The sequence below is a fragment of the Streptomyces doebereineriae genome (assembly GCF_031845645.1).
GTDB lineage: Bacteria > Actinomycetota > Actinomycetes > Streptomycetales > Streptomycetaceae > Streptomyces > Streptomyces canus.
In genome coordinates, this window is sequence record NZ_JAVREZ010000007.1 from 400309 (window position 1) to 457979 (window position 57671).

Below are 57671 nucleotides of genomic sequence, written 5' to 3' on the forward strand. Positions count from 1 at the left end.
TGGGCCGGGATCAGCGCGACTGCGACCGGGGACCGGGGGGCACGCGCCTATCTGAAGGAGCACGAGGACGCCATCACGCTCGTCGAGTGCGCGGACGTGGCCGAGCCCTACGACATCGACACGACGGCCGACCTGACGCACCTTGAGTGAGCACACTGGCACTGAGCGCCACATTGGCTCGACTCGGAGAATCTCGACATCAACAAACCATTGAACTTCCACGATGAGGAAACTAGTATCCACTGTTCAGAAGCGTCCTGCCTCCCGTGAGGGGCGCCGCTCGCGTACCCGGTTCGACTGGCACCCGGTGCCACCGCTGAAGGAAGTGACAGCTCATGTCCGCACCAGCGCCGTCCCCGCTGGCCATCGTCGACGCCGAGCCCCTGCCGCGGCAGGAGGAGGTCCTCACCGAGGCGGCCCTCGCCTTCGTGGCCGAGCTGCACCGCCGGTTCACGCCACGGCGTGACGAACTCCTCGCCCGCCGCGCCGAGCGCCGCGCCGAGATCGCCCGCACCTCCACGCTCGACTTCCTCCCGGAGACCGCCGCGATCCGCGCGGACGACTCCTGGAAGGTGGCCCCCTCCCCCGCGGCCCTGGACGACCGCCGGGTCGAGATCACCGGCCCCACCGACCGCAAGATGACCATCAACGCCCTGAACTCCGGCGCCAGGGTGTGGCTCGCGGACTTCGAGGACGCCTCGGCACCGACCTGGGAGAACGTTGTCCTCGGGCAGGTCAACCTGGCCGACGCGTACACCCGGAACATCGACTTCACGGATGAGAAGTCCGGCAAGTCGTACGCGCTCAAGGCCGACGAGGAACTCGCCACGGTCGTCATGCGCCCGCGCGGCTGGCACCTGAACGAACGCCACCTGGTCGACGCGAACGGCGCCCAGGTCCCTGGCCCACTTGTCGACTTCGGCCTGTACTTCTTCCACAACGCCCAGCGTCTGCTGGACCTCGGCAAGGGCCCGTACTTCTACCTCCCGAAGACGGAGTCGCACCTGGAGGCCCGCCTCTGGAACGACGTGTTCGTCTTCGCGCAGGAGTACACCGGCATCCCCCAGGGCACCATCCGCGCCACCGTCCTCATCGAGACGATCACGGCGGCCTACGAGATGGAGGAGATCCTCTACGAACTCCGCGACCACGCCTCGGGGTTGAACGCCGGCCGCTGGGACTACCTGTTCTCCATCGTCAAGAACTTCCGTGACGGCGGCGCCAAGTTCGTCCTGCCGGACCGCAACGCGGTCACGATGACGGCCCCGTTCATGCGCGCGTACACCGAACTCCTCGTCCGCACCTGCCACAAGCGCGGCGCGCACGCGATCGGCGGCATGGCGGCCTTCATCCCGTCCCGCCGGGACGCCGAGGTCAACAAGGTGGCCTTCGAGAAGGTCCGCGCCGACAAGGACCGCGAGGCCGGCGACGGCTTCGACGGCTCCTGGGTCGCCCACCCCGACCTGGTCCCGATCGCCCTGGAGTCCTTCGACAAGGTCCTCGGCGACAAGCCGAACCAGAAGGACCGGCTGCGCGAGGACGTCCACGTCGAGGCGGCCGACCTCATCGCGATCGACTCGCTGGAGGCCAAGCCGACGTACAACGGCCTCGTGAACGCCGTCCAGGTCGGTATCCGTTACATCGAGGCCTGGCTGCGCGGGCTCGGCGCGGTCGCCATCTTCAACCTCATGGAGGACGCGGCCACCGCGGAGATCTCCCGCTCGCAGATCTGGCAGTGGATCAACGCGGGTGTCGAGTTCGAGAACGGTGAACTCGCCACCCCGGAGCTGGCCCGCAAGGTCGCCGCCGAGGAACTGTCCGCCATCCGCCAGGAGATCGGCGAGGAGGCCTTCGCGGGCGGCCACTGGCAGCAGGCCCACGACCTGCTGCTCCAGGTCTCCCTCGACGACAACTACGCGGACTTCCTCACTCTGCCGGCGTACGAGCAGCTCAAGGGCTGACATCCTCCTGCGAGACCTTGTCCGAGTGGCCCAGGGACTTCCCCGGGGCCACTCGGTCGCGTACGGCCTGCTTGACCGCCGTCGGCTCCGGGAAACCCTGCTCGCGGCGGTCCCAGACGACCTCGTCGTCGACCCGGACGACGAAGATCCCGCCCTTGCCGGGCTTCAGGGCCAGTTCCGTCAGCTCGGTCTCGAAGGTCGTGAGCAGTTCCTGTGCCAGCCAGGCCGCGCGCGGCAGCCAGCGGCACTGGGTGCAGTACTCGATCTCGACCCGCCGGGAGTCCGAAGAAAGCTCCGTCATCCGAGGTGCACCGACCAATCCTGTTCCGCGGCCGGTTTGCCGTGCAGGTCGGGGACCCGCTTCAGCCACTTGGGCCGGCCTTCCTGTGTCTTCGCCGCGCGGAGAGCCTCCTCGGCGGCGAGTTCCTCCCGGGTGGGAAAGTCGGTGGGCAGCCAGGCCTCGGAGGCCCGCACGCGCGCGTGGAGGTACGCCACATAGGCCTCGCGTGCCTCGTCCGGGGTCGCGAAGCCGGTGAGCCAGGCGTCGGGGACGGCCGCCGTGACCTCGCGCAGGACGTCGAGAGTGACCTTGGGCGCCAGTTCCGCGTCGGCGGCGCGGACGTCCGGGCCGTAGTGACCGAGGGCGTGGTGGCGGAAGTCGTAGGACTTCGACGGGTCCGTGGCCTCCCAGCGGTGGTGGAAGACAAGCGCGGCGCCGTGGTCGATCAGCCACAGACGCGGGGGTGCGATGCCCAACGTCGGCCAGACCATCAGGTTCGAGCTGTGGACCGTACGGTCGACGTTCACGGTGAGCGCGTCGAGCCAGACGATCCGGCCGGCCTCCACCGGGTCGACCGGGAACGTCCTGGCCACCTCGGGGGTGAAGTCGCGGGCGCCGGGCAGGTAGTCCATGCCGAGGTTGAGGCCCGCGCTGGCGCTGTGGAGTTCGCGCACCTCCTGGTGCGGCTCGCTGTCGGCGATCTCCGGGTCGAAGTGCACGAGGACCAGCTCGGGAAAGCGCAGCCCCAGCGCCCGCGCCAGCTCACCGACGATCACCTCGGCGACCAGCGCCTTGCGGCCCTGCGCGGAACCGGTGAACTTCACGACGTAGGTGCCCAGGTCATCGGCCTCGAAGACGCCGGGGACGGAGCCCCCGGACCTCAGCGGGGTCACGTATCGAACAGCAGTCACATCGCGCAGCACACCGGCCAGGGTATGTCAGCACTCACCCGGCCAGCGGATTCGGCAGCGGCAGGTAACGGGCGTCCGCGCCGTCCGCGCCCGTCCAGCGCAGCAGCAGGTTCGTCTTGCCGGGGAGGGTGGGCGCGGTGAGCAGGGCGGCGGCTTCGGGGAGGTCGTGGCGGGCCAGTTCCCGGCGGGCGGCGGGCCAGGGGGAAAAGCCGGGGTGGCGTTCGGCGAGGGCCGCGGCGACCTCGCACAGGTGGTTCACGACCAGGCAGTACACCAGCCGCTCCCAGCCGGCCGCGCGCGACACGTCCGCCAGCAGCTTCACGCCCTCGGCGTCCCGGAACAGCGCCTGCACGGGTGTGCCGTCGGCGTCCACGGCGACCAGGGTGTTCTGCAGATGCGCCTCGAGCACGACGCCGTGGTCGGCGAAGGCCGCGAGGGCGGGCGGGACGACCACGCCCAGATACGCCTCCCACCAGGCCGCCGGATCCGCGGTGGCGTGGAGCGGGCTGCCCTCGAAGCCCTCCACCAGGGCCGCGGCGAGCAGCGGGGTCGCCCCGGGCCGCACATGGTCGTGCAGGCCGTCGCGGACCAGGACGGCGAGTTCCTCGAAGGCGAAGTCGGCGGTGCGGTAGCCGCAGTCGCTCAACCAGGCGCCCGAGCCGGGGCTCGCGGCGAAGGCGCGCGCGGCCGCTTCATCCGTACGGCGGAGTTTGAGCAGGTCGTGGCGCCAGAGCCGGCGGATGTCGTTCGTGATGCGGACGTCGAGACTGAACTTGAGGAAGAGATCCTGAGCGGGCGCGTACACCGTGCGGACCGCCGCCGTCGGCCAGGTCTCGAAGCCGGTCGTGCCGAGCCGGATGAGCCTGCCGTCCTCGAAGGCCTCGGTGCAGGACACCAGGTCGAGCTGCCAGGGGTGGGCGGGCAGCAGCCGGTAGCCGGGCGGTGCCTCGCCCAGTGTGTCGAGGGCCGAGGTGTCGCCCTCCTCTACGACGGTGTCCTCGCGCAGCCCGAGCAGGACCAGCGGGAACCGGGCATGGGCCTCGGGGGCGTACGGCAGCCAGGCGCCGACGGGGCCGCCGCCGCGGGCCTTGGGCGCGGGGTGGTACGGATGGCCGGTCACGAGGCACTGCTCGGAGCGCAGATACGGGTCGCCGGGCGCTGTGACCCGGTCCCGGGCGGTGAGCAGGGCGGCCACCGCGTCCCGGCTGTCGATCATCTCGGCGGGCAGTTCGTGGTTGGACACTCCGGTGTGCCGGGTCAGTTCCTCGGCGACGAGCTTCACGAGTTCGGTATGGCCGACGCGCCGCCAGCCGTCCGCGGCGTGCACCTCGGGCTCGGCGGGCCGCCGGTCGCCCCGCACCCTGAGCAGTCTCCCGCCGGGGAGCCGGTACACCGGGCGGTCACCGGGTTCCGGGAGTGGCTCGGCCACCTCGCGCAGCAGGCAGTTGAGCAGGGGTGCGGCGGCGTACGCGTCGGCGCGGTGCGCGACGTCGGTGCCGGCCGGCGGGGGCGGGAGGTCCACGCGATCCACTCGTTCTCTACGGTTCATCTGGGGCGATGACGATCAGTATGTCTGTCCTCACCGCCCCACCGTGACACCGGTCGTACCCGAGGAGCCCGCCCGTGCACCGTCCCTCCGCCGCCGAGGCCGACTTCGCCGAAGAGCTGGCCGTCCTGCGCCCCGACCTCGTGGCGCGGTACACGGCCGAGCTGCCCGGCGCCCGCGCGGCCGTGCTGTCCCGGCTGTGGCGTGGGCTCGCGCACGAGCCGCTGCCCTGGGTCACCGGCCGGGAGGCGGGCCGGGAGGGGCTCGCCCTGCGCCTCTGGGACGGCCGCAGGCTGCACGGCCCGCACCCGGACCCGTTCGCCACCGCCGCCCACACGACCGTCGTGCAGCTCGACGAGGTCGCCCACGACGATCCGGCGCGCCTGATGTCCGCGCTCGGCGTTCCGCACGGTGCGGATTTCGCCGCTGAACTCGCCGACAGTGTCGCGTCGTTGGCACTGTCGAGGGCGGGACAACCCGCCGGCCCGCAAGCGTGGCCGGTGCGCGACTGGGAGTGGGAGCAGCGGGTGGTCGACGGGCATCCGTATCACCCCAACTGCCGTTCCCGGCCGGGATTCTCGGTGGCCGAGCAGCTGGCCTACGGGCCCGAGCACCGGCCGCTGGTACGACTGGGGTTGGTGCCGGTGCCGGCGGACGAGTGCCTGGTGACGGGCGCGTGGCCGGCCCACCTCCGGGACGGGGAGCGGGTATTGCTGCCGGTGCATCCGTGGCAGTCGGAGCATGTGCTGAAGCGGCTGGTCACCGAAGGCGTCGAGGCACATCCATTGATGTCCCTGCGCACCCTCGCCCTGCCCGACGGACAGCACGTCAAGACCGCGTTGAGCACGCGGCTCACGTCCTCGGTGCGGGACATCTCCGTCTACTCGATCAGCATGTCGGCGCCCCTCTCACGGTTCGCGGAGACGGTGGGGGAGCGCATGGACGGCCTCCTGCACTTCACCCGCACACTGGGGGCGGTGACGGCCAACTCCCCCGACCTGGCCGCCGTGTTGCGCGAGTCCCCTCAGGTGTACGGGGAGCGGGTCCTCCCGGTGGCCGCCCTCGCCACCACCGAGCTGCCCGAATCCCCCGCCTGGCTTGCCGAGTTCGCCCGATTGTCCCTCACGGTCGGGCTGCGCCTGCTGGAGTTCGGCATCGCCCTGGAGGCGCACGGCCAGAACCTCCTCGTCGTCCTGTCCGAGTCGGGCGCACCGGTGCGGCTGGTCTACCGGGACCTGGCCGACATCCGGATCAGCCCGGCCAGGCTCGCGCGGCACGGCATCCCGGTCCCCGCACTGTCCGGGCGGCTGGTCACGGACGACGTGACGACCCTGCGGCGCAAACTGTTCGGCTCCCTGGTGGCCGGAGCCCTCGCGGGTACGGCGGGTTCGGCCGCGGCGTTGCGAGGAGCGCTGGAGACGGCCGTACGACAGCTGCCGCGCACGCCCGATCTGGCCGCGCTGCTCGAACAGCCGCTGCCCGCGAAGGCGTTGACCTGGATGCGGCTGTCACCGGGGACGCCGGGCGACCGATGGACCCAGCTGCCCAACCCCCTTGCCTGAGCGGCCGTTTTGGAGCCCGGCGCACCTGATCAATAGGATCCGGCGATGATCACAAGAAAACGGCGGGTGGCAGGGGTGTGCGCCCTGCTCGCCGCCCTGACGGCGGGGATCGCCTTCCCGGTCGCGGCGGTCGCCGGTGAACCCACCGGCCAGGCCACGCCCCAGGTCGATCTCGTCCTCGACGTGAGCGGCTCGATGCGGACGGCTGACATCGACGGCGGCACCCGGATGGCGGCGGCGAAGCAGGCCTTCAACGAGGTGCTGGACGCGACGCCCGAGGAGGTGCAGCTCGGCATCCGGACCCTGGGCGCCAACTACCCGGGCGACAACCAGAAGACGGGCTGCAAGGACACCGCCCAGCTCTACCCGGTCAGCACGCTGGACCGCACCGAGGCCAAGACGCAGGTGGCGACCCTGTCCCCCACCGGCTGGACGCCGATCGGTCCCGCGCTGCTGAAGGCCGCCGGCGACTTCACCGACGGCGCCTCCTCCAAGCGGATCGTGCTGATCAGCGACGGCGAGGACACCTGCGCCCCGCTCGACCCGTGCGAGGTGGCCCGCGAGATCGCCGCCAAGGGCATCGGGCTGACCATCGACACCCTCGGCCTGGTCCCGAACACGAAGATGCGGCAGCAGCTGAGCTGCATCGCGGAGGCGACCGGCGGTACCTACACCTCGGTCGAGCACGCCGACGAACTCACCGACAAGGTCAACCAGTTGGTGGATCGCGCGGCCGACCCGGTGGTGACGCCGGTGGCCACCGAGGGCGCCGGGTCCTGCGCCACGGCGCCCACGCTGAAGTCGGGTCTGTACACCGACCGTGAGGAGTTCACCCAGCAGCGCTGGTACCGGGTGGACGTCGACCCGGGCCAGGAGCTGCGGGCCTCGGTGAGCGTGGGGGCCGACCGGGCCGTGAACCCCTCGTACGGGGTGCTGCTGCGGGCGGTCACCGTGCACGGGCGCGAGATCGTGCGCGGCGAGGCGGCGAACAACGGCCGTACGGACGTGATCTCGACGGGCCTGCGCTACCCGAAGGCGGAGAGCGACGACGAGGACGCCCCGGCCGAGACCGTCTGTCTCCAGGTCACCAACTCCTTCTCGGCGGGCTCCGGGGTGAAGACCACTCCGGGTCTGCCGCTGGAGCTGACCGTCGATGTCGTGGACGGACCGTCGAAGGCCAGTGACGTGGCCTCCTTCGGCCTCGGGCGCGGCTGGTGGCTGCTCGGCGCACTGATCCTGGCCGGCTTCGTCGCCGGTCTGCTGTGGGGCTGGCTGTCGCGCTGGCGGCTCGCGGTCTGGAGGACCAACTGATGCGGATCACACGCGCGTTGAGCGCTTCCCTGCTGATGCTCGGGCTGGCCGTCGCGCCGGCCGCGGCCGACTCCTCGCCGACACCGACGGATTCGGCCTCGGCGGACAGCGACGCGCCCACCCAGGCGGGCACGTCCTTCCGTACGGCCACGGAGATCGAGCAGGGCCAAACGGCCACGGCGAGCGGCTCCGCGGGTGACTACCTGTACTGGTCGTTCCCCGCCGACGCCGGCCAGCGGCCCACCGTCGAGGCGACGGTGAAGCTGCCCGGGACCCACGCCGCGCAGACGTGGCAGATCGACGTGTACGACGGTCTGCGGCGCCGCCAGTCCTGCCAGTACGGCGCGCAGACACGCACCGCCGCCGCGGAGGCCTCCTCGGTGGAGCTGGCCTGCACACTGCGCACGGTCCGCGCCTGGTCGGAGATGTGGGCGGGCGACCCGCTGCCGGGCACGTACTACGTCCGGCTGACGGCCGTCGGTCTCACCACGGCCGACCTGGGTCTCCCGGTGAGCACCGAAGTCCGGGTCGACTCCAAGGACATCGGCGGCTCGGCCGCGGTGGACGGTTCGCTGGCGGAGCCGCTGGTGCCGGGCATCGCGGTGAAGTCCGAGGCGGAGGACGGCGGTTCGGAGGACTCCTCCGCCGTGCTGTCCGCCATCGAGCCCGAGGACGGCTGGTCCTCGGGCTGGTGGTCCGACCGGTGGGTGTGGACCGCGATCGGCGGTGCGCTCGCCGCGCTGGCCGGGGTCGGCGGATACACGCTGACCCGCGGGTCGGGGCGGCCTTCCCGGGTGCCGCCGGGCGCCTGACGGTACGTCGAGAAGGCCCGCTCCGGCGGGCCTTCTTCGTTCACGCCTCCCGCAACGCCCTGGCGATCGTGCCGTCCCGGTCACCTCGACCAGGTCGGGGCGGCCTCCCCAGGCACCCGCCCGGCGCCTGACGGTACGTCGAGAAGGCCCGCTCCGGCGGGCCTTCTTCGTTCACGCCTCCCGCAGCACCTTGGCGATCGCGCCCTCCCCGGTCACCTCGATCCGGCCGTCCCGCACCGCGTCCGCCAGGCTCAACTCCCCCCTGCCGACGGCCCCCCAGACCTCCGAGTCCAGGACCAGCCGGGCGTCGGGCTCCCGGGGGGCCGGCCCCTCGCCGTACGCGGGACCGTCCTGCGCGCCGACGTAGACATGGAAGTCCCCCTCCTCCAGCCGCACTTCGACGAGCCCCTCCCCCTCCAGCGCGCGCAGCAGGGGCAGCGCGAACCAGTGCGCGCGTACGGCGTCGGTGGGCCGTCGGGCGCCGAGTTCGGGCCCGCCCCAGGCGCCGAGGGCCTGGAGCACCGGCAGCAACTCGCGTCCGCGGGCGGTGAGTTCGTAGACGAAGGCCGCGCCGGGCGGGGGGAGCCGACGCCGGGTGGTCAGTCCGTCGCGCTCCATGTCCTTCAGCCGCGAGGCGAGTACGTCCGTGCTCACGCCCGGCAGATCGGCGTGCAGGTCCGTGTAGCGGCGCGGCCCCGACAGCAGTTCCCGGACGATCAGCAGCGTCCATCGGTCGCCCACCACATCGAGGGCGCGGGCCGCGGAACAGTACTGGTCGTAGCTTCGGCGAGGTGACATGCGACGCAGTCTAGACAAGTTGTTGGACTTTCCAAGCTCACACTTGGTAAAACCAAGCAACACCCGAAACCGGAGAGGCAGCAGCGCATGGAGTTCCGGCAGTCGAGCAAGCTCAGCGAGGTCTGTTACGAGATCCGCGGCCCGGTGATCGAGCACGCCGACGCACTGGAGGAGGCGGGCCACAGCGTGCTGCGCCTCAACACCGGCAACCCCGCGCTGTTCGGCTTCGAGGCGCCGGAGGAGATCCTCCAGGACATGATCCGGATGCTCCCGCAGGCGCACGGCTACACCGACTCCCGGGGCGTCCTCTCCGCCCGCCGAGCGGTCGCCCAGCGCTACCAGACCCTGGGCCTGGAGGTCGACGTGGACGACGTCTTCCTCGGCAACGGCATCTCCGAACTGATCTCGATGGCCGTACAGGCGCTGGTCGAGGACGGCGACGAAATCCTCATCCCCGCCCCCGACTTCCCCCTGTGGACTGCGGTCACGACCCTCGCGGGCGGCAAGGCGGTGCACTACCTCTGCGACGAACAGGCCGACTGGTACCCGGACCTGGACGACATGGCGTCGAAGATCACGGACCGCACCAAGGCCGTGGTCATCATCAACCCGAACAATCCCACCGGCTCGGTCTACCCGAAGGAGATCATCGAGGGCATCCTCGACCTCGCCCGCCGGCACGGCCTGATGGTCTTCGCCGACGAGATCTACGACCAGATCCTGTACGACGACGCCGTGCACCACTCCGTCGCCGCCCTCGCCCCCGATCTGGTCGTCCTGACCTTCTGCGGCCTGTCGAAGACGTACCGGGTGGCCGGCTTCCGCTCGGGCTGGCTGGTGATCACCGGACCCAAACAGCACGCCAAGAGCTACCTCGAGGGCCTGACCATGCTGGCCTCCATGCGGCTGTGCGCCAACGCGCCCGCGCAGTACGCCATCCAGGCCGCGCTCGGCGGCCGCCAGTCCATCCACGACCTGACCGCGCCCGGCGGACGCCTGTACGAACAGCGCACCGTGGCCTGGGAGAAGCTCAACGAGATCCCCGGCGTCTCGTGTGTGAAGCCGAAGGGCTCGCTCTACGCCTTCCCACGGCTCGACCCCAGGGTCCACAAGATCCACGACGACGAGAAGTTCGTCCTGGACCTGCTGCTCCAGGAGAAGATCCAGGTCGTCCAGGGAACCGGCTTCAACTGGCCGACCCCGGACCACTTCCGCATCCTGACGCTGCCCCACGCACAGGATCTGGAGGCGGCGATCGGGCGGATCGGGCGGTTCCTGAGCGGGTACCGGCAGTAGCTGGTGGTGCGGACGGGGTTCACGGTCGGGGAGAGCGGGGATGCCATGGAGTGCGGCCCCTGATCCCGGGGCCGGGGGGATCGGGGGATGGGGGAACCCCAGATGTACTTGCCTCGTCGGCGTGCGCCAGGCAGACGCTCGTCCTTACGCCGCCGTCTCGCGCTGCTGGTCCTGCTCGTGGTGCTCGCGGGCAGCCCGTGGGTGCAGCGGCCGCTCTCGGACTACTACGCCGAGAAGTTCTACATAGAGCTGTCCGACAACAAGATCCTGCGCTGGCTCGTGGAGGCCGCGTTCCTGCCCCGCTGGGAGGTCTCCGCCGAACGGTACGGCGGCACGTCCTCGCTGGTCGTGAACGACCTCGCCGTCCTGGTCCTGCTCGCGGGGCTCGTCTTCTTCGCCAGGCGGCTGTCGGCCCGCGGGGCGGCGGGCCCGCTCCGCTGCCTCGCCGCGGGCGTGCTGGCGTCGGCGCTGGCCAACCTGGCGTGGTGGGGCCTGCACGAGGCTTTCGTCGACAACGTGGTGCTCGCACCTGCCGACACCCTGGTGAAGGACCTGCTGCGCAGCGCTCTCCTCTTCGGCCTCGCGGTCGGCGCGCTGCTCGCCCTCCTGACCGCCGGTCCACCGGGAACAGTCTCCGTCGGCGCCATGACGGCGCCGCTCCGCCGCTGGAGAGAGGGAGGACGCGGCATGACGACCGCGCCGGTCCACATGCCGGTCGGGAGCGCTCCGGGTGACGTCACCCGGTATCTGTGCGCCGCGGCCTACGTGGACGAAGGATTCGCCGACCGCGTGGTGGAGGACGTCCTGGCCGACGAGGCAGGCGCGGTGGCCGCCTCTCCCGACGTCGACCTCGTGACGGTCGTACGGCACTGTCTGACGGCACAGGAGATGCGGCACCGCAGGGATCAGCGCCTGACGGGCGCGTTCGCCCTCGTGGCCGTCTTCGCACCCCTGTGGCTGCTGTTCGTCACGTTGTTCCTGTCGACCACCCGGCAGGCGGGCGGGCGGCCGAGCCTGGCCACGCGCGGCCGACACCAGCCCGAGGGCAGGGTGTTGGTGGGCACGGCTGTCGCGGCGGGCATCGCGGTGCTCTTCGCCTTCGGTCTCGGCGTCGCCGTCTCGTCGCTGCCCACCCCCGCGTTCGTGAGCTGGCTCCTGGGCTCCTATCTGGCGGGGGTGCCGGCCGCCCTGGTGTCCGTCACAGCGGTTGCGCTCGCGTACGTGACGGTCGTACGCCATGATCTCGCCGTCGACCGGCTGCTGCGCACGACCATGACGCGTGAGGCGTTCTCCCGGCAGCCCCGCCCGACCGTGCCGCCGCGGAAGTGGATGGCCGAGCGGCTGGCGGCCATCCGGGAGGCTCAGGACGGGAACGTCACGGTCTACAGCGGTTACACGCCCTTCCTCGGCTATGCGCCGGCCGCCTCGCAGTGGTCGCTCGCCGTGCCGCTGCTGCCCGCCGACGATCGCGTCGGAGGGGTTTCGCGTCCCGGCGGGCCTCAGCCGTTCACCGTCACCGAACTCGTCGACCACGTACGCGCGCGGCTGTCGGCGACCGCCACGCGCGGCGTGACGGACGCGGCAGCGGACGGTGAGGCGGCCCTCGGGTCCCTCGTCGTGCAGGACCGGGTCTTCGCGAGCGGCACGGCCGTCGGGGACGACGAGCGGTTCATCAGGGCCACGAGTCTCGCCCCGGCCGCCCGGCTGTCGGCCGACCAGGTCGAGCGGATCATGGAGCGACCGACCGGTGCGGTCCGGCACTGTCTGGCGGTCCATGTGCCGCTGTGGGGCGGGGACGTGATGCCGACCGTGTTCCTGCACTTCTCGACCGAGGGCAGAACACTGCACCTGCATTGCAGCAACCACGTGCTCGGCCCGGTGAGAGCCGACTACCACGTCGTGGACCGGCTGCGCGGACCCCTCTCCCAGGCCGCACGGCGGGGGCTGCTGCTGGACGCCGTGCCCCACACCGGCGGTGCCTTCTTCGCCGCTCCGTTCCGGGCGCTGCGGCAGGCCCGCTTCGAGGAACGGCACACCAGACGCATGGTGGACGAGCTGAAGGCCCTGGAGCAGGACCCGGTCTACGACTTCGGCGCCCGGCTGAGCGTCCGGGAGCTGGCCGTGAGCCCGAACTACCAGAACTACTTCCAGGTCGTGGACGCCGCACGGATCACGTCGCTGGTGCAGCGCCACACCCTCGCCGCGATCCGCGAGTTCCTCGACACACGCGGGTACGACATCACCGACTTCCGCGCCCAGCAGCAGACCATCCTCAACCAGGGCCTCATCCAGCAGGGCGGCATGAGCATCATCGGCAACCAGGCGATCGGCAAGGGCGCGACCGCCACCCAGAACGTCCCGCAGCAGCCCGGCGCGGCCGCCCCCGTAGCCGGTTCCGGAAAGTAGGAGGTCCTCATGACGGGCAGCGACGACCGGCGACAGGACCCTCCGGTCAACAACGGCCTCATGATCAGCGGCGGCACCCACTACGTCGGCAACCAGGCCGTGGGGCACGGCGCCCAGGCGTTCTCCGGCTCGGTCTCCTTCCAGCCGCAGGACGCCGAGCGTACGGCCGAACTGCTCGCGTACGTCGAGCGGCTGCTGGAGGAGCACCGGGCGGCGCTCGCCGATCCCGACGCGACCAGCAGGGAGCTGCGCCGCCTGCGCGAGGAACTGGACGAGGCCGAACCGCAGCCGACGGTCCTGCGGCGGGCCCTCGACCGCCTCAACGAGTTCGTGCAGCCGGTGACGCCGCTCGTCGTCGCGGTGGGGCAGCTCGCGCAGTCGGTGCAGGGTCTGCCGGGGCTCTGAGAGGTTCCAGGGAGCTGAGGGCTCCGGGGAACGGCCGTCCGGCCCAGTCCGCCCTGCGAGCCCTCGGAGCGGTGTGGCACGGTGCTGGGAGTCGAGCGGGAAGGGCGCGCACATGGGTGATCTCTTTCTGGTCCGGCATGGTGAGACCGAGTGGTCACGGTCCGGGCGGCACACCGGCTGGACGGACGTACCGCTGACCGAGCGCGGCCGGGAGGAGGCGCGCCGGCTGGTGCCGCTGATCCGCTCGCACCGCGTCGGCGCCGCCTTCGTCAGCCCCCTGCAGCGGGCCCGGGAGACCGCAGAGCTCATCGGGCTGCACGACCTGCGGGTCGACGCCGATCTGCGCGAGTGGGACTACGGCGGCTACGAGGGCGTCACCACCGTCGAGATCCAGCGGGAGCGCCCGGACTGGTTCCTGTTCACGGACGGCGTGGCACCCGGCCCGCCCGACCACCCCGGGGAGAGCCCGGAGCAGGTCGGCGAACGGGCCGACCGCGTGCTGGCGAAGGTGGACGCGGCGCACGCGAACACCGAGGGGTGCGTGGTGCTGGTGGCGCACGGCCATTTCCTACGGGTCCTCACCGCCCGCCGGCTCGGGCTGCCGCCGTCGGCCGGAGCACTGTTCCAGCTGGCGACGGGGACGGTGTGCCGACTGGGGACGGAGCATGGGCGGCCGGTGATCGCGGGGTGGAATGTCAGACCCGGGTCGTAGTCTTCGAATGGGCTGATCGCGGGAGCGTCCCAGCCCTTCGACCAGGCCGCTTTCCGGGGAGGTGCCCGTCATGGCCCGACCACCCACCGCCGCACAGCGGCGTGTCATCGACACCGCCGATCCCGTCACCGGGCGGCTGAAAGGTACCGAGGCTCAGCTGGAGGCGCTGGTGAAGCGCGGCCTGGCCTTCCGGCATCCGCGGCCGCCGCACGATCATTTCCTGACCCCGACCGGGCACCGCGTACGGGAGACGGTTCCGGAGGAGCCCGAGCAGGCCGCCGACCCCGCCACCGGTGTGTTCGCCGCGCATGTCGGTGGCACGCAGGAGGCCGCGGACACCGGTCCGGCCCGGGCGCGTGAGGTGCACAGCGCCTGGCAGGGGTTGCTGGAGCTGCGCCGGATGACCAACACCGACGGGGCCACGGACCGGCCCTGCGGCTGGGAGCGCGCACATCTGGTGCAGGCGGCCGCGCTGGCGCTGGAGGCGGCCGGGCACCCGCCGGAAGCGGGGGGCTCCCCCGGCTACCGGGTGCGCGCGACCCCGCAGCCCGAGGCCGTGGCGGTGCACGCGCCGGACGGCGAGGCGCTGCGGGCCTGCGCGATCACCCTGGAGGGGGCCGGCTGGCAGGTCGGCGAGTACACGGAACCACGGACCAGGGCCCGGTATGTGCTGGCCTCGCCACGCCGGGTGTAGGGGGCACATGTCAGGATCGGGTCCAGCAACTGCCGTGCAATGAGAGGGGATTGACGTGAGCGAGCCGTTTTCCGTGCCGGTGACCGTCCGCGGGTACGAGACGGACGTACAGGGCCACCTCAACCAGAGCGTGTACCTCAACTACGCGGAGCACGCCCGCTGGTCACTGCTCAAGGCCGCCGGGATCACCCAGGCCGAACTCATCGGCAGCGGGGTGGGTCCGGTGGCGCTGGAGACCACCATCCGCTACCTGCGCGAGCTGCTGGCGGGCGATGAGGTGGAGGTGACCTGCGCCTTCGAGTGGGGCGAGGGCAAGACCTTCCGCATACGGCAGACCATCCGCAAGCAGGACGGCACCGTGGCGGCCGAGATCACCGCGGTCGGCGGGCTGATGAACCTCAAGGAGCGGCGCCTGGTCGCGAACGCGAGCGAGGTCCTCAAGGGGCTGGCCACCGACCCGGGCCTGTTGTAGCTCAAGCCGGCTCCGGTTCGCGCTCGGCGTCGTACTCCGCCCGTGCCTCGGCGATGTAGACCCTGTTGCGCTCGGCCCAGTCGGTCAGGCGCTGCAGTGTCTCGTGCAACTCGCGGGCGACCGGGGTGAGTTCGTATTCGACCCTGGGCGGCACCGTCGGGTGCACGGTGCGGGTGACGAGGCCGTCGCGCTCCAGGTTGCGCAGGGTCAGGGTCAGCATGCGGCGGCTGATGCCCTCGATGCTGCGCTCCAACTCGGTGAAGCGGATGGGCCCATGGGCGGCCGCGACGAGGATCTGGACGCTCCATTTGCCGGAGACCCTGTCAAGAACCTCCCGCACCGGACACGCGTGCGCGTTCACGACCTGGACGGTAACACCGGTGTTCCTCTGGGACATCGAACTGCCTCCTTACGCCGTCCTCCATGGTCACTGACGATGTTCCCCGTTACAAGTCGTGCACCTTAGCCACTTGTCGGAACCCACGGAGAATGCGGAGGCCCGCCGCCATGACGGCCGTTGTCGAGACCCCGACGCGAACACTTCACCGAACGTACTCCCGCTGGACGGCCCTCGTCGTCCTGTGCGCGGGAACGCTCATGACGATCCTGGACGGCAACATCGTCACGGTCGCCATGCCGGCCATCCAGAGCGACCTCGGCTTCTCGGGGCCGGGCCTCGCCTGGGTGGTCAACGCCTATCTGATCCCGTTCGGCGGGCTGCTGCTGCTGGTGGGCCGGCTCGGCGACCTGGTCGGCCGCAAGCGGATGTTCGCGGCGGGGCTGGCCGTGTTCACGGTGGCGTCCGTGCTGTGCGGGGTGGCCACGAGCCAGGGCATGCTGATCGCGGCGCGTGCCCTGCAGGGCGTGGGCGGGGCGATGACCTCGGCCGTGGTGCTCGGCATGCTGGTCGCCCTGTTCCCCGAACCACGTGAACAGGCCCGTGCGATCGCGGTGTTCAGCGCGGTGGGCGCTGCGGGCGGGGCGCTGGGCACCTTCCTCGGCGGGGCGCTGACGCAGGCCCTGAACTGGCACTGGATCTTCCTGATCAACCTGCCGATCGGGATCGTCGCCCTGCTGGCGGCGGTCCGGGTGCTCGATGCGGAGGACGGCGAAGGCCTTGGCCGGGGTGCGGACTATCCGGGGGCCGCGCTGGTCACCGGGGCGCTGATGCTGACGGTGTACGTGATCGTCGGGTCCGGCGACCGTGCGGTGACCACGACGCTCCTGCTGGCCCTGCTCGCCCTCGCCCTGTTCACGGCGTTCACCGTCCGGCAGGCCCGGGCCGCCCGTCCGCTGCTGCGGCTGCGACTGTTCGGTTCCCGGCTGCTGTCCGGCGCCAACGCCGTCCAGATCCTGATGATCGCCACGATGTACGGCTTCCAGTTCCTCGGGGCGCTGTATGTCCAACGCGTCCTGGGGTTCGGCGAGTTGCTCACCGGCACGGCGTTCCTGCCGGCGCCGATCGTCATCGGGGTGCTGATGCTCGGGCTGTCGGCACGGACCATCGGGCGCTTCGGGGCGTACCGGGTACTGCTGGCGGGGCTCGTGCTCATCGTCGCCGGGATGGCCCTGCTGAGCCGTGCGCCTGCCGACGGCTCGTACGTGGTCGACGTCCTTCCGGTGCTGCTTCTGCTCGCCACCGGGTTCGCCGCCGCGATGCCCGCGCTGACGGGGCTCGCCATGTCGGGGGCTCGCGAGGAGGACGCGGGGCTGGCGTCCGGGCTGTTCAACACCACGCAGGTGGTGGGGGGTTCGCTGGGGCTGGCGGTGCTGTCGGTGCTGGCGGCGGGGCGGACGGAGGGGCTGCTGGAGGGCGGGACGGAAGCGGTCGCGGCGACGGCGGAGGGGTACCAGCTGGCGTTCCGGGTGGGGACGGTTGTCGCTGTGGGGGCGTTGGGGCTGGCTGCGGCTGTGCTCCGGCCGCGAGGGAGGGTGTGAGCCGCCTTCGGATGTGCCACGCCTTGCCGTCTCGGGACTGCGGATACGTCGTGGCCGGTCGCGCACACGCGGCCGAGCCGCATATCTATACGGCCCCGCGCCCCTGGGGGCGCGGGGAACTGCGCGTTCAGCCCCCGCCGAACGCCTCTTTGTGGTCTTCCGCCCACTGTCGATACGTCCGCGCCGGACGCCCCAGCACCTCCTCCACATCCCCGGTGACCACCGCGTTTCCGCCCTCGGCCACGAAGCGGACGCTCCGCAGCATCCCCTCCGCGGACTCCTCGCTCCAGCCCGAGGCGACCAGCAGTTCACGCGTCTGGGACGGGGTCAGGTCACGGAGCTCCACAGGGCCGCCGAGCACCTCCGCCAGCGCGGCCGCCTGGTCCTGGGGGCTGAGCGTCTCCGGGCCGGTCAAGGTATACGTCCGCCCCACGTGCCCCGGACCGACCAGCGCCGCGACCGCGATCTCGGCGACATCCCGCGGGTCCACGACCCCCTGCCGGCCCGAGCCCAGCATGTTCGGCACCGGCTCACCCGAGCGGAGCGCCTCCGCCCAGCTCAACGTGTTCGACGCGAAGACGGACGGGCGCAGGATCACCCATTCCAGCCCACTTTCCCGGACCGCCTCCTCACCGCGTCCGTGCGCGATGCCACCCAGCCCCGTCCTGGGATCGCCCGCCATGATCGCCGAAAGCTTCACGATCCGCCGGACCCCCGCCGCCCGAGCCGCCTCGGCCATCCCGCGGTCGCTCTCCCTGTCCTCCGGGCCGAAGACGCCCACGAGGAAGGCGCAGTCGACGCCCGCCATGGCCGCCGCCACCGAACCGACGTCACGGTGATGGCCGCGCGCCGCCTCCACGCCGGGCGGCAACTCGGCCCTCTCCGGGTCCCGGGTGAGCGCGCGCACCTTTTCTCCGCGCGCCACGAGCTGTCGTACTACCTCACTGCCGATGGTGCCGGTGGCACCCGTAACAAGGATCATGGCCACCACCGTGCGCCCCGCGCCGCACCGGACGATAGGAAATTCCGGCACGTTTCGCGCGCCCGAACCCCCCGGCCCCGCGCTTACGGTGGACGCGTGACCAACTCCGTTTCCGGGCGGGCCCTGCGCACCCCCGACGAGCTGCGTCCGTGGATCACAGGGATCAAGGCCCTGGCCGTCGAGGGGGCGGATCCGCGGAAGCCGTTCGTCCAGCTGCCCGACCCCACGACCAAGGTGATCGTCCGCAGTGAGGCGCGAGGCCGGCCCACTCTGCTGGTCTCCGGGCCCCGTGTCCGGGCCGCGTACCACGCGGGCAAGCGGCAGGTGTCCTGCACGGAGGTACGGCTCGCGCCGGGAGCCGTCCGGCCGCTGCTCGGCGTTCCGGCCGTCGACCTCGTCGGACGGATCGTCCCGCTGGGCGCGCTGCCGGGCCGAGCCGCGCGGCAACTGGCGTACGAGCTCAGATGGCTGGAGCCCGAGGAGGTCGTCGCCCGGCTCGCGGAGGTCCTCCCGGGCCTGCTGCCCACCGCGACCGGCGGGGCACGGACCGAGCTGCTGCGGGCCGCCGTCGCCGCGCTGTCCGTCCGCTCGGGGCACATACCCGGTCACGTCAGGGAAGTGGCTCGTGAACTCGCCGTCAGTGAGCGGCAGTTGCGCAATCTGTTCAGCGAGGGTGTCGGCCTCTCGCCGAAGCACTACGCCCGCATCGACCGCGTCCGCGCCGTGCTCGCCCATGCCACCGAGCTGGCCTCGGCCGAACTGGCCGCCGTCACCGGCTACTACGACCAGTCCCACATGACGTCCGACTTCCGCACCCTGATGGGCGTCCCGCCGCGCTCCTACTTCACGGGACGGCTTCCCGCTCCCCGCTCCTGCCAGGTGATCGACAGACAGTGATGCGATTTCCCAGTGACCTGCCCCGAACCGCCGCCCGCCGCACGCTGCTCGCCGTCCTCGGAGCCGGCGCGTTGAGCACCCAGTTGCCGTCCGACGAGGCGGCCGACGCAACCGGGCTGGACGACCCGGACAAGAAGGACCTCGCGATGCGGCTGGTGTCCAGCGCGGAGAACTCCTCGCTGGACTGGCAGGCGCAGTACCCGTACATCGAGGACATCGGGGACGACCGTGGCTACACCGCCGGCATCATCGGTTTCTGCTCCGGTACGAGCGACATGCTGGCGCTGGTCGAGCTCTACACGCAGCGGGTCTCCGACAACCCCCTGGCCCCCTATCTGCCCGCCCTGCGCGCGGTGGACGGCACCGACTCGCACGACGGGCTGGACCCGGGCTTTCCCTCGGCCTGGCGGAAGGCGGCGCAGACCTCCGCCTTCCGCCGGGCGCAGCGGGACGAGCGGGACCGCGGCTACTTCGACCCGGCGGTCGCGTGTGCCAAGGAGGACGGCCTCGGCACGCTCGGCCAGTTCGTCTACTACGACGCGATGGTCATGCACGGCCCCGGCACCGATGCCCTGAGCTTCGGCGGCATCCGGGGCCGGGCCTGCGAGGACGCGGACACTCCCGCGGACGGCGGCGGCGAGACCGCTTATCTGCACGCCTTCCTGGACGCCCGGGTGTGGGCGATGAAGCAGGAGGCGGCGCACAGTGACGTGAGCCGGGTCGAGACGGCCCAGCGGGTCTTCCTGGAGCAGGGCAACCTCGACCTGGACACACCGCTCAAGTGGAAGGTGTACGGGGACAGTTACGAGATCGGCTGAGCGGGGACGGCCTCCATGGGGTGGGTGACGTCCTGTGCGTCCGCGCCCCGGCCGAGGTGGTTGAAGACCAGGTTCAGCGCCACCGCCGCCACACAGCCCGTCGAGATCCCCGAGTCCAGGACGATCTTCGCGGTCTCCGGGAAGGCGTGGTAGAACTCCGGCGCGGTGATCGGGATGATGCCGACGGCCAGCGACACGGCGACGATCAGGACGTTGTTGTCCTTGTCCAGGCCTACCTTGACCAGGGTCTGGATGCCGCTGGCGGCCACCGAGCCGAACAGGACGACTCCGGCGCCGCCGAGCACCGGGCGCGGTACGACGGCGATGAGCGAGGCGGCCATGGGGCACAGGCCCATCAGCACCAGGAAGGCCCCGCCGGTGGCGACGACGTAGCGGCTGCGGATCCGCGTCATCGCCACGAGGCCGATGTTCTGGGCGAAGGCGCTGCACATGAAGCCGTTGAAGAGGGGGCTGATCGCCGAGCCGAGGGTGTCGGCGCGCAGGCCCGCCGCGATGGTCCGCTCGTCGGCCGGGCGCTCGACGATCTCGCCCAACGCGAGCATGTCCGCGGTCGATTCGGTCATGGAGACCACCATCACCACGCACAGCGAGAGGATCGCGGCGAGCTGGAACTGCGGGGCGCCGAAGTGGAAGGGGGTCGGGAAGCCGACGACGGCCGCGTCGGTGACGGGTCCGAAGTCCGTCGCGCCGAAGGGGATCGCGAGGACCGTGCCGGCCACCAGGCCGAGCAGCACGGCGACCTGCTTGACGAAGCCGCGGGTGAAACGTCGTAGGAGAAGCACGATCAGGAGCGTGGCCGCGGCCAGGCCCAGGTTGGTCGTCGAGCCGTAGTCCCGCGCCGTGGGGTCGGGGCCCTGCGCCCAGCCGAAGGCGACCGGCAGGAGGGAGACGCCTATCAGGGTGATGACGGTCCCGGTGACGACCGGCGGGAAGAAGCGGATCGCCTTGCTGAAGAAGGGGGCGGCGAGGAAACCGAGGAGGCCGGCGACGATCACCGCGCCGAAGATGACCGGCAGGGCGTCGGACTTGTCGTCCGTGGAGGCGACGACCGCGGTCATGGGGGCGACGCCGGCGAAGGTGACGCCGTTGACGAAGGGCAGCCGGGCGCCGATCTTCCAGATGCCGAGGGTCTGGAGGAAGGTGGCGAGGCCCGCGGTGAACAGACAGGCGCCGGTGAGGAAGGTGAGGTCGGCGGGGGAAAGACCGATGGCGGCGCCGACGATCAGGGGCGGGGCGACGACTCCGGCGTACATGGCGGCCACGTGCTGGAGGCCGGTGGTCGCCATCTTCAGGGCGGGGAGTTTTTCGTCGACGGGGTGGACTGACACTGCGGCTCGCCTCCGGGCGGTTACACGTCGGCACTGACGTGGGTTTCATGGAGGTGGTGCGAGTGGTCGTGCGGGACCGGGACGGAGACCGTTCCGGGGCGCGTGCGTCCAACACGCGCCCCGGGCACGGCCGCCATGGAACCCGGTTTGCGAGTTCCATGGCTGCCGGCCGGGAGCCGTCCCTCCCGACCGGAGTACTGGTGAGGTGATCAGCCCTGCGCGGCGATCCGCGCCAGACGCCGGGCCTGTTCCCGCGTGGAGCGTGCGATGGCGTCCTCGTCGACCTGCAACAGGCGGCTGTTCTCGACGATCTGACGGCCATTCACAAAAGAGGCCGTGACGGGTGCTGCCGCGCCGAAGACCAGCGCGGTCACCGGGTCCGCGATCGAGGCGTGGGCGAGGGTGTCGAGCTTCCACAGCACCAGGTCGGCGAGCTTGCCCGCCTCCAGGGAGCCGGTCTCGGCCGCGCGGCCCAGGACCTGGGCGCCGCCGTAGGTGCCCAGGCGCAGCGCCTGCCGTGCGTTCAGAGCCGCTTCCCGGTGCGCGCCCAGGCGGTTGATGAGCAGGGCGTTGCGGAGTTCGGTGTGGAGTTCACCGGACTCGTTGGACGCCGTGCCGTCGACGCCGAGGCCGACCGGGACACCGGCCGCGAGCATGTCCGGGACCCGTGCGATACCCGCCGCCAGACGGGCGTTGGACGAGGGGCAGTGGGCCACACCCGTCTTCGTACGGGCGAAGGCGGCGATGTCGGAGTCGTTCATGTGGACGCAGTGCGCCATCCACACGTCCTCGCCGAGCCAGCCCGTGGACTCGAAGTAGTCGGTCGGGCCCATGCCGAACAGCTCCTTGCAGAACTGCTCCTCCTCGACGGTCTCCGAGCCGTGGGTGTGCAGCCGTACGCCGAGACGGCGGGCCAGCTCGGCGCCTTCCCGCAGGAGTTCGGTGGAGACGGAGAAGGGCGAGCAGGGGGCGACGGCGACCTGGGTCATCGCGCCGAAGGAGGAGTCGTGGTGCTCCTTGACGGTCGCCTCGGTCGCGGCGAGGGCGCCCTCCAGGGTCTCGACGGCGAAGTCCGGGGGCAGGCCGCCGTCCTTCTCGCTGCGGTCCATGGAGCCGCGGGCGAGAGTGAAGCGGACACCCGTCTCGCGGGCGGCGCGGATGATCGCGCCGGACAGGTCTCCGGAACCGGCGGGGAAGACGTAGTGGTGGTCCATGGCGGTGGTGACGCCACCGCGGGCCATCATCGCGAGCGAGCCCTGCGCCGCCGCGTAGACCATCTGCTCGTCGATGCGCGCCCAGGTCGGGTACAGCGCGACGAGCCAGTTGAAGAGGTTGTGGTCGGTGGCGAGGCCCCGGGTGATCCACTGGTAGTAGTGGTGATGGGTGTTGACCAGGCCGGGGGTCACGAGGTGGCCGGTGGCGTCGATACGGCGGTCGACGTTCTCCAGGCCCTCGGGCGCCCTGCCCGCGCCGAGCGACTCGATGCGGTTGCCGGCGATGACGACGTATCCGCTCGGGTACTCGGTGTCGTGCGCGTCCACGGTCGCGATCGAACAGTTCTCGATGACGATGCGCCGGTCTGCTGCCATGGTTCGTCCTTTGCGCGGAGGTGGAGAGGGCACGGCAGGACCCCGGGAGTTTGAGTGCCGCGGCCCGCCCTGGCGGGCCGCGGGTGCCGCAGAGGGAGTTGCTCAGAGGTTGGTGAGATCCACCGGGATCCTCGGCTCGCAGCCGTCCCGGAGGATGGTCGCCTCGATCAGGCCGTAGGGCCGGTCGGCGGCGAAGTAGACGGCACCGTCCTCGGTGGCGTTCTTCAGCCCGAACGGCTCCAGGTCCACGAGGAAATGGTGCTTGTTCGGCAGCGAGAAGCGGACCTCGTCGATCTCGGCCCGGTGGTCGATGATCCGCGAACCCATCTGGTACAGGGTCTGCTGGAGCGAGAGCGAGTACGTCTCGGCGAAGGCCTCGAGCATGTGCTTCTTGACCTGCTCGTAGGACGTCTCCCAGTCGGGCGTCTCCTGCTCGTCGTCCGACCAGTTGAAGCGCCAGCGGCTGGACACCTCGGTCGCCAGGATGCGGTCGTACGCCTCGGGCAGGGTCGTGTACTTGTCCTTGACGTAGCCCCAGAACTCGGAGTTGGTCGAGTTCATGACGGTCAGGTCCTTGAGCCCGGAGACGACTTCCCAGGAGGAGCCGTCGTAGGTGATCTGGGTCAGGCGGGTCTCCTGGCCCTGGCGGACGAAGGAGTGCTCGTCCTCGCCGGCCGTCGCGATCCGCTCCCAGGCGTACTCCTCGATGCGGATCCGCGCGGTCCTGATCGGTTCCTGCGAGGTGACGAAGTGCCGGGCGAGGTGGATGCCGAACTGCTCGGCGGATTCGATGCCGTACTCCTTGGCGAACGCGTACACCGTGTTCTTGGTGGTGTCGGTCGGCAGCACGTTGGCGTTGGAGCCGGAGTAGTGGACCTCGTCCATGTCGCCGCTGAGCGACACGGAGACGTTGAGGTCCTTGATGTGGTGGGTGGCGCCGTCCCGCGTGATCTTGACGACTCGGTTCTCGGCCTTGCCGTACTGGTTCTGTCCCAGGATGGGCATGTAGCTAGCTCCCTCGGTAAACGGAGTAGCCGAACGGGTTGAGCAGCAGCGGTACGTGGTAGTGCTCGCCCGGGTTCACGGCGAAGGTGATCGCCACCTCGGGGAAGAACACTCCGGTCGCACCGCTGTCCCGATTCGCGGGGGCGTCCTGCTGCGCATCGGCTTGCTTCTTCAAGAAGTACGGTTCGACCTCGAAGTCGAGCCGTACGTGGGTGGTCCCCTCCGGCAGCGCCGGCAGGTCCTTGCACCGCCCGTCCGCGTCGGTCGCGGAGCCGCCGAGCGCCTGCCAGTCCGCCCGCCCGGGGCGGGCGGAGAGCTGGACGGCGACTCCCTGGGCGGGGCGGCCGACGCTGGTGTCCAGGATGTGCGTGGACACGGAGGCGGTGGTGCTCGTGCTCATGGTCAGGCGTCCTCTTCGACGATGCGGGCGAGCCGGATACGGTTGATCTTGCCCAGCTCGGTGCGGACGATCTCGCGTTCCCGCTCCGGCGCGTTGCCGATGCGCTCCCTGACCGCGTCGCGCATCTGCTCGCCGGTGCGGCCGGTCGCGCAGATCAGGAAGACATGGCCGAACCTCTCCTGGTACGCCAGGTTCAGTTCCAGCATCTCCGCTTTGAGCTCCTCGGAGGCGCCTGCCATGCCGCGCTGCTCGCGGGCCGAGGTCGGGTCGCCCGGCTTGGGGCGGCCGATCGGCGGGTGACCGGCCATGGCCTCGGCGAGGTCGTCGGGGGTCAGCTCGGCCATGGCGGCGTCGCTGGTGGCGTAGAGGTCCTCCGTGGTCGCGTAGGGGCGGGCGGCGAGCAGACGCCGAGCCCACGCCGTGGAGGCGCACGCCTCGAGGAGCACCGCGTGGGCCGCGTGCTCCTCCAGGACGTTGAACCGGGCCAGGCCGGGGGACGTGGAAGTCGAAGTCACGGGAGTCAGCTAACGCCTCCACGCGACAGCACGTCAACACTTTGTTGAAAATTCGGGGTTACGAAACCCGCCCGGGCGCTTTTCCTACGTCTTGTCCCGGTTCAGATAGTTGTAGACCGTGAAGCGGCTCACCCCGAGCGCGCTCGCCACGGTCTCCACGCCGTGCCGTACGGAGAAGGCGCCACGCGCCTCCAATATCCGTACGACCTCCTGCTTGGCCTTGCGGTCCAGATCCGCGAGCGGCTTGCCCCGCTTGCGCTCCATGGCGGCCAGGATGTGGTCGAGGGAGTCCGCGAGCTGCGGCAGTCGTACGGCGACCACGTCGGCGCCCTGCCAGGCGAGCACGACGTCGTCGGGGCCGGCCTCGTCCGGCGGGAGCATCTCGCCGCCCATGGCGTCGACCAGCGGCTTGACCGCCGCGATGAACGGTTCGTCGGCGCTCACGCGTCGGCCTCCCCGAGCACGTTCACCTGGAGGGAGATCCGGGTCGCGCCGGAGGCCAGGGTCCGGCGCAGCAGGGCGTCCACGGCGCCGAGCACCTCGTCGGCGCCGCCTTCCGCGGTGTTGCCGAACGGGCCGACGTCCACCGCGTCCAGTTCGGCCGCCTCGATGACCTCGCGGGCCACGAGCGCGTGCGCCGGGGCCTCGTCGAGGTCGAACGGCTCGGTCGTGAACTCCACTCGCAATCGCACGCGCACAACCTAACGCGCAGTGCCGTTTTCCGCCGAGCCCTCTTGACAACGCCTTCAACCCGACGACAATCTTCCAATAAGCAGAAACTAACTTCCACATTATGGAAACACTCGACACGGAAGGGAGCGCCCGCGACATGCCAGGTTTTTCATGGGACACAGCCGCAGAGCAGCGCTTCAACGTCAACCTGTCGATCCTCTTCACGGAACTCCCGCTCCTGGAGCGCCCCGCGGCAGCCGCCGCGGCCGGCTTCACCGCGGTCGAGCTGTGGTGGCCCTGGATCGACACCCCCACCCCCGAGCGGTCCGAGCTCGACGCGCTGAAGACGGCGATCGAGGACGCGGGCGTCCAGCTCACGGGCCTGAACTTCTACGCCGGCCGGCTGCCGGGCCCCGACCGCGGTGCCCTGTCCGTCCCCGGCGAGGAGTCGGAGCGGTTCCGCGCCAACATCGACGTGGCCGCCGACTTCGCCGGATCACTCGGCGCCACGGCGCTCAACGCCCTGTACGGCAACCGCGTCGAGGGCGTGGACCCGGCCGAGCAGGACGCGCTCGCGCTGGAGAACCTGGTCCTCGCGGCCCGCGCGGCCGACCGGATCGGCGCGATCCTCCTGATCGAGGCCCTCAACAAGCCGGAGTCGCCGCTCTACCCGCTGGTGAGCGCACCCGCGGCGGTGGGGATCGTCGACAAGGTCAACGACGCGACCGGCCTCGGCAACGCGAAGTTCCTCATGGACCTGTACCACCTGTCCATGAACGGCGAGGACCTGCCGGCGGTGATCGAGGAGTTCACCCCGAAGACCGGCCACGTACAGATCGCCGACAACCCGGGTCGCGGCGCGCCCGGTACCGGCTCACTCCCCCTCGAAGACCTCCTCGACCGGCTGAGGAAGGCGGGCTACGACGGCTGGGTCGGCCTCGAGTACAAGCCGGGCGACCGCCCGAGCGCCGAGGCCTTCGACTGGCTGCCCCGCTGACCCCCTTCCCGGAAAGGCACCCCCGATCATGAGCAACCTCCCCAAGATCGCCTGGATAGGCCTCGGCATCATGGGCTCCCCCATGGCCGAGAACCTGGTCAAGGCGGGTTACGACGTCACCGGCTTCACCCTCGAGAAGGACAAGCTGGACCGGCTCGCCGCTGCCGGTGGCATCGCGGCCGGTTCGATCGCGGGGGCCGTGCGGGACGCCGACGTGATCATCACGATGGTGCCCGCCTCCCCGCAGGTCGAGGCCATCGCGTACGGCCCCGAGGGCATCCTGGACAACGCCCGCTCCGGCGCCCTGCTGATCGACATGTCCTCGATCACCCCGCAGACCTCGGTCGACCTGGCGAAGGCGGCGAAAGAGAAGGGCATCCGCGTCCTGGACGCCCCTGTGTCCGGCGGTGAGGCCGGTGCGATCGAGGCGGTGCTGTCCATCATGGTCGGCGGTGAGCAGGCCGACTTCGACGAGGCCGAGCCGATCTTCGAGGCGCTCGGCAAGACCATCGTGCTGTGCGGTCCGCACGGCTCGGGCCAGACCGTGAAGGCCGCGAACCAGCTGATCGTCGCCGTGAACATCCAGGCGTGCGCCGAGGCCGTGGTCTTCCTGGAGAAGTCGGGCGTGGACCTCAAGGCCGCCCTGGACGTCCTGGGCGGCGGTCTCGCCGGCTCGACCGTGCTGACCCGCAAGAAGGACAACTTCCTCCAGCGCGACTTCAAGCCGGGCTTCCGCATCGACCTGCACCACAAGGACATGGGCATCGTCACCGACGCCGCCCGCAATGTCGGCGCGGCTCTGCCCGTCGGCGCCGTGGTCGCCCAGCTGGTCGCCAGTCTGCGTGCGCAGGGCGACGGGGGCCTGGACCACTCGGCGCTGCTTCGGGCCGTGGAGCGCCTGTCCGGCGCCCAGGTCTGATCCCGACTTCCGGTCCGCGGCGGCGCTGACATCTGTCCTGTCGCGCCCAGGCGCCGCCGCGGACCGGAAACCCATGACCTCGCGCTGCGCGAGGACCGAGACACCCTGACCGCGCCCGACGCGCCGGCGACCCGGATGAGGGGTGGTCGCCCGGTACCGGGGGCGGACAGGGGGAGGACCGCGGCGGCGTGCGAGCCAGTGCGGTGGTGAAGGTCCCGGGCCCTCTTTCTTCGACCTGAGGGAAGGAGCGCGCCCCGGTTCCGTCGCGGCCGCCGCGGTCCCGGCAGGACCCGCAGAAAGCAGAGCGCCGGACACGGACAGTCCCGTGTCCGGCGCTCCGCCGTGCGGCGGGTGCGGTCACCGGGGTGCGGATTCCGGCCGACCGCAGCACGCTGTAGGCATGGCAGCACATCCGACACAGCATCCGCATGTGGTGGTGCACGCTCCGGCCCTGGACGGATCGCGGCGGGTCACCGTGGACAAAGAGAATCTCGGCGTCGCCTCGCACCTGGACGACGTCGTGGAGCTGCTCCGGCTCGCCGACCTGGACCGGATCGAGGTCGAGGACGACGACATCGTGGAGTGGCAGGGCGGCGGTCCGGAGGACTGGCCTGGGCTGTCCGAGCACCACGAGCCGTGAGCGGGCGTACGGCAGCGGTCGTAGGCCGGATACGGAATCCTCAAATCAACCTCTGAACATGATTCAGGGGCTTCTGCCGGACCCCTGCTCGGGCGCATTCTCATCAGGCGAGGTCGGCCGGCACGGGGGCGGCGGGCATCGCGACGGGGGACGGCTTCGGGGGAGCCGGGCACGGGAAAGGGCGGTCCGACCATCACGGTGGGACCGCCCTTCAGCTGTGTACGGGGTCAGACCTTGAGCGGCTTGATCGACGTCGGCGCGTGGGCCGGCTCCGTCGCGATCTCCTCGAACTCGACCACGTTGCCGATGTCGTTCGTCGTCGACATCGAGATGTTGGTGACCCGCTCCAGGATCGCCTCGACGACGACCGGGACCTGGAACTCGGCGGCGAGCTTCTTCGCCTGTTCCAGGGCCGCGCCCAGTTCCGCCGGATCGGTCACCCGGATCGCCTTGCAGCCGAGGCCTTCGGCGACCTTGACGTGGTCGACGCCATAGACGCCCAGTTCCGGGGAGTTGACGTTCTCGAACTCCAGGTTGACCTGGAAGTCGATGTCGAAGGCGCGCTGGGCCTGGCGGATCAGGCCCAGGTAGGAGTTGTTCACGAGGACGTGGATGTACGGAATCCTGTGCTGGGCGCCGACGGCCAGCTCCTCGATCATGAACTGGAAGTCGTAGTCACCGGAAAGGGCGACGACCTGTGCCTCCGGGTCGGCCTTGGCGACGCCCAGCGCGGCGGGGATCGTCCAGCCGAGTGGGCCCGCCTGGCCGCAGTTGATCCAGTGGCGCGGCCTGAAGACGTGCAGCATCTGGGCGCCGGCGATCTGGGAGAGGCCGATCGTGGAGACGTACCGGGTCTCGGGGCCGAAGGCCTTGTTCATCTCCTCGTAGACACGCTGCGGCTTGATCGGGATGTCGTCGAAATGCGTACGGCGCTGGAGGGTTGCCTTCTTCTCCTGCGCGGAGGCCGCCCAGGCCGAGCGGTCGGGGAGCCTGCCCGCCGCCTTCAACTCCCTTGCCACCTCGACGAAGAGCTCCAGGGCCGCCTTGGCGTCGGAGGCGATGCCGTAGTCCGGCGCGAAGATCCTGCCGATCTGGGTCGGCTCGACGTCGACGTGGACGAACTTGCGGCCCGCCGTGTAGACGTCCAGCTTGCCGGTGTGGCGGTTGGCCCAGCGGTTGCCGATGCCGAGGACGAAGTCGGACTCCAGGAAGGTGGCGTTGCCGTAGCGGTGCGAGGTCTGCAGGCCCACCATGCCGGCGTTGAGCTCGTGGTCGTCGGACAGGACGCCCCAGCCCATGAGGGTCGGGACGACCGGTGTGCCGGTCAACTCGGCGAACTCGACGAGGAGTTCGGCGGCGTCGGCGTTGATGACACCGCCGCCGGCGACGATCAGGGGGCGCTCGGACTCGTTCAGGAGACCGAGCGCCTTCTCGATCTGCGCGCGGTTCGCGGCCGGCTTGTAGACCGGGAGCGGCTGGTACGTCTCCGGGTCGAACTCGATCTCCGTCAGCTGGACGTCGATCGGCAGGTCGATGAGGACGGGGCCGGGGCGGGCGGAGCGCATGAGGTGGAAGGCCTGCTGGAAGACGCCGGGGACCTGGGCCGCCTCCAGGACGGTGACCGCCATCTTCGTCACCGGCCTCGCGATGGAGGCGATGTCGACGGCCTGGAAGTCCTCCTTGTGGATCACGGCGGTCGGGGCCTGGCCCGTGATGCACAGGATCGGGACGGAGTCGCCGGTCGCGGAGTACAGGCCGGTGATCATGTCGGTGCCGGCGGGTCCTGACGTGCCGATGCAGACACCGATGTTGCCCGCGTGGGTGCGGGTGTAGCCCTCGGCCATGTGCGAGGCGCCCTCGACATGGCGGGCGAGGGTGTGGTGGATGCCGCCGGAGGCCTTGAGCGCGGCGTAGAAGGGGTTGATCGCCGCGCCGGGGACACCGAACGCGTCCGTGACACCTTCGCGCTTGAGGATCTCAACTGCCGCGCGGGCAGCGGTCATTCGAGCCATCGAGTACTCCTGCTTCGACTGCTTCAACTGCTTTGGCTGTCGGATGCGTACTCCCGTCGCGCCCCGCGGCGAGCACTTCCGTATTGCGGAATAACTTTTCTACTATCTGGAAGCAATGTAAGTGGACGGGGCAGGGCCGTCAAGAGACGAAGGTGGCCAAGAGACGGACAGACGCAGGCCTCCTGGGGGACGATGAGGCCATGTCCGAGAGCGTGTCGGTGCGCTGTCCGGTCTGCCGGCGCGAGCACCTCTACGCGGCGCCGTCGTACCCGTGCGAGTGCGGCACGCCGGTCTGCCCACCGCTGGACCGCCACGGCGCGCCCACGGCCGTCGCCCACCAGGTGTGGGAGGAGACGTGGGTCGCCGTGGAGTGCGCGGTCTGCGGCCGCAAGGCCGAGTGGCCGCGGCCGGAGCTGGGTTGTGCCTGCGGGACGGTCCTGCGGATTCCGGTGACCGGGGGCACGTGCCCCGAGACGGAGCCGGACGTGGACGCCTCCGCTCCCCCGCGCCGCGCCTTCCAGCCGATCACGATCCGCACCGCGCGCGACGCGGTCACCGTCGCCGCGCTGTATCTGCGCTGGCTCGGCTACCAGGACATCCGGCGCGCGGACCAGCGTCCGCCGTCCGGCATCGGCCTCGCGGCCCGCGGGCTGCTGGCCCAGGTGGACCCGACCGTGCGGCCGGCCTCGCTGCGGGACGTGGAGTGCCTGTGGCTGACGGCCATGACGGAGTCCGCGCACTGCGTGTACTTCTCACTGGCCGGCTACACCACCGAGGCCCGCGCCCGCGCCGACGCCCTCGGCGTCCCGCTGTTCGTCCTGGACCTGACGGGCACGCCACAACCGGTGAACGGCCTGGCCGACGAACTGGGAGGTTAGGCCGCCGGGGGTTCGGGCCGACTCGGCGAGTGCTGCGCCTGATGAACGGCCTGCTGAACCCGGCCGCCCGGGACTTCTCCTCCGACGGGGAGCGGCTCGCGGCGCCGCGCGCGAGATGCCTGAGGCCCGACCCGCCGGGCGCTGGCAGCGGGCCCCGCGGCCGCTCCGACGGACACCCAGAACTCGCCCAGGGCCTGAGCAACGTGCGGTCCGGTTCCACCACGCCGGGCGCGGCCACCGAGACCAGCGTGCGGGCCACGGCCACACCACCGCCAGGCACGCGCCACTCAAAGCTTGCGGACCGACCCGCCGGGGGCGGCCGGCCACCGACTTCCGCCACGCCGGGCGCAGCCACCGAGACCGGCGTGCCGCCCACGGCAACACCCGGCACAACCTTCCACAACCAACGCCAGGCACGCGGCACGCACAACTTGCGGACCGACCTGCCGGGGCGGCCACCGACTCCCGCCACACCGGGTACGGCCACCGAGACCGGTGATGGTCGCACCCGGCTCAGCCGACCAGGACCACCGCCGGGTGTGCGGCATGTGAACGGTCCGCGCGTGGCCGGTGCGCCGTAGACGCGTCGGCGGTGTGTTCAGTCCTCCGCGTACGTCTCCCGCAGCTCGACCTTGCGCACCTTCCCGGACACCGTCATCGGGAAGGCGTCGAGGATCTTCAGCCGGCTCGGGATCTTGTAGTGGGCCAGCCGCCCCTCGCAGAAGCCGCGGAGATCCTCCAGGGTCGGCGGGTGTGCCGGGTCCCGTGGGATGACGCAGGCCAGCACCTCCTCGCCGTAGCGCTCATGAGGAACCCCGACGACCTGGACGTCCGCGATCTTCGGGTGGCCGTAGAGGAACTCCTCGATCTCGCGCGGGTAGATGTTCTCGCCACCCCGGATGATCATGTCCTTGATGCGGCCGACGATCTCGACGTAGCCGTCCTCGCGCATCGTCGCCAGGTCACCGGTGTGCATCCAGCGTCCGGCGTCCACGGCCTCCGCCGTCTTCTCGGGCTCGTTCCAGTAGCCGAGCATCACGCTGTACCCGCGGGTGCACAACTCTCCCGCTGCACCCCGGGGTTGGGTGGCCCCGGTCGCCGGGTCGACGACCTTGATCTCGATGTGCGGCAGGACGCGGCCGACCGTGCCGGTGCGGTGCTCGAGGTCGTCGTCCCTGCGGGTCTGCAAGGACACCGGGGACGTCTCGGTCATGCCGTAGCAGATGGACACCTCCGCCATGTGCATCTCGGCGACCACCCGCTTCATCACCTCCACCGGGCAGGGCGAGCCCGCCATGATGCCGGTGCGCAGGGAGGAGAGGTCGTACGTCGCGAAGTCGGGGAGGTTCAACTCCGCGATGAACATGGTCGGAACGCCGTACAGCGAGGTGCAGCGCTCCTGCTGGACCGCGCGCAGGGTCGCCGCCGGGTCGAAGGACGGGGCCGGGATGACCACGCAGGCGCCGTGCGAGGTCGCCGCCAGGTTGCCCATCACCATGCCGAAACAGTGGTAGAAGGGCACCGGGACGCAGACCCGGTCCTGCTCGCTGTAGTCGATCAACTCGCCGACGAAGTACCCGTTGTTGAGGATGTTGTGGTGGGAGAGGGTGGCTCCCTTGGGGAAGCCCGTCGTGCCCGAGGTGTACTGGATGTTGATCGGGTCGTCGCAGGACAGTTCCGGGTACGCCGCATCGCGGCCGCCGCGCCCCAGCAACTCCCCCCAGCTCGGGTGGCCGAAGTACACGACCTCCCGCAACTCCCGGCACCTGCCGCGCACTTCGTCGACCATCGCACGGTAGTCGCTGCTCTTGTGGCTGAGCGAGGCGAACAGCAGGGAGATCCCCGCCTGGTTGAGGACGTACTCGACCTCGTGGGTGCGGTACGCCGGGTTGATGTTCACCATGACCGCGCCGATCCGCGCGGTGGCGTACTGCACGAGCACCCACTCGGGACAGTTGACCGCCCAGATCCCCACCCGGTCGCCCTTGACGACCCCGGAGGCGAGCAACGCGGACGCCAGCTCATCGACGTCGGCGCCGAACCGGGCGTACGTCCAACGCCGCCCGGACGGCACGTCGACGAGCGCCTCGCGCTCCGGCCAGGCGGCCACGGCCCGGTCCAGGTTGTCGCCGATGGTGTCGCCGAGCAGTTCCGTCGTGCTCACGCCGTGCGTGTACGAGTTCACCGGAAGTCCTCCTCGCGGTACTCGGCGTCCGACCCCGCCGCCGTCGCCTCACGCAGTTCGATCCGCCGGATCTTGCCGGAGACCGTCTTGGGCAGCTCCGCGAACTCCAGCCGCCGGATCCGCTTGTACGGCGCCAGCGACTCCCGGGAGTGCTCGAACAGCACCTTGGCGGTGTCGGGACCGGGCTCCCAGCCCTCCGCAAGGACGACGTACGCCTTCGGGACCGCGAGCCGCAGCTCGTCCGGCGCGGGCACGACGGCCGCCTCGGCCACCGCCTCGTGTTCGAGGAGCGCGCTCTCCAGCTCGAAGGGGCTGATCTTGTAGTCGGAGGCCTTGAAGACGTCGTCGCTGCGCCCGATGTAGGTCAGGTACCCCTCTTCGTCCCTCGACGCCACGTCGCCGGTCCGGTAGTAACCGCCCGCCATCGCCTCCGCCGTGCGGTCCGGGTCGCCGTGGTAGCCGGTCATCAGGCCGACCGGCCGGGCCGACAGGTCCAGCGCGATCTCGCCCTCGGCCGCGCCGGGCGCGCCGGACACCGGGTCGAGGAGCTCCACCTTGAAGCCGGGGCTCGGGCGGCCCATGGAACCGGTCTTCAGCACCTGCCCGGGGCTGTTGGAGACCTGGACGGCCGTCTCGGTCTGGCCGAAGCCGTCCCGGATGGTGATGCCCCATGCCCGTCGGACCTGCTCGATGACCTCGGGGTTCAGCGGCTCGCCAGCGGCCACCACCTCGCGCGGCTTTCGGCGCAGCTGGGTCAGGTCGGCCTGGATGAGCATGCGCCACACGGTCGGCGGTGCGCAGAAGGTCGTGACCCCCGCCCGGTCCATCTCGGACATCAGACGGCCCGCGTCGAAGCGCGTGTAGTTGTGGATGAAGACGGTCGCCTCCGCGTTCCACGGCGCGAACAGATTGGACCAGGCGTGCTTGGCCCAGCCCGGCGAGGAGATGTTCAGATGCACGTCGCCGGGCCTCAGGCCGATCCAGTACATGGTCGCCAGGTGCCCGATCGGGTACGAGGTGTGCGTGTGCTCGACGAGCTTGGGGCGGGCCGTCGTACCGGAGGTGAAGTACAGCATCAACGGGTCGTCGGCGAGGGTCGGACCGTCGGGCAGGAACTCCTCCGAGGCGGTGTACGCGTCCTCGTACGGCTGCCAGCCCTCCGGTACGCCGCCGACGGCGATACGCGTGTAGTCGCCGGGCACCTCGTCGAACTTGCCGGTGTCCTCGGCCCGCACCAGGACGTGCCGCACCCGGCCGCGCTCGACGCGGTCGCGCAGGTCGGCGGGGCCGAGCAGCGGGGTCGCCGGGATGACGACGGCACGCAGCTTCATGGCCGCGAGGGCCGTCTCCCACAGCTCCGCCTGGTTGCCCAGCATGACGAGGATCCGGTCTTCGGCCTCCACTCCGCGCTCGCGCAGCAGATTGGCGACCCGGTTGGACCGTTCGGCCATCTCGGCGAAGGAGAGGCGGATCTCGCTGCCGTCCTCCTCGACGATGTGGAGGGCCGTGCGGTCGTTGCCCTCGGCGATGACGTCGAACCAGTCGAGCGCCCAGTTGAAGTGCTGCGGGCGGGGCCAGACGAAGCCCTCGTACGCCGTCGCGTAGTCCTCGCGGTGCTGGAGCAGGAAGTCCCGCGCCCCGCGGAAGTCCTCCGTAGCCGTCATCTTGCGTCCTCCTTGGTGCCGGACCTTGCCGGGCGGCTCTCTGCCATCGTGTAATCCGTGATGCAGGTCTCACTACCCCCGAACGGGGGTGTGTGCCGCAGCGAAGGGACGAGCAGGTGTCGGTGAACCCGGGCGGAGCAGTGGAGATCCGGCGTGCACTCGTGCGGCTGCGGCGCACGACGGGGCTGCCGGTCGCCTTCGGCGGTCTGGTCGAGCCCGACCGGTCGCGGATCCGGATCAGCGAACTGAGCGGTACGGCCACCACCTCACTCCTCGCGCTCGCGGTGACCTCGGGCAACGGACTCGGCGGCAAGGCGGTCGCACTGGCCCGCCCGTGCGCCGTGGCGGACTACTCCATGTCCCGGCAGATCAGCCATGAGTACGACGCCGCCGTCGCCGCCGAGGGGCTGCGCTCGGTGCTGGCCGTGCCGGTGGTCGTACGGCGCCGGGTGCGCGGCGTCCTGTACGGCGCTCTGCGGGACGCCCGGCCGCTCGGCGACCGCACGCTGACGGCGGCGGTGGACGCCGCGCGGGACGTGGAGCAGGCGCTGGTCGTCGACGACGAGGCGCGGGACGTACTGGTGGCGGCGCGGGCCGAGCCGCGGCGCGACGACACCTCCACGTGGGAGCAGGTCCGGGAGGCGCATGCGGCGCTGCGGGCGCTGGCCCCGCGCATCGGCGACCCGGCGCTGCGGGCCGACCTGCTCGACGCCTGCGCGCTCCTGACCCCGGATGCAGGGGCCTCGAAAGGCATCGCCCTCGCACCGCGTGAGCTGGACGTCCTGGCCTGCGTGGCAGCCGGGGCGACGAACGCCGCGGCAGCGGACAGGCTGGGAGTGAGAGCCGAGACGGTGAAGGCGTACCTGCGGTCGGCCATGCGGAAGCTCGGGGCCAGGACCCGTGGAGAGGCGGTGGTCGCCGCACGCCGGGCGGGACTGCTCCCGTGACAACCCGGCTCCTCCCGTAACATTGGTAGACATCTCATTCATTCACGGGTGCTTTGAATTTTTCCATGCGGAACCGGTTGTTATTTCCCTCACCACCTCTTCCCGCCGAATTTCAAAGCACCTTGCCTAATATTGGCCAGGACACGACACAGGGAGGGGAGCGGTGACCGTGCCACGCGACTTCCAGGAGCCCGCGAGATGCCGCCCTGACCTGGTCATCGGCAGGGACGAGCTGTTCGGCCAGGCCCGTGAGCAGCTGGCCCGCGGCGGCAGCGTGCTCCTGCACGGCCCGGCCGGAATTGGAAAGTCGACCGTCCTGCGGGCCCTGGCCGCGGAATACGGCGGAGCGGCCCACACCGTGCTGCGCTGTTCGGCCACCGAGTCGGAATCCCACCTCCCCTTCCTGGCCCTGGCCGACCTCTTCGGTCTGGTCCTCGACGACGTCTCCGACAAGCTGCCCGCCGCCCAGCGCACCGCGCTCGAGTCGGCGCTGACCGGACGCGGTGAGTCCACCCTCCAGCGCGACGGCCTGGCCCTGCGCCTGGCCGTGCTGTCGGCACTGCGCGCCCTCGCCGCCGAGGGGCCCGTCCTGGTCGTCGCCGACGACGTTCAGTGGCTGGACCCCGCGAGCCTGGAACTGCTCGGCTTCGCCGCCCGGCGGCTCGGCGACATCCCGGTGCGGATGCTGTGCGCGGTCCGGACCGACGGTCCCGAGTACGACCGTCATCTACGCGCGTTGCCACCGGACAGTCTCGCCGTCCGCTTCAACCCGCTCACCCGCGCACAGGTGGCCGCGCTGCTCGACCACCGCGGCTACACCGGCCTGCAGCGCTCCACCGTCCGGGACATCCACCGCACCAGCGGCGGCAACCCGTTCTACGCCCTGGAACTCGGCCGCGCGCTCACCGAGAACCCGACCCCGCCCCGCCCCGGTGAGCCGCTGCCGGTGCCCACCTCGCTCCGGGCCCTGGTGCTCAGCCGCCTGGAGATGCTGTCCGAGGAGGCCCGCCGCACCCTCCTGGTGGCGAGCGCGGGCGCCCGCCCAACGCCGGCCCTCCTGCACGCGGCCGGCCGCACGGACGCCGAGGCGGAGATGGCCCAGGCGGCCGCGCTGGGCCTGCTCGCGACGGAGGCCGAGGGTCCCGCCGTACGCTTCGCGCATCCCCTGATCTCGGCCGCGCTGTACGCGGAGGCGCCCGCGCAGGACCGGCGGGACGCGCACCGCGCGCTGTCCACGGCCGCCTCCGACCCGATCGAGCGGGCCCGCCATCTGGCCCTCGCGACCATCGGCACCGACCCGGAGGTGGCCGCCCGGCTCGCCGAGGCCGCGGCCCTGGCCCGGGACCGGGGCGCACCCTCGATGGCCGCCTCCCTCGGGCTGCTGTCGGCCCGGCACACCCCGGCCGACAGTGTGCCCGCTCCTGACGTACGGCGGCTCGCGGCGGCCGAGGACGCGATCACCGCCGGTGAGCTGGACCTCGCCCGGGACATCGCCCGGGACGTGCTCACCCGGGCGACCGTGCCCGCGGACCGGGTGCGGGCCTGGATCATCGTGATCGACACCGCGGGTCACGCCATGACGGAGGTCGACGCGGTCTTCCCGCAGGCGCTGGCCGACGCGGGCGACGACCCCGAACTGCTCGCCCTGATCCGCTACCAGCTGGCCTGGCGCGCCCTGCTCGTCGAGGGCGACTTCGACGAGGCCCGCGGGGAGGCCGCGCACTCGGCAGCTCTCGCCGCACGGGCCGGCGACCGCTACAACGAACTGATGGCGCTGTCCTTCCAGGCCCAGCTGGAGACCCTCATGGGCCATCCGGACGCCCCCGCGACCATCAAGCGCGCCCTGAAGGAGCCCCAGGACCCGCGAGTGTCCTGCCATCACAACGGCGCCGGGTACTCCCGCTTCCGCTGGCTGATCATGAGCGACCAGCTGCCCGAGGCCCGCGCGACGGTCACCGCGCTGCTGCGCGAGGTGCGGCGGCGCGGTTCGGTCGAGAGCGAGGTGCACTTCCTGCGCGGGGTGGCCGAGACCGAACTGCGCTCAGGGCACTGCGGGCGGGCGCTCGACCTGGCCCGGGAGAGCCTGATGATGGCCCGGGACACCGGGATCGGCGAGGTGGCCTCGGCCGTGCTCGCCTCCATCGCGGAGGCCTCGGGCGGCACTGTCGAGCGGGCGCTCGAACTGGCCCGGGAGGCGGTCGATCACGCCGAGGAGAACGGCGACCAGATGTACGAGTCCCGGGGCCTGGCCGTCCTCGGGTACGCGCAGCTCGTCGCCGGGGACGCGCAGGGCGCGGTCCGTTCGCTGCGCCGGGTGCGCGAGCTGGAGCAGGGGCTCGGCATCACGGACCCGGCGCGCGGCCGCTGGCAGGGCGACCTCGCCGAGGCCCTCGTACGCATCGGGGAGACCGGCGAGGCACAGGACGTCATCGACGTGACGCGGGTGAGCGCGCTCCGGCTGGGCCGGGAGAGCGTGCTCGCCGTACTGGACCGGGCCGAGGCACTGGTGCGCGCGGCGCGCGGTGAACACGAGGCGGCGCTGGTCCAGTTGACGTCGGTGCAGGATCGTCTCGCCAAGCTGGGCTACGGCCTGGAGGAGGCGCGCGCCGCCTTCGCCCTGGCCCAGCTGCGCACCCGACGCCCGGGGCCGACGTCGTACGACGAGGCGGCCCGGCTCTTCAGGCGCTGCCGGGCGCTGCCCTGGCTGCGCCAGGTGGAGGCGGCCGCGCTGGCCCGGCCGGAGGAGCCGGATGCCGCGCCCACCGCCGCGCCGGACGGTCTGGAAGGGCTCCAGGGGCTCGAAGGGCTGGCCTCGATGGAGCGTCAGGTGGCCGCGCTCGTCATGGAGGGCGCCACCAACCGGGAGATAGCCGCGCGGCTGTTCATCAGTGTGAAGACGGTCGAGGCGACCCTCACCCGGGTCTACCGCAAGCTCGGGATCCGCTCCCGGGTGGACATCGTCCGGCTGGCGGCGGGGCGCCGACCGTAGCTGACGGTCCGTCAGAAATGCTCTCCCCAGGGCGGACCGAGGGTTTTCCCTGCCCAACTCCGCTAGGGGGTTCCCTCATTGGGAAGGGGAACTTCCGCGTTCTAGCTTATGAACATGCCGCTCGCCCGGGCATACGGGGGTCGGTCCCGCGACCCCCGTGTACACCCCCACACCCGCGCGACCCCCCACCGGCAACCCTGAGGAGACTCACTGATGTTCGGTCTCACCCGTGCGAAAAAGGCCACCGGCGTCGCCCTGGCGACCGCCGCTGCCGCGGCCACCGCGTTGCTCGGCGCCCCCACCGCCGTCGCCGCTCCCCAGCCCATCGTCGGCGGTACGACGACGACCACGACCTCGTACCCGTTCATGATGCAGATCACGGACGCCTCGCAGAACCAGTTCTGCGGCGGCACCCTGGTCTCCGCAACCAAGGTCGTCACCGCGGCCCACTGCATGGTCGGTGAGACCACCAGCAGTGTGAGAGTCGTCGGCGGTCGCACCTACCTCAACGGCACCAACGGCACGGTCAGCCGGGTCAGCAAGATCTGGATCAACCCGGACTACACGGACGCCACCAACGGCGACGACGTGGCCGTGCTGACGCTGTCGACATCGATGCCGTACACCACGGCGTCCTACGTCTCCTCGTCCCAGACCAGCGTGTACGCGGCCGGCACCACGGCCCGCATCGTCGGCTGGGGCACCACCTCGGAGAGCGGCAGCTCCTCCAACCAGCTGCGGACCGCGACCGTGCCGATCGTGTCCAACTCCAGCTGTGCCAGTTCCTACGGCTCCGACTTCGTCGCGAGCGACATGGTTTGCGCCGGATACACATCCGGCGGCGTAGACACCTGCCAGGGCGACAGCGGCGGTCCCCTGCTCATCGGGGGCGTCCTGGCAGGTATCACTTCCTGGGGAGAGGGGTGCGCGGAGGCCGGTTACCCGGGTATTTACACCCGGCTGACCACCTTCTCCAGCCTCGTGACCGCGCAGGTCAACTCGTAGGTCCCCAGAGGTTCTCCTGAGCATCGCTCAGGTGAGAAGCCGGGGGCGTTGCGGGCCACCACGAGCGGCCCGCAGCGCCCCCTGTCCATGTGTGCGATCCGTGTTTCAATGACCGCCATGGTGTCAACGGACCGTGTCCTCGCCTTCGCCGCGATGTCCCTGCTGGTCATCGTCATCCCGGGGCCCAGCGTGCTGTTCGTCATCGGCCGGGCCCTCGCGCACGGCAGGCGTACCGCGGTGGCGACGGCGATCGGCAACGTCTTCGGTTCCTACCTGCTCGTCGTGGCGGTCGCGGTCGGGATCGGTTCCCTGGTGGAACGGTCGATGGCCGTCTATCTGGCGGTGAAGCTGGCGGGCGCCGCGTATCTGGTCTTCCTCGGGGTGCAGGCGTTCCGGCACCGCAAGGAGCTGAAGGCCTCGGCGATCGCCTCCCGGTCCGCCGGACCGGCGCGGGGTGACCTGCGGACGGTGCTCGACGGCGCCCTCGTCGGCGTCACCAACCCCAAGGGCATCGTCTTCTTCGCGGCCGTGCTCCCCCAGTTCGTGGACCACTCGGCGGGCCACGTCCCGGCGCAGATGCTGCTGCTCGGCCTGGTCCCGATCACCATCGGCCTGGTCACGGACACCCTGTGGGGCCTGACCGCGTCGGCCGCCCGCACCTGGTTCGCCCGCTCCGACCGCCGCCTCTCGGTGATCGGCGGCGCGGGCGGGTTCACGATGATCGGGCTGGGGCTGACGGTCGCGGTGACGGGGCGGGCGGACTGAGCGGTCCCCTTCGGCGGGTCACCTTCCTACGACGGTCCCGAACCGGATGTCGTACGGCGTCCCCGGGTGCAGCGTGGCGAGCATCCGCTGCCCCTCCGCGGTGACGTCCTTCTGCTGGGCCTTGGTGAGCCGGTCGAAGGGCTGGACGACGAGCGTGTCCCCGGTGAGCTTCCAGACGCCCGCGAGGAAGCCGTCGACGAGGAGCGTGCAGTAGGCCTGGTTGCCCTGCCAGCTGCGGCCCCAGTACTCCTTGGGCACCACGCGGGTGCGGTCGGCGTGGGAGAGCAGCAGGTTGTCGAACTCCGGCAGGAAGCGCGGCGGGGCCGGCGTGTCCTCGGCGGGGCGGGACGCGTCGGGGAGGTCGAAGAGTTCGACGCCGTTCTCGTCGCGGAAGATGCGCAGCTGGGGGCGGAGCCGCTCGAAGGCGTCGCGCAGGCGGGTGAGTCCGGCCCAGGTCTGCATGTCCTTGACGGAGGCGGGGCCGAAGGCGGCGAGGTAGCGCAGGACGGTGGCGTCGGGGGTGGATCCGGATGGTGTGGGTTCAGTGGGGGTGGGTTCGGCGGGGCGTCCGAGCCAGTGCTGTGCCGTGGTGAGCGCGACCTGGCCGCTTCTCCCCCAGAGTCCGCGCGGGGTGACCTGGACGAGGGGCAGCTTGCAGCGGGCGGCGATGGCGAGCGCCTGCGGGTCGGCGTCCGGCCACTCGGTGAGGAGTGCCTCGCGCAGCTGCTTCATGGTGCGCGGCTCCGCCTCGACGAGTTCCCGGGCGAGGACGGCGAGGCGGTCGAGGTCGACGCCCTGAAGTCCCTTGCGGAAGTTGATGAGTTCGCGGTCGCGGGCGGGCTGCACGAGGGGCCGCAGGGTGAGGCAGTCCTCGGCGGTGTGGGTGTGGATGGTCGAGCGCATGGTGACGATCCGGACGACCTCGCGGTCGGCCATCAGCTCCGACAGCTCCTCGGGGGCGAAACCGTCGAGGCGGGCGGCGAGCGCGTAGTACGGCGGTTTGACGTTCTGGGCCTGGAGGCCGAGCAGATGTCCGACGGCGGCCTTCGCGGACAGGCCGGACCGGCGCAGGAGCAGCTGCCGGTCGAGGGTCGCGCGATTGAGGGCGCGGGGGCTGAGCACGGGGGCCGACGCGGTCGTCTTGGTCATACGGAACACGCTAGAGCTCCTTGCGGACATGTCCTGTCCGCAACTCTCACCGAGAATCAGTGACGTCTCCCCCCTACGATGTCATTTGCCCCGTATACCCTGCTCCGTGATCACGCCGACGTCGGCTCGACCCGAGAGCGAGAGGCAGCCACGATGTCCGAGCGACGCGCCCGCCCCGCCGCGAAGAGCTCCGCCGCCAAGGGTTCCGCCGCCAAGGGTTCCAAGAAGTCCGCCTGGCGCCGTGCCCTGACCCCGCCTTCCGCCCCGCCTCAGACTCCGGCGCCCGGCGCCGAACCACCCGCCCCCGAGACGGCCGAGCCGCCGAGCATCGTCCAGGCGGCTCTCTACCGCGACGGCGTGCGCGTCTCCTCCCCCGCGACGCTCGCGGACACCTTCCGCGAACTGCGCGAACAGCCGTCCGGAATGGCCTGGATCGGCCTGGCTCGCCCCACGGAGAGCGAACTCCTCTCCCTGGCGGCTGAGTTCGACCTGCATCCGCTGTCCGTCGAGGACGCGATGGAGGCCCACCAGCGCCCGAAGCTGGAGCGCTACGGCGACACGCTCTTCGTGGTGCTTCGGGCGGCCCGCTATCTGGACGCCCCCGAGGAGGTCGACTTCGGCGAACTGCACGTGTTCGTGGGCCCGGACTTCGTGATCACTGTCCGGCACGGGGCGGCCCCGGACCTCTCGGCGGTCCGTCACCGCATGGAGGGGACACCGGAGCTGCTGCGCCTGGGCCCCGAGGCCGTCCTCTACGCCATCCTGGACACCGTGGTCGACGGCTACGCGCCGGTCGTCTCGGGCGTCCAGAACGACATCGACGAGATCGAGACGGAGGTCTTCCGGGGCGACCCGGAGGTCTCCCGCCGTATCTACGAACTCTCCCGCGAAATGGTCGAGTTCCAGCGCGCCACCCGCCCCCTGGTCGGCATGCTGCACGCCTTGATGGCCGGCTTCGCGAAGTACGGCACGGACGAGGAACTGCAGCGCTACCTGCGGGACGTCGCCGACCACGTCACCCACACCAGCGAACGAGTCGACGGCTTCCGCCAGGCCCTCACCGACATCCTCACGGTCAACGCGACCCTCGTCACCCAGCAACAGAACGCGGAGATGCGGGCGTTGGCGGAGGCGGGGTTCGAACAGAACGAGGAGATCAAGAAGATCTCGAGCTGGGCGGCGATTCTGTTTGCTCCGACGCTCGTGGGGACCATTTACGGGATGAACTTCGAGCACATGCCGGAGTTGAGCTGGAGGTTCGGATACCCCTTCGCGATCGGCTTGATGGGGGTGGTTTGCGTTAGTTTGTACGTGATTTTCAAGCGGAGGGACTGGCTCTAAGCTCCCCTTGGCGAGCTCAGTCCATCTGCGGTCTTTGCTCTCGCGCCGGGCGCAGGTCGGGCTGGAACCGGCCCTGGGGAGCCCCTGGGGAGAGGTGATGCAGGCGATCTCCTCTTCCTGCTTCTATCGGGCACCTGACCAGGGTTTTTGGCGCCCATCGAGCACTGGGGAGCAACCGGGGAGAAACGACCGTCCTGCAACACGCCCAGTGGCAGTGTGCCGGGTCGCCGTATGCGACGCCCTGCAACCTCCACACAGCGGGAGAGCGAGAAGCACTGTCACAGACAGTGATATTAGCGCGCGGTGGAAATTGACTTCCGGTGACGGCTCGATCACACCAACGGCCCAGGAGGCACCCCTTTGTACGGCAGCTCCCTCCCTGTCGCCCGGAGCAGCTCCTTACCGTATGCCTCACCTTCCCTCGTCAGCGACAGGTACGCCGGTAGCAAGGTCAACGGGATCGCGTCGGCACCGACCACTTGGTCGAGGGCGGTCCGTACGGTCATCTGCTGCTGATGCAGGAGGCTCCAGTCAGGGACGGGCTTGCCTCGGGGAGGACGCAGGCCGGCCGCGAGGTCGACGAGGGGGCGCAGGACGAACGCGTCGTCGCGCAGCGCCTGGGCGGCGGGAAGGGCGCCGACCGCCGCGAGCAGGCTGCGGGCGACCGGCGCCGCCTCGCTCTCCTTGAGTCCCCACACCGGGCGGGACGTGACGGCCTCCCCGAAGCCCCGCACGGCGCTCACCTGCTTCGGGGTGAGCTTCGACGCGATCTCGACGGTCCTGAGGCGACGCCAGTCACCGCCCTGGCTCATGTGCCGCTGCGGGTGGACGAGCCACTGGGTCACCAGGGCTTCGGTGTGCAGGGAACTGATCGCGCGATCACCGAGCCGGGCCAGCAGATAGGTGACCCAGCCCGGCGACGGGTGGATCGAGCGGGCACCGGCGCGGATGCCCAGCCAGCAGGCGGCGAGCAAGGGGGCCACATCCACTTCGGCGGGCTGCTGCAGGACAGCTGCCCGGCCTTGCGGGGAGTGGAGCCATGACCGGACGACCGAGGAAGCGTCCGCCTTGTCGGTTTCGGTGATCTCCTTCCCACGGTCCATGGCTCCCAGGACGCGCAGGACCTCGCAGGCGGGATCAGCGAACGAGCCCGTCGTTGCCGCTCCGTCCAGGCCGTGCTGGTAGCTCGATCGGTAGGTGTCGAAGCGCGGGTCGATCAGCCCGTCCACGGCGACGGCGGACGTCTGCGGGCTCGCGTCGTGCAGGGAGGCGAGTGCCCTGATCGTCCAGGCCGGCAGATCCGCCACCGTGAGGCGGCTGCCGGGCTCGACGAGCGAGAGCAGTCGTGGTCCCGCGCCCCGGCCGACCCTGGAAACCTCCAGAGACAGGGTCTCGCCGACCGGCGGTGGAACCGTTCCCTCCGTCACGATGTGTTCGGCGAGGATCCCGAGGGGTTCGACCGACACCACGCAGCGGCGGATCGACCCGGCTCCCGGGCCGGCCGGCGGTGCCGGGTCGACGACCGTCACCCGCCGTCGCTGGCCCGGCGTCAGGTTGCCGTACTCCCGCACGTTGATCGAGAGCCCGGTCAGGGTGACCGCGCCGGGAGCGGTGCGCAGCACAGCGATCCGACGCAGATCTCGCAGGTGCTTGAGAAGGGCGTCCCCCGTCAGGTCCGCGGTCCAGGCCGCGTCCGCTGCGTCCAGCCAGGTCAGGAGATGATCCCGTTCGTCGTGGCAGATCAGGCCCAGGCAGCGGCCTTGGGCGTCGTTCACCGACAGCAAGGGGCGGACGGTGGTCTCACCAGGCTCGCCGGACCCGGTGCCCGGGTCCGCGTGGTCATCGGTCGGCCTGCCGCTGAACTTCCTTGTCCGCGCGTCCCAGTACAGCCGCAGAGTGCTTCTTCCTCCCTCGACGAGAGCGGCTGCGGCAGCGGTCGCGGCTGTCTCGGGCAGGGTCGGCAGTACGTCGTGCATGTGCACCCGGAACAGAGCGCTGCCCGACCGCACGGCCACGTGCCCGTGCCCCAGATCGGCCAGCGGCTGTACGAGCACCGACCCTGTCGAGGCGGGTCCCCCGGGCTGGGCCCGCCGGCTCACGGTCAGGACGGGCGCCGCGTCCGCCGTGATGTGTTCGACGGTCACCGGGAGGCCGGACAGCGCGCGGTCCAGAACGCCGCCGCGGTTCGCGGAGATCAGTGCTTCCCGCAGCCAGTCGCAGTCGGGCCAGCGTTCCTGCGACGGGGCGCTGATGAGCACGCGGGCCCGTGGCAGGCCCTGGACGGACACGACACCGTCAGCCAGGGACAGGAAGACCACGTCACCGGCGGACGGCGGTGAATCCACCAGCGCCGTCAGCTCGTTGGCTCGGTTCAGCCAGACGGCGCCGGCGGTGGCGTACGCGTCGAGCACCCGCCGGTCGGCGGGATAGGGGAAGGTGGAAGCCCCTTCTCCCAGCAGCAGTGCCCCTTCCGCCTCGTTGAGATGGTCGACGGGGAGCAGCATGCGCCGCGCGGAGGATGATCCGAGGGCTCCGCGGACTCCGGGATGCCAGGTGTCCAGCGTCAGGTGGCCGCATTCGTTCACACCGCCCTCGACCCGTCCGTAGACCAGGTCGCCCGGGGCGAAGAACGACCAGTCCAGGTCGGCCAGCGAACCTCCGTCGGAGAAGCGGACCAGTTCGGCGCAGATCTCCACCACCCGCCCCGGGGCCAGTTCCAGCCACAGGGTGTGCCGGTCGGCCCACGCCACCGCCCAGGCCGTGCGCCCGGTACTCTCGGCGGTGCGAAGGTTCTCCACCAGTTCGGTGGCGGGGAACCCGAAGCGTCGTAGTTCGGCGGGGTCGTGGCGCAGGGTCCACGTCGTCAGGGCCGGTGAGAAGAAGACGGGTTCGGCGGTCGACCGGGCTCTGCCGGGCAGCGCGTCCTGCTGTGCGGCGTCCTCGCCCTCGGGCCAGTACCAGCTGACACGGTCGTGATAGCGCCAGTACCGGCTCCGGCAGGCGGCCGCGATCTGCTGCGCGGTGCCGTTCATGAAGGACAACCGGGACCAGTCAATGTGCAGGGTCGGGCCGCCGTTCCGGTCCGCGGGGGCGCCCTCGGCCAGGGGGAGCACCTCGACCAGGACCCCGGTCGTGCACTCCTCGGCGGCCGGGAGGACGATCCGCCCGGCGAGCGCTCCCCGGAGCGGTACCAGCCTGGCGGTGTCGCCACGTGGTCCGTTGTCCGTCACCGCGCCGGTGATCTTCGGATGCGGGGTGCGCAGCAAATCGACGCCGGGCTCGCGGCGCGCACCCGTCGCCCGGTCGACCCGCGCACCGATACCGGGCAGTCCTGCCAGCGTGAAGCTGCGCGGACGGTGGGCGGCGTCAAGGGCGTCCGAATCCCTGAGCCGGTCCTTGGGAAAGACCACGACAGGACGGGGCCGGCTCCCGAGGAAGGTGCTGTCTGCGGGTACGGCCACATGGGCGCTCACCTCGTCGTGGTGGCGCCGAAGCCGTACGACGGAACCGTGGGGGATGTCGGAGGCGCCCCGCACCTCGTCGGCGGGGAACAGGATCCCGGGCCGGATCTCGAGGTACTTCGGCACCCTCCCGTTCTGGTCGGGGCGCCCCTCGACCACGGTGCCGAAGCAGTCGGTGCGCGTCTCGTCGAGGTAGGAGCGCAGCAGCCGCAGAGGCCGGGTCAGAGGGAACTTGGTGGAGCCGGTCCAGTCGTTGCGCGCGTCGTCGTGCAGGCTGTCCAGCCGCACGAGCATCGTGGCCTGGTTCTCGTACACGGCCTCCTTGTCCTCGTGCGTCTCCATGGCCCGCCGCAGACAGTTCTCGCGATGGGCGAAGTCCCGGCGGAACACCTTGACCGTCAGAGGCTGTGCCGGACGGTCGTCGTCCTCGGGCAGGTCGATGTCCTGGGGCAGGCCGAAGCGGAGGAAGTGGTCGTTCTTGGTTCGCGTGATCCTTCCGGCCGTCAGATAGATCCTGTCACCCCGCCGCAGGCCGTTCTTTCCGTCGTCCGGACGCGGTGGCACCAGAGTGAAGAGCAGCGCCTTACGGGCGGGACCGGTCTTCTCATGTTCGAGTCGGGCGAGGACCTTCCGGCCGCGCGTCTCCGGCCCGTACTTGGCCAGCAGCGCCCGGGCCTGCGTGGGGTCGAGAGACGCACTGACCCGCTCGTCCTTGACGTGGATGTCCTCCTCGCCCGGGAGCAGTCGGCGATTGCCGGTGTACACCCGCTCGACCAGGACCAGTCCGCGCGCGTGGTCGAACGAGACGTCCAGAAGATGCAGCACGTGGTGGTGGACGGCCTCGTCGTAGACCCGGCTCTCCACGCCCTTGTGCACGTCGCCGGAGGCGATCTCCACCGAGATGCCTCCGGGCACCGAGGCGTCCCGCCGGAAGGACATCGCCCGGACCTGGTCTCCGTGGAAGAGGGCGATGCCTCGGGGATCGACGGGCTTGCCACCCATCGTCAGCGCCGGTACCGGGATGTCCACGAACCAGCCGTAGCCGAATTCGAAGCGGTGGAGGCTTGCCTCCTCGGTGTCCATGAGCCCGACGTAGTAGGGGCGTTTCGAAGGGGCGTCACGGTACCCCTTGATCTTGTAGCGTTTTCCGTTGAGGCGGGCGTGCGGGAGGACCTCCGCCAGGAAGTCGGGCAGCGATACCGGCGGCACGCCCAGATGGGAGGCGCGGGCCCCTCGTCCGCTGTCGACCGCGACACAGCGGACCCGGTCCCTCAGGTACTCCCGCCCCCCGACCAGCGTCCGTGGCCCTTCGGCCACTGCCAGCCATCTCCGGTAGATCCCGTGGTCGTCCGGTGCCTGTTCCGTCGGCAGCAGCACCCGCGTCTCGTCGTCGGTGAGCGAGCCCTCGATCACGCCCTCCCGAAGCCGTTCCCACGCGATCTCCGGCTTGACGGCGGGCGCCGCCGGCGCATGTTCGACGGCCTGCGGCCGAACGAGGGGTGACAGCACGAAGCTGCGGCTGACGTCGACCAGCCGCAGCGGCTCCGCCCCGTCCTCGGCGTCCTCCTCGTCGACTTCGAAGATCTCCAGTTCGGTACTGTCCACGTGCACGTCCTGGAAGGCGTCCGTCAGCGCCTCGCCGGAAGACGTGCCCACCAGTGTCCGGTGGTCGAACTCCACCACCGCACGAGGTGGGTGGACGCGCCCACCGCCCTGCTTCGCCCTGGCCGGCCCTAGGTCGGCCGCCGGGGTGTCGCCGGGCGCGACGACGGCGATCAAGGGGAGACGGGGATCCTGGAACACCTCTTTCAGCTCGTTGTCCGGGGTGACCCAGGTGCCGACGGACTTCCAGTTCTGACCGGGCGCGCGACGCTCCGTCCACAACCCCCTCAGCCTCAGGTCACGCCCGTGGACGAAGAAGGACCAGCCGTCACCGGTCCGCGAGGCGGTCAGCTGGTTTCCCACGTACGCCTTCTTGTTCTGGTCGAAGGCCGAGACAGGAACATCGACCACCTCGACGACCGAACTGCTCAGGCGCAGCCAGATCCGGAGATGGGTGAGTCTGTGGTCGGCGTTGAGTGTGCGGCCCGCGACGATGCCCTTCAGCGTGGGACCCGCGAGGAGCGCCAGGTCGGACAATCCCCGGCAGTTGCGCACCAGGTCCTCGTGCGCGAACGGCTCCGGACGCTGCTGCAGGGGCCGTTGATACGTCCTGTCGCGCGTCACGATCGCCCATCGCCGCACCCTGCCACTCGGGAACTCACCAGTGAGGGTCAGGGATTCGGTGTCGGCCAGGCCGCTGATTCCGTCGACGGTCCAGACCCTGTTGGAACCGTTCGTGGGGTCGCCGGGGATGACGTCCACTTCGACGAAATCGTTTGTCTCGTGCTGCCGCAGCAAGTCGTAGTGCTCGATACAGGCGTCCACCGAGAAACCGGTCTCCTTGACCGGCAGCACGTCGGCCTCGGCACGCCGAGCCTCCCGCTCACCCCACTTGGTGACGGTGCACAGGACGCTACGGCCCTGGAACGTGCCCCCTTTCGGCAGGGCGGCCACTCTGTTCGGAAAGCCCTCGACCGCCGGTACTTCGATGCACCAGCGCTCCTTTCCGTCAGGACCGGTCTCGACGAACGCCTTCCGGTACAGGTCGTCGTCGCCGGTAGGGCCCGTCGGGCCGTCGGCGTCGTCCTGAGCCGCGCCCGTGCGGGTGAAGACGGCCAGCCAGTCGATGTTGCGCCGGTCGAACACCTTGCCGTCATGGGCGGGCGGGGCCAGTCGGAGCCGGTTCTCGCCCGGCGCGAACGACGCGTGGACGATGAGCCCCTCCGCGGACCCCGCGCAGGCGGACTCCAGCAGCCGCCAGTCCTCCGGGTGCCAGTCCGACGGCCCGAGTACGTAGGTGCGTCCCGGGGTCAGCGCGAAGCGCAGGGCCGGCCCATGGCCGCCGCGGTCCGTCGCCCGGTCGCAGAGCACCAGCCGCAGTACGTCCCCCTCGTCGGGCGCGGTCGTCACGCCCTGCGCCACGCTCAGTTCGGCCAGACCGGAGTCGAGCGGCACCCACCGCTGGTACTCGCCATGCCACATGGCGAGCGTGCGTACCGGCCACACACCGCTCCCAGGCGCGAACCGCCGGGAGATGTCGGGGTCCCAGAGCCGGCGGGCGGCGATGTCCGCCGCGGAGCCACCGCCGGCGTAGCAGTCCACGCTGATGCCGTCGACCCTCAGCGACAGCCAGGGAAACGCGTCCGAGGTACGCAGGACAGCGCCGCGGACCTCTCCGGGACTGGGCCGCGGCATGGCCAGGGGCGCGATCTCGGAGATCTTCCCCGCCTCGATCCGGACGGCGAGGTGATGGCCGGCCTTCCAGTGCTCCCGCTCCTTCCGCAGCCGAAGGGGATAGTTCAGCAGTTGAGGCAAGCCGCAGTTGATCGACAGCTTCGTCATCCGGCCGTCGTCGGTGACGGCCGCGACGACACCGAGGACGTAGCCGGAAGGCACCGGGCCGTCCGGCACGGTCGTGAACGGATCGGAGACCTGGTGACGTGCGCCCTGGTGGTTGACCGCGACGTCCAGAGCCTCCTCGCGCCGGTAGAGCACGACTTCGGAGGTGCGACGATCGACGGTGGCGGCTGCCACACGCCGGGAGTCCAGGGTGATGCTGTCCATGTCCTGACGCACGGGGAGCAGAAGCTGGGGCCGCTGGGCCCGTTCCCATGCCTCGGTCATCACCGCGGCCAGAGGCACACCGCGCGAGGGGAACTCAAGGTGCGCGGTGGCCCGCAGCAGCCCGATCAGCGCGGCCTCGGTGCCTCGGGCGCTGATCCTGGTGCCGTACGTGTCGAAGGGGTGCGGGCGGGACTTCGCCGACGCGTTGGCGCTCCAGCGGTGGTAGAAGGACCGGAGCACCCGGTGCCGGAGCAGGTTGGCGCTCTCGGCCGGGAGGGTCATCGCGCCTCCCACTTCGGCGAACAGCCGGTCGTAGTAGAGGGGGGCGCGCGGGCTGAGATCGATGATCGCGTCGACGACGCGTTCCAGTACGGCGATGAGCTGCCTCTGTTCGGCGAGCCCGGCGGGGCTGACGTGGAACAGGTCCAGCAGGCGGCTGCGGATGTCCCGCGGCAGCATCTGAGGCGAGTTCAGCGATGTGATCAACTCCGTCCAGGAGGTCACCCACTCCTCGGCCAGCCCGTCCTCGACGGCGTCTTCGTCACCCGGTCCTGACTGTTCGAGCAACGTCGTCAGCCGTAGGGTGCGGGCGGCGAGGGGCACGAACCGCCACCTGTCCTCTCCCGTCTCCCCTCTCCTGCGCTGCTCCTCGGCCGCAAGGCGGCTCAGTTCCTCCATGTCCTGCCCCATCCGCGCCCAGTCCGCGGACGAGAAGCCGTGCCGGTCGGCGTCCTTGGGGCCGCTAAGCAGGAGATGCTGATGGTTGGGGAGTATCGTCTCCGGGCCCCTGCGAAACGGCGGCACCGGCCCGTGGCCGATCCGCCAGTCCCAGCGCAGCGGGGCCTCCGGGTCCGCTCCGTGGATCTCCCGCCGCAGCAGGGCGGCGAGCACCGCCGTTCTGCGCGCCGGGTGCTTGCCCTGTCCGGCCACCAGGTCGCAGAGGGTGTCCGCGGCCGACGGATCGCCCACGAACCAGCGGGCGCCCGCCTCCGTCCGGTGGGGACCGACCCCACCGGCGGCCGACTCCTTCGCCCAGTCCAAAGCCGCCCCCAGACCGTTCTCCTTCCTCACGAGGCCCCACGTCGCCTGTCCCCCGTGAAGGGCAGACCCGTTGTCGTGCAGAGCCTGCAACACCCGCAGGAACTCGGCCGGGTGGACGGTGGGCCGCAGGCCCTTGCCGACCCGGTCCGTCACATGGGTCACATGGGTGATGAGGCCCGCCAGGTGGCCGCCGGGAACGAGCGACCGGCCGGTGTGCTCATCGATCGCCTTCCTCAACGCGTAGTAGCGGCGGCCCAGTACGTCCTTGATGTGGAGGGTCAACAGCAGCAGGAAGTCCGGCTGCCGCTCACGGCGTCGTCCCGCTGTGAGCAGGCGCTCGCCGATCAGACCGGCACCCAGCAGGCGGATGAGCTGCTCGGGCTCGTCCCGTGTCAACTGCGGCCCCGAGGGCGTCTCCTTGTCGTTGCCGCCGACGGGCTCCAGCATCCAGGGGGACCAGACACGTGCCGCGGTGGCCGGGTCGGTTTCGGCGGCCGGCCCGTCCCTGAGCACGGGCTGCGGGTGGGACGGCTGGGGGCTGCGGACCGGTGGTGGTGTGCGCAGGCGGAGCAGTCTTCCCACGTGAAAGGTGGCCCGGGCGTACTCCTCGGGGTGGTAGGGCACCGACACGCCCACTTTCGGCACCTGGTCCGTGGCCGGGAACGCGGTCGGCGGCTGCCACCACGCCTCCAGTCGCCCGGCCGTCTCCTCCGAAGCAAGTTCCGTGGCGAGCGCGGTCAGGGTGTGCTGCCACAGCACCGCGGGCAGGACGGAGTCACGGTGTGCCGAGACACCGCCCAGCCGGACGTACGCGGCCTGCCGCCTGGCAAGGGCGGCGGGACCACGCCAGTCGCCCTCCGCGCCGTACTGCTCGACCCAGCCCAGCAGTCGAACGCCGGACATCGCCTCCCGCTCCATTCGGTCGAGCAAGGCTGGCACAGCCGTGTCGTCCGTGTCGCCGGGCAGGTCACCGAACGTGACCCGGGCCGCGCTCATGAGCAGGTCGGGTTCCATGTCGAAGGCGCCGCCCGAGAGCAGGGCCAGCGCGTGACGCGCCTCGTCGGCGGTCTCCGGCCACAGGGTCGCGCTCCACTCCGCGGCCTGGATCAGGGCGAGGCGGCCGTGTTCACCGCGCAGGGCCGCGAGGAGCAGTACCGGACGGTCGCCGAGCCGCTCCCGCATACGCGCGCGGCGGTGGCGAGCGAGGAAGCGGCCGACGGTCAACAGCAGGCCGGGCGCGAACTGCTCCATCATGTCCAGGTAGGGCGAGACAGACGGATCCGCGGTGTAGTCGCGGCTCGCGACCTGTTTTAGAACCCGCCGCAACAAGTCGACCGCCTTGTTCTGGTTTCCGCCGCCCGCCTCACGGAGCAGTGCCTCGAACGAGGCCCGGGTGCCTTCGGGGCTGATTCCGGCGAGGCCCCGGTACAGGGCGAAGGCGCGTGCCGACACTTCGCGCCTGCCGACGAACGACCGGTGCGCGGCGAGGACATGGGGCAGCGCGTGCAGGATCATTCCGCTCTCGCAGTCGTGCAGAAAGTCCAGAGCGGCGCAGACCAGTTCCTCGGAGCGGTTGGCGTCCACGGGCTCCCGCAGCGCGGCGAGGGTGTCCAGGTGGGCAGCCGCGTCGGCAGGTGGCAGACCGACAGCGGCGCAGAAGTACCAGTTCTCGAGCACGCGCGTTCCTTCCTGTCCCGGCGTGACGGCGCCCCGTCAACCGGCCTTTCCAGTCCGCGGTCCGGTTCGATTCGGTTCGTCCCGGGCGGAGTTCTTGCTTCGGCCGGGGCTCATGGCGAGCCCTCGGTCCGACGGTGGCTGTCATCCGGACGGCAAGGGGGGCCTGAGCGCTTCCCGGTAGTCAGGCTCGTCCCACTCCAGCGAGGCGTCGGGCAGCGACGGCTGTGCCGACAGCCCCACGAGGCGTCGTCTGGCTTCCGGGACTCCGGCGAGCCAGCCGGCCGTGTCCTCGGTGAGCGGCCATCGGGTCAGCAGGGTCCATGTGCCTCGGCACAGACCTCTCGGATCGAGCGCCCACAGATCGGTCCCTGCCAGCAGTCCGGCCCGGTCGAGCGTGACGGCCTCCTCGGACCGGTCCAGGTCGGCCAGCGTCGGGGGTGTCCCGCGCAACGCCACCTCGTATGCGGCCCGTACCGCCGAGGACAGGTGCGCATGCTGCCAGCCGTGGAGTTCCGGCGCCTTCCCGGGCTGCCGATCACGCAGCAGTCCGAGCACCATCGCGTCGGCGACAGCCCGTGGAACGCGTACGCCGGGAAAGTCGTCCGGACCCGGCGGCTGCCGTCCGGCGGCGCCGAGCCAACGGCCCAGTTCGGCGTCGTCGGCCGCCGCGAGCAGCAGGGACGCGTAGCGCCCGGCCCCGCGGCGACCGGCGGCGTGGGCCTCTGCCAGGGCGGGGTACTCCGACGGCCAGCGGGCCGCCACCGACGCCAGCATGTCCCGCTCCGCTTGCCAGTCTCCCCGGCCCGACGGCTGTCCGTGCGGGGTCGACGGATGCTGCCCGTCCGGTCCAGGCAGGTCTGCCGGGCCTTCAGGGCCGGTCCGGGCGTCGCGCTCCGTCCTCTCCCCGTCGCGGGTGTTCAGGTCGGCCACGATCGCGGGGCCGTCCAGTCGTACGGTTGCCGTTCCTGTGTCGGCGAGCGCGGACCGGACGTCGACGGCACGAGTCAGCGTCCTCCAGGAGCCGGAGACGGCCCTCCGTGGCGGACGAGCCCGACGGAACAGGTACTCGCCGCATCGCAGATCCCGCGCCACTCGTACGGCGGTCTCGTGCACGGCGTCCGCGTCCGCGCCGTGGATCTGCACCACCACGACGCGCAGCCCCGGTGCCAGGCGCCGCAGATGACCGAGATGGAGGGGCCAGTCGGCCGGTGGACCGTCATCGGCGCGCAGGCGCACGATCAGGCCGCTGCCTCGCCCCGCGGGGTCCTGGCCCGGCTTCTCGGCGCCCGGCCCCGTGGCGAACAGCTCGTCGCCGGAGGCGGGTTCGCGCGAGGCGTCCACCTCGTGGACATACCAGCGGCGGGCTTCGGGCGGGGCGTGACGCGGGTCGTGCGCGGAGAGGACACGCTGGAGGAGCTGTTCGGTCCGCGACAGCAGCTCTACGAGGTCGTCGCCGGACGGGTCGGCCAGTACGTCCGTGCACTGGCCCGAGGTGAGACACCAACGGGTCTCCAGCCGGACCCGGAAGCGGTCGTCCGGTGCGGCGCGACTCGTGACGCCGGGCGGGGGCAGGGGGATGCGGTGAGCCACCGGGGGCGAGGACGTCTGACCGGGCGGCCGGTTTCCGTCCCGGGCCGGCCGCGCCAGCAGCACCATCGGCTCCCGTGAACCGCCGCTGTTCCGGTACAGGACGCGGATGGGCTCCTGTAAGTCGTCCCGGGCGCCGCCGAGCCCCGCCCGGTCCGCTTCGGCCCGGACCCCCCTTTGCAGCTCCGCCTCGGTGACCGTCCCGTCGAGGGTCCGCCCCGCTCCGAGGAGCGAGAGCACGGCGGCGCTGAAGAGTCCGCCCTGCGGCCCGTACGCGGCACCCGTGTTCAACTGCGCCGCCACCCAGACCTGTTGGTCTGCCTCGTCCTTCTTCTCTCCGCTTGGGGGCAGGTCCAGGGGAGAGCCCAGGGGGATGTCCATCCGCTCGGCGTCCTGCTGGCAGGCATCGATGACGAAGGTCTGCCGGGTGAAGCCCGGCAGGAACGACGTCCGGTAGAGCGCGAGGAGGTCTTCCAGCCCCAGATTGCGCATGTCGTTCGCGGGCTGGCCGGCGAGCAGCAGCCGCAGCCTGTCCTCCTTGTCGATCACACCGTGACCGGCCCAGTAGACCCACAGGAAGTCGCCGTGCAAGAGCGGCACTTGGCCGACCAGCACACTGCGGACCCGCTCCACCGTGGCTTCCGCGCCCTTGAGTTCGATGATGTGCTCGGACGGCACTCCGCTACTGCGCAGCCACGCGCTGAACCGTGCCGCGTCCTCGTCGAGGGCGGGCCGGTCCCAGTCGGGACTTCCGTAGGCGTACTGGCTGACCGCGACCACGACAGCGTAGGTACGGGCGGGGTTCGGCGGGCCCGCCGCGACGCCGGACTGCACCGTCACGACAGGCAGCTGTCCAACACGTCGTAGAACTCGTCGCTGTCGAAATAGGCGGAGTGAGCGTCAAGAACCGGAACCCCGTTGTCGATCCGGACGTCCTCGATCCGGTCGCCGAACAGCTTCGGGGAGGAGCCGACGTAGGCCAGCGCGTCGCGTGGGTCGTAGACGTTCACCCAGCGCGGCATCCAGTCGGGCAGAGGCTCACCGAAGGGGAGCGAGGGCAGGGAGCCGATCTCGTAGAGGAGCGGTCCCTGCGAGCCGACGGTGAGCAGGGTGCGCACCGCTGGGATGTGCTCACCGACCAGCAGGTCGAGACTGGCGATCCCCCCGAGACTGTGCGCCACCAGAACGACGTCGTCGGCGGCCTGTGCGATGGTCGCCTTGATGAAGTCCCTTATCCTCTGTCCTCGTGTGAGGTAGTGCAGGACGTCACCGGCGAGAGCGTGCCGTTCCAGGACGATGTCGTGCCGCCGCTCCATCATGGTCGAAGCGCCGAACCGCAGGCCCAGTCGCATGCCGAACTTCACCAGTCGGTCGGACACGCCCAGTTCCAGGGTGCCGAGACGCGCGGTGACCGCTGTCACCAGAGCGTCGCGGGTCCGGCCCGACATCAGGGGTGGCCACCCCCCTGCCGCCTCGTACCGCAGGCTCGCCCGCGCCACGAACGCACGGGCGAGCGCGGCGCACAGCTCGGCGGAGTCCACCCGTTCGCGGGCAAGGTCCGTCGCCAGCCGGGTGTCCTCCTCCCCCAGGACATCCGCCACTGCGGGCGGGAAGTGGCGCTGCAGACCGGCTCGACGGAGCGGTGACTCAAGGTCCGGATGCTCCGCCAGGGCCTTCGCGGTTCTCCGCAGACGCTCCCCGTACGGAAGGGCACCCGGCACGGTGGCCGGGCGGTCCTTCCGGCTCGCGTACTGCACCGCGAGCAGGCGCAGTTCGTGCGTGGGGTCGGCGGTCAGAAGCGCCCAGCGTGTCACTGGCCACTGCGCTTGCGCGCCGACTTCGGCCGGCGGCGCATCCGGCACACTGGCGCCTCCGGCGCCCAGGGTGGAGCCTAGCCCGTCCCCCCACAAGCAGGGCAGCACTCGGACATCAGACCGGCCCAGTTCCGCTGTTTTGGATGTAAGCAACTCCAGCTGCTCCAAATAGCGCCTCTCGCGCACACCCGTTCCGTGCACAAAGATCACAGTGGTCACAGCACCCCCCGTTCATCGCCCTCAGTCCATTTAAGCCGCTACGGAACGCTCGCGGGAACATCCGGGAGAAATGCAGTGAACTCGTCGTTGGCACGGCAGAGTGTCGCCGCCGACGTACAGGTCACTCAGCGATCCCTAATGCGGCCTGTCGAGCCCCGAGAGCACTGGGCGAAAGTGAGCTCGTACCACCGTCCATCGGGTAGGAGCGCCCAGAGACGTTGACGCCTCGGCGGGCCATGGCGAGGACGGCCTGGATGTGACGCTCCCCCTCGGCGCGATTACGGTCGTAGAACCTTCGCGGCTCATCGCAGTGCCGGATGCTGAACAACGCCGAGATGTGGAAGACGCGTTGGAGACGACGGTTGTAGCGCCGCGGGTGCCGCAGGTTGCCGCAGATCGTCCCGAAGTAGAACGGCGCTGGTGTGACGCCGCCGAAGCGGCGAGTCAGGGAGAATCAGCTGCGTAACGCGGCATGCCCCTGAAAGACGCGGCAAGAGTCATCCACGCAGGTCAAAGGCGACTGGAGCCGCATCGCCCCAGGCCAGCGCCACCAGGCAGACAACATCAAGAAGATCTCTTCTTGGGCCGCCATTCTCTTTGCTCCTACACTCGTAGGAACTATCTACGGCATGAACTTTGACCACATGCCCGAGTTGGGCTGGAGCTTCGGATACCCCTTCGCGATTGGCTTGATGGGGGTGGTTTGCGTGAGTTTGTACGTGATCTTCAAGCGGCGGGACTGGCTCTAGGGAACTGAGACCACGCACAGCCCCCTTCGCGCTCTACTCTCGCACCCTCTACGGATCGACACAAAAACGGCCGTGAGGAGTCCCTGGGGAGAAGTGATGTGGGTGATCTCCTCGTCCTGCCAGAACTACGCTGACCTGGTGCTTTAGGGGCCTGTCAACGCTGGGGAGAATCCGGGGAGAATCGAATCCACTCCATGCCTTCCACTCTGCGCAGCGCCCCGGCCCGGTCTCCCTTTTCGCCAGGATTTACCGAGCCGACTGCCCACGTAGAACATCACCTAAAGTGACACCAGCACGCTGCCTCGGCACCCCTCCTCCGTTACCTTAAACACCTAGCGAACGCCACGAGCACCAGCTACAGACAGAGCCGCAGGCCCAAGCCCCTCGCGGCCGGTTCGAGGATCCGGACATGCTCCACGTTGTGCGTCATCGGAAAGGTGCCGGCCTGAACGGATCCCAGAAAATCGCTGGTCAGAGCCGGTTTCTTGACTCATCGTCCTTCATGCAGACACCTGGAGCGTCAGACGAGCGTCAAGGCCGAGGGCCGGTCCTGCCCAGGGCTGAGCAGACTGCGGCAACCAGCTCACCGGGGGATCCGTCCCCGCCCGCTCCGGACGTCAGCCCGCACATCATGC

The 57671-nt window shown here is 70.7% G+C and carries 43 protein-coding genes and 2 pseudogenes (1 of these 45 running past the window's edge); 24 read left to right on the plus strand and 21 right to left on the minus strand.

What is annotated here, in order from left to right; all coding sequences use genetic code 11:
• Positions 1–150: the final stretch of a nucleotidyltransferase family protein gene (locus RNB18_RS22740; RefSeq protein WP_311715933.1), read on the plus strand. Its footprint begins 450 nt before the window's first position; 150 of the gene's 600 nt are visible here — the last part of the coding sequence; its start codon lies beyond the left edge, outside the window; its stop codon occupies positions 148–150.
• 185 nt (positions 151–335) lie between these two features.
• Positions 336–1961 (plus strand): malate synthase A, encoded by a 1626-nt coding sequence (gene aceB, locus RNB18_RS22745; RefSeq protein WP_311715934.1) that lies wholly within the window; start codon positions 336–338, stop codon positions 1959–1961.
• On the opposite strand, the gene RNB18_RS22750 is transcribed toward aceB, so the two are convergent.
• From RNB18_RS22750 to RNB18_RS22760, 3 genes are read right to left on the minus strand one after another with little or no spacing between them, the layout of a single operon-like run.
• Positions 1951–2262, minus strand: coding sequence for a SelT/SelW/SelH family protein (locus RNB18_RS22750; protein WP_311715935.1), 312 nt, complete (start codon positions 2260–2262; stop codon positions 1951–1953). The genes aceB and RNB18_RS22750 overlap by 11 nt on opposite strands.
• The gene (locus RNB18_RS22755) at positions 2259–3164 is read right to left on the minus strand and encodes a HipA family kinase (RefSeq protein ID WP_311715936.1); all 906 of its coding nucleotides are present in this window, start codon (positions 3162–3164) and stop codon (positions 2259–2261) included. The genes RNB18_RS22750 and RNB18_RS22755 overlap by 4 nt, the downstream gene beginning before the upstream one ends.
• A gap of 22 nt (positions 3165–3186) precedes the next feature.
• Positions 3187–4683 (minus strand): IucA/IucC family protein, encoded by a 1497-nt coding sequence (locus RNB18_RS22760; protein WP_394817651.1) that lies wholly within the window; start codon positions 4681–4683, stop codon positions 3187–3189.
• Positions 4684–4775: 92 nt separating this feature from the next.
• On the opposite strand from RNB18_RS22760, the gene RNB18_RS22765 reads away from it, so the two are divergent.
• Genes RNB18_RS22765 through RNB18_RS22775 form a run of 3 tightly spaced genes read left to right on the plus strand, consistent with a single transcriptional unit; the run spans position 4776 to position 8383 of the window.
• Complete coding sequence (locus tag RNB18_RS22765; protein WP_311715938.1) at positions 4776–6260, plus strand: IucA/IucC family protein; 1485 nt, start codon at positions 4776–4778, stop codon at positions 6258–6260.
• Positions 6261–6305: 45 nt separating this feature from the next.
• Positions 6306–7571 carry a VWA domain-containing protein gene (locus RNB18_RS22770; protein WP_311715939.1) on the plus strand — a complete coding sequence of 422 codons (1266 nt, stop codon included), beginning with the start codon at positions 6306–6308 and terminating at the stop codon, positions 7569–7571.
• A complete protein-coding gene (locus RNB18_RS22775; protein ID WP_311715940.1) occupies positions 7571–8383 on the plus strand; it encodes a hypothetical protein in 813 nt (270 codons plus the stop codon). The genes RNB18_RS22770 and RNB18_RS22775 overlap by 1 nt, the downstream gene beginning before the upstream one ends.
• Positions 8384–8554: 171 nt before the next feature.
• Here RNB18_RS22775 and RNB18_RS22780 read toward each other — a convergent pair whose 3' ends face one another.
• Entirely contained in the window at positions 8555–9181 is a 627-nt protein-coding gene (locus RNB18_RS22780) for a winged helix-turn-helix transcriptional regulator (RefSeq protein ID WP_311715941.1), read from the minus strand.
• Positions 9182–9268: 87 nt separating this feature from the next.
• On the opposite strand from RNB18_RS22780, the gene RNB18_RS22785 reads away from it, so the two are divergent.
• From RNB18_RS22785 to RNB18_RS22810, 6 genes are all read left to right on the plus strand, one after another.
• Positions 9269–10477, plus strand: coding sequence for a pyridoxal phosphate-dependent aminotransferase (locus RNB18_RS22785; RefSeq protein WP_311715942.1), 1209 nt, complete (start codon positions 9269–9271; stop codon positions 10475–10477).
• A gap of 102 nt (positions 10478–10579) precedes the next feature.
• Complete coding sequence (locus tag RNB18_RS22790; protein ID WP_311715943.1) at positions 10580–12883, plus strand: hypothetical protein; 2304 nt, start codon at positions 10580–10582, stop codon at positions 12881–12883.
• A gap of 9 nt (positions 12884–12892) precedes the next feature.
• The gene (locus RNB18_RS22795; RefSeq protein ID WP_266509822.1) at positions 12893–13288 is read left to right on the plus strand and encodes a hypothetical protein; all 396 of its coding nucleotides are present in this window, start codon (positions 12893–12895) and stop codon (positions 13286–13288) included.
• 112 nt (positions 13289–13400) lie between these two features.
• Entirely contained in the window at positions 13401–14000 is a 600-nt protein-coding gene (locus tag RNB18_RS22800; RefSeq protein WP_311715944.1) for a histidine phosphatase family protein, read from the plus strand.
• Between the two features lie 70 nt (positions 14001–14070).
• Complete coding sequence (locus RNB18_RS22805) at positions 14071–14694, plus strand: hypothetical protein (protein WP_311715945.1); 624 nt, start codon at positions 14071–14073, stop codon at positions 14692–14694.
• A gap of 55 nt (positions 14695–14749) precedes the next feature.
• Complete coding sequence (locus RNB18_RS22810; RefSeq protein WP_311715946.1) at positions 14750–15166, plus strand: acyl-CoA thioesterase; 417 nt, start codon at positions 14750–14752, stop codon at positions 15164–15166.
• 1 nt (position 15167) lies between these two features.
• Here the strand turns inward: RNB18_RS22810 and RNB18_RS22815 are convergent, their stop codons facing one another.
• Positions 15168–15563: a winged helix-turn-helix transcriptional regulator gene (locus RNB18_RS22815; RefSeq protein WP_266509818.1), complete on the minus strand. Its 396-nt coding sequence runs from the start codon at positions 15561–15563 to the stop codon at positions 15168–15170.
• 110 nt (positions 15564–15673) lie between these two features.
• Here RNB18_RS22815 and RNB18_RS22820 point away from each other — a divergent pair, with 110 nt between their 5' ends.
• Positions 15674–17104: an MFS transporter gene (locus tag RNB18_RS22820; RefSeq protein ID WP_311715947.1), complete on the plus strand. Its 1431-nt coding sequence runs from the start codon at positions 15674–15676 to the stop codon at positions 17102–17104.
• A gap of 127 nt (positions 17105–17231) precedes the next feature.
• Here RNB18_RS22820 and RNB18_RS22825 read toward each other — a convergent pair whose 3' ends face one another.
• The gene (locus RNB18_RS22825; RefSeq protein ID WP_311715948.1) at positions 17232–18095 is read right to left on the minus strand and encodes an SDR family oxidoreductase; all 864 of its coding nucleotides are present in this window, start codon (positions 18093–18095) and stop codon (positions 17232–17234) included.
• A gap of 87 nt (positions 18096–18182) precedes the next feature.
• Between RNB18_RS22825 and RNB18_RS22830 the strand changes: the two genes are divergently transcribed.
• A complete protein-coding gene (locus RNB18_RS22830) occupies positions 18183–18983 on the plus strand; it encodes an AraC family transcriptional regulator (protein ID WP_311715949.1) in 801 nt (266 codons plus the stop codon).
• Positions 18983–19801 carry a chitosanase gene (locus RNB18_RS22835; RefSeq protein WP_311715950.1) on the plus strand — a complete coding sequence of 273 codons (819 nt, stop codon included), beginning with the start codon at positions 18983–18985 and terminating at the stop codon, positions 19799–19801. Before RNB18_RS22830 ends, RNB18_RS22835 begins: the two co-directional genes overlap by 1 nt.
• On the opposite strand, the gene RNB18_RS22840 is transcribed toward RNB18_RS22835, so the two are convergent.
• From RNB18_RS22840 to RNB18_RS22870, 7 genes are all read right to left on the minus strand, one after another.
• The gene (locus tag RNB18_RS22840; RefSeq protein ID WP_311715951.1) at positions 19786–21150 is read right to left on the minus strand and encodes a nucleobase:cation symporter-2 family protein; all 1365 of its coding nucleotides are present in this window, start codon (positions 21148–21150) and stop codon (positions 19786–19788) included. The two genes, RNB18_RS22835 and RNB18_RS22840, sit on opposite strands and share 16 nt — an antisense overlap.
• A gap of 209 nt (positions 21151–21359) precedes the next feature.
• Positions 21360–22739 carry an 8-oxoguanine deaminase gene (locus tag RNB18_RS22845; protein ID WP_311715952.1) on the minus strand — a complete coding sequence of 460 codons (1380 nt, stop codon included), beginning with the start codon at positions 22737–22739 and terminating at the stop codon, positions 21360–21362.
• A 102-nt stretch (positions 22740–22841) separates the two neighbouring features.
• The gene (pucL, locus tag RNB18_RS22850; RefSeq protein WP_311715953.1) at positions 22842–23744 is read right to left on the minus strand and encodes a factor-independent urate hydroxylase; all 903 of its coding nucleotides are present in this window, start codon (positions 23742–23744) and stop codon (positions 22842–22844) included.
• Between the two features lie 4 nt (positions 23745–23748).
• Entirely contained in the window at positions 23749–24144 is a 396-nt protein-coding gene (uraH, locus tag RNB18_RS22855) for a hydroxyisourate hydrolase (RefSeq protein ID WP_311715954.1), read from the minus strand.
• Positions 24145–24146: 2 nt separating this feature from the next.
• A complete protein-coding gene (gene uraD, locus RNB18_RS22860) occupies positions 24147–24659 on the minus strand; it encodes a 2-oxo-4-hydroxy-4-carboxy-5-ureidoimidazoline decarboxylase (RefSeq protein ID WP_311715955.1) in 513 nt (170 codons plus the stop codon).
• Between the two features lie 84 nt (positions 24660–24743).
• Positions 24744–25052 carry a helix-turn-helix domain-containing protein gene (locus RNB18_RS22865; protein WP_311716030.1) on the minus strand — a complete coding sequence of 103 codons (309 nt, stop codon included), beginning with the start codon at positions 25050–25052 and terminating at the stop codon, positions 24744–24746.
• Positions 25053–25099: 47 nt separating this feature from the next.
• A complete protein-coding gene (locus RNB18_RS22870) occupies positions 25100–25351 on the minus strand; it encodes a hypothetical protein (RefSeq protein ID WP_311715956.1) in 252 nt (83 codons plus the stop codon).
• Positions 25352–25488: 137 nt separating this feature from the next.
• On the opposite strand from RNB18_RS22870, the gene RNB18_RS22875 reads away from it, so the two are divergent.
• The 3 genes from RNB18_RS22875 to RNB18_RS22885 all read left to right on the plus strand — a co-directional run bounded on the left by RNB18_RS22875 (position 25489) and on the right by RNB18_RS22885 (position 27887).
• Positions 25489–26328, plus strand: a complete 840-nt coding sequence (locus tag RNB18_RS22875) for a TIM barrel protein (protein ID WP_311715957.1) — start codon at positions 25489–25491, stop codon at positions 26326–26328.
• A 28-nt stretch (positions 26329–26356) separates the two neighbouring features.
• Complete coding sequence (locus RNB18_RS22880) at positions 26357–27247, plus strand: 2-hydroxy-3-oxopropionate reductase (protein ID WP_311715958.1); 891 nt, start codon at positions 26357–26359, stop codon at positions 27245–27247.
• A 400-nt stretch (positions 27248–27647) separates the two neighbouring features.
• Complete coding sequence (locus tag RNB18_RS22885; RefSeq protein WP_311715959.1) at positions 27648–27887, plus strand: hypothetical protein; 240 nt, start codon at positions 27648–27650, stop codon at positions 27885–27887.
• Between the two features lie 227 nt (positions 27888–28114).
• On the opposite strand, the gene gcl is transcribed toward RNB18_RS22885, so the two are convergent.
• The gene (gene gcl, locus RNB18_RS22890; RefSeq protein WP_311715960.1) at positions 28115–29899 is read right to left on the minus strand and encodes a glyoxylate carboligase; all 1785 of its coding nucleotides are present in this window, start codon (positions 29897–29899) and stop codon (positions 28115–28117) included.
• Between the two features lie 200 nt (positions 29900–30099).
• Here gcl and RNB18_RS22895 point away from each other — a divergent pair, with 200 nt between their 5' ends.
• Complete coding sequence (locus tag RNB18_RS22895; RefSeq protein ID WP_311715961.1) at positions 30100–30777, plus strand: hypothetical protein; 678 nt, start codon at positions 30100–30102, stop codon at positions 30775–30777.
• A gap of 598 nt (positions 30778–31375) precedes the next feature.
• On the opposite strand, the gene RNB18_RS22900 is transcribed toward RNB18_RS22895, so the two are convergent.
• Both RNB18_RS22900 and RNB18_RS22905 read right to left on the minus strand, forming a co-directional pair.
• Positions 31376–32962, minus strand: coding sequence for an AMP-binding protein (locus RNB18_RS22900; RefSeq protein ID WP_311715962.1), 1587 nt, complete (start codon positions 32960–32962; stop codon positions 31376–31378).
• Positions 32959–34626, minus strand: a complete 1668-nt coding sequence (locus RNB18_RS22905) for an AMP-binding protein (protein WP_311715963.1) — start codon at positions 34624–34626, stop codon at positions 32959–32961. Before RNB18_RS22905 ends, RNB18_RS22900 begins: the two co-directional genes overlap by 4 nt.
• A gap of 122 nt (positions 34627–34748) precedes the next feature.
• Between RNB18_RS22905 and RNB18_RS22910 the strand changes: the two genes are divergently transcribed.
• The 4 genes from RNB18_RS22910 (at position 34749) to RNB18_RS22925 (ending at position 40332) form a co-directional block, all read left to right on the plus strand.
• Positions 34749–35573: a response regulator transcription factor gene (locus tag RNB18_RS22910; protein WP_394817655.1), complete on the plus strand. Its 825-nt coding sequence runs from the start codon at positions 34749–34751 to the stop codon at positions 35571–35573.
• Between the two features lie 163 nt (positions 35574–35736).
• Positions 35737–38562, plus strand: a complete 2826-nt coding sequence (locus RNB18_RS22915) for a helix-turn-helix transcriptional regulator (RefSeq protein ID WP_311715964.1) — start codon at positions 35737–35739, stop codon at positions 38560–38562.
• Between the two features lie 213 nt (positions 38563–38775).
• Complete coding sequence (locus RNB18_RS22920) at positions 38776–39567, plus strand: S1 family peptidase (RefSeq protein ID WP_311715965.1); 792 nt, start codon at positions 38776–38778, stop codon at positions 39565–39567.
• A gap of 117 nt (positions 39568–39684) precedes the next feature.
• Positions 39685–40332 carry a LysE family translocator gene (locus tag RNB18_RS22925; protein ID WP_311715966.1) on the plus strand — a complete coding sequence of 216 codons (648 nt, stop codon included), beginning with the start codon at positions 39685–39687 and terminating at the stop codon, positions 40330–40332.
• 18 nt (positions 40333–40350) lie between these two features.
• Here the strand turns inward: RNB18_RS22925 and RNB18_RS22930 are convergent, their stop codons facing one another.
• A complete protein-coding gene (locus RNB18_RS22930; protein ID WP_311715967.1) occupies positions 40351–41481 on the minus strand; it encodes a winged helix DNA-binding domain-containing protein in 1131 nt (376 codons plus the stop codon).
• A gap of 153 nt (positions 41482–41634) precedes the next feature.
• Here RNB18_RS22930 and RNB18_RS22935 point away from each other — a divergent pair, with 153 nt between their 5' ends.
• Positions 41635–42822, plus strand: a complete 1188-nt coding sequence (locus RNB18_RS22935; protein ID WP_311715968.1) for a magnesium and cobalt transport protein CorA — start codon at positions 41635–41637, stop codon at positions 42820–42822.
• 332 nt (positions 42823–43154) lie between these two features.
• On the opposite strand, the gene RNB18_RS22940 is transcribed toward RNB18_RS22935, so the two are convergent.
• The 4 genes and pseudogenes from RNB18_RS22940 to RNB18_RS54100 form a co-directional block, all read right to left on the minus strand.
• Entirely contained in the window at positions 43155–52667 is a 9513-nt protein-coding gene (locus tag RNB18_RS22940; RefSeq protein WP_311715969.1) for a hypothetical protein, read from the minus strand.
• 141 nt (positions 52668–52808) lie between these two features.
• Positions 52809–55094: a caspase family protein gene (locus RNB18_RS22945; RefSeq protein WP_311715970.1), complete on the minus strand. Its 2286-nt coding sequence runs from the start codon at positions 55092–55094 to the stop codon at positions 52809–52811.
• Positions 55091–56068 carry a lipase family protein gene (locus RNB18_RS22950; RefSeq protein WP_311715971.1) on the minus strand — a complete coding sequence of 326 codons (978 nt, stop codon included), beginning with the start codon at positions 56066–56068 and terminating at the stop codon, positions 55091–55093. The genes RNB18_RS22945 and RNB18_RS22950 overlap by 4 nt, the downstream gene beginning before the upstream one ends.
• A 344-nt stretch (positions 56069–56412) precedes the next feature.
• Positions 56413–56723, minus strand: a pseudogene (locus RNB18_RS54100) (hypothetical protein); the annotation flags it as partial.
• A 121-nt stretch (positions 56724–56844) separates the two neighbouring features.
• Between RNB18_RS54100 and RNB18_RS22960 the strand changes: the two are divergent.
• Positions 56845–57036, plus strand: a pseudogene (locus RNB18_RS22960) (CorA family divalent cation transporter); the annotation flags it as partial.
• Between the last annotated feature and the right edge of the window lie 635 nt (positions 57037–57671).

Coding starts and splice junctions, on each gene's coding strand:
- aceB (WP_311715934.1), top strand. CDS start 336: ATGTCCGCACCAGCGCCGTCCCCGCTGGCCATCGTCGACGCCGAGCCC.
- RNB18_RS22750 (WP_311715935.1), bottom strand. CDS start 2,262: ATGACGGAGCTTTCTTCGGACTCCCGGCGGGTCGAGATCGAGTACTGC.
- RNB18_RS22770 (WP_311715939.1), top strand. CDS start 6,306: ATGATCACAAGAAAACGGCGGGTGGCAGGGGTGTGCGCCCTGCTCGCC.
- RNB18_RS22775 (WP_311715940.1), top strand. CDS start 7,571: ATGCGGATCACACGCGCGTTGAGCGCTTCCCTGCTGATGCTCGGGCTG.
- RNB18_RS22780 (WP_311715941.1), bottom strand. CDS start 9,181: ATGTCACCTCGCCGAAGCTACGACCAGTACTGTTCCGCGGCCCGCGCC.
- RNB18_RS22785 (WP_311715942.1), top strand. CDS start 9,269: ATGGAGTTCCGGCAGTCGAGCAAGCTCAGCGAGGTCTGTTACGAGATC.
- RNB18_RS22790 (WP_311715943.1), top strand. CDS start 10,580: ATGTACTTGCCTCGTCGGCGTGCGCCAGGCAGACGCTCGTCCTTACGC.
- RNB18_RS22795 (WP_266509822.1), top strand. CDS start 12,893: ATGACGGGCAGCGACGACCGGCGACAGGACCCTCCGGTCAACAACGGC.
- RNB18_RS22800 (WP_311715944.1), top strand. CDS start 13,401: ATGGGTGATCTCTTTCTGGTCCGGCATGGTGAGACCGAGTGGTCACGG.
- RNB18_RS22805 (WP_311715945.1), top strand. CDS start 14,071: ATGGCCCGACCACCCACCGCCGCACAGCGGCGTGTCATCGACACCGCC.
- RNB18_RS22815 (WP_266509818.1), bottom strand. CDS start 15,563: ATGTCCCAGAGGAACACCGGTGTTACCGTCCAGGTCGTGAACGCGCAC.
- RNB18_RS22820 (WP_311715947.1), top strand. CDS start 15,674: ATGACGGCCGTTGTCGAGACCCCGACGCGAACACTTCACCGAACGTAC.
- RNB18_RS22835 (WP_311715950.1), top strand. CDS start 18,983: ATGCGATTTCCCAGTGACCTGCCCCGAACCGCCGCCCGCCGCACGCTG.
- RNB18_RS22845 (WP_311715952.1), bottom strand. CDS start 22,739: ATGGCAGCAGACCGGCGCATCGTCATCGAGAACTGTTCGATCGCGACC.
- pucL (WP_311715953.1), bottom strand. CDS start 23,744: ATGCCCATCCTGGGACAGAACCAGTACGGCAAGGCCGAGAACCGAGTC.
- uraH (WP_311715954.1), bottom strand. CDS start 24,144: ATGAGCACGAGCACCACCGCCTCCGTGTCCACGCACATCCTGGACACC.
- RNB18_RS22865 (WP_311716030.1), bottom strand. CDS start 25,052: ATGGGCGGCGAGATGCTCCCGCCGGACGAGGCCGGCCCCGACGACGTC.
- RNB18_RS22875 (WP_311715957.1), top strand. CDS start 25,489: ATGCCAGGTTTTTCATGGGACACAGCCGCAGAGCAGCGCTTCAACGTC.
- RNB18_RS22880 (WP_311715958.1), top strand. CDS start 26,357: ATGAGCAACCTCCCCAAGATCGCCTGGATAGGCCTCGGCATCATGGGC.
- RNB18_RS22885 (WP_311715959.1), top strand. CDS start 27,648: ATGGCAGCACATCCGACACAGCATCCGCATGTGGTGGTGCACGCTCCG.
- gcl (WP_311715960.1), bottom strand. CDS start 29,899: ATGGCTCGAATGACCGCTGCCCGCGCGGCAGTTGAGATCCTCAAGCGC.
- RNB18_RS22895 (WP_311715961.1), top strand. CDS start 30,100: ATGTCCGAGAGCGTGTCGGTGCGCTGTCCGGTCTGCCGGCGCGAGCAC.
- RNB18_RS22905 (WP_311715963.1), bottom strand. CDS start 34,626: ATGACGGCTACGGAGGACTTCCGCGGGGCGCGGGACTTCCTGCTCCAG.
- RNB18_RS22920 (WP_311715965.1), top strand. CDS start 38,776: ATGTTCGGTCTCACCCGTGCGAAAAAGGCCACCGGCGTCGCCCTGGCG.
- RNB18_RS22925 (WP_311715966.1), top strand. CDS start 39,685: ATGGTGTCAACGGACCGTGTCCTCGCCTTCGCCGCGATGTCCCTGCTG.
- RNB18_RS22930 (WP_311715967.1), bottom strand. CDS start 41,481: ATGACCAAGACGACCGCGTCGGCCCCCGTGCTCAGCCCCCGCGCCCTC.
- RNB18_RS22935 (WP_311715968.1), top strand. CDS start 41,635: ATGTCCGAGCGACGCGCCCGCCCCGCCGCGAAGAGCTCCGCCGCCAAG.